This window comes from Tianweitania populi (assembly GCF_014652875.1).
GTDB lineage: Bacteria > Pseudomonadota > Alphaproteobacteria > Rhizobiales > Rhizobiaceae > Tianweitania > Tianweitania populi.
This window is the reverse complement of the sequence record NZ_BMZQ01000001.1, coordinates 622,623-678,686: the sequence shown is the minus strand read 5'-3', so window position 1 is coordinate 678,686 and position 56,064 is coordinate 622,623. Positions and strand designations below refer to the sequence as shown.

General features: G+C 59.8%; 58 protein-coding genes and 3 tRNA genes (2 of these 61 running past the window's edge). 26 read left to right on the top strand and 35 right to left on the bottom strand.

Going from position 1 to position 56,064, the window contains the following annotated elements; translation table 11 throughout:
- The 19 genes from IE166_RS03360 to IE166_RS03270 all read right to left on the bottom strand — a co-directional run.
- Positions 1-1,314, bottom strand: the 5' portion of a protein-coding gene (locus tag IE166_RS03360; protein WP_189501597.1) for a ribonuclease J. 357 nt of this gene lie to the left of the window's left edge; 1,314 of the gene's 1,671 nt are visible here — the first part of the coding sequence; it begins with the start codon at positions 1,312-1,314; its stop codon lies off the left edge, out of view.
- Between the two features lie 10 nt (positions 1,315-1,324).
- Positions 1,325-2,152 (bottom strand): biotin--[acetyl-CoA-carboxylase] ligase, encoded by an 828-nt coding sequence (locus tag IE166_RS03355; RefSeq protein ID WP_189501595.1) that lies wholly within the window; start codon positions 2,150-2,152, stop codon positions 1,325-1,327.
- A gap of 3 nt (positions 2,153-2,155) precedes the next feature.
- Positions 2,156-3,595 (bottom strand): NADH-quinone oxidoreductase subunit NuoN, encoded by a 1,440-nt coding sequence (nuoN, locus tag IE166_RS03350; RefSeq protein WP_189501593.1) that lies wholly within the window; start codon positions 3,593-3,595, stop codon positions 2,156-2,158.
- 14 nt (positions 3,596-3,609) lie between these two features.
- A complete protein-coding gene (locus IE166_RS03345; RefSeq protein ID WP_189501592.1) occupies positions 3,610-5,118 on the bottom strand; it encodes an NADH-quinone oxidoreductase subunit M in 1,509 nt (502 codons plus the stop codon).
- Entirely contained in the window at positions 5,118-7,106 is a 1,989-nt protein-coding gene (gene nuoL / locus IE166_RS03340; RefSeq protein WP_189501590.1) for an NADH-quinone oxidoreductase subunit L, read from the bottom strand. Before nuoL ends, IE166_RS03345 begins: the two co-directional genes overlap by 1 nt.
- Before the next feature lie 10 nt (positions 7,107-7,116).
- On the bottom strand, positions 7,117-7,425 hold the full coding sequence (gene nuoK, locus IE166_RS03335) for an NADH-quinone oxidoreductase subunit NuoK (RefSeq protein WP_189501589.1): 309 nt from the start codon (positions 7,423-7,425) through the stop codon (positions 7,117-7,119).
- Positions 7,426-7,427: 2 nt separating this feature from the next.
- The gene (locus tag IE166_RS03330) at positions 7,428-8,048 is read right to left on the bottom strand and encodes an NADH-quinone oxidoreductase subunit J (protein WP_189501588.1); all 621 of its coding nucleotides are present in this window, start codon (positions 8,046-8,048) and stop codon (positions 7,428-7,430) included.
- 168 nt (positions 8,049-8,216) lie between these two features.
- Positions 8,217-8,708 (bottom strand): NADH-quinone oxidoreductase subunit NuoI, encoded by a 492-nt coding sequence (nuoI, locus tag IE166_RS03325; protein WP_189501587.1) that lies wholly within the window; start codon positions 8,706-8,708, stop codon positions 8,217-8,219.
- A gap of 2 nt (positions 8,709-8,710) precedes the next feature.
- Entirely contained in the window at positions 8,711-8,902 is a 192-nt protein-coding gene (locus tag IE166_RS03320) for a hypothetical protein (protein ID WP_189501586.1), read from the bottom strand.
- Positions 8,902-9,948, bottom strand: a complete 1,047-nt coding sequence (nuoH, locus tag IE166_RS03315) for an NADH-quinone oxidoreductase subunit NuoH (protein ID WP_189503215.1) — start codon at positions 9,946-9,948, stop codon at positions 8,902-8,904. The genes IE166_RS03320 and nuoH overlap by 1 nt, the downstream gene beginning before the upstream one ends.
- A 9-nt stretch (positions 9,949-9,957) precedes the next feature.
- Positions 9,958-12,042, bottom strand: a complete 2,085-nt coding sequence (gene nuoG, locus IE166_RS03310) for an NADH-quinone oxidoreductase subunit NuoG (RefSeq protein WP_189501585.1) — start codon at positions 12,040-12,042, stop codon at positions 9,958-9,960.
- Between the two features lie 52 nt (positions 12,043-12,094).
- A complete protein-coding gene (locus IE166_RS03305) occupies positions 12,095-12,541 on the bottom strand; it encodes a helix-hairpin-helix domain-containing protein (RefSeq protein ID WP_189501584.1) in 447 nt (148 codons plus the stop codon).
- A gap of 6 nt (positions 12,542-12,547) precedes the next feature.
- Positions 12,548-13,852 (bottom strand): NADH-quinone oxidoreductase subunit NuoF, encoded by a 1,305-nt coding sequence (gene nuoF, locus IE166_RS03300; protein WP_189501583.1) that lies wholly within the window; start codon positions 13,850-13,852, stop codon positions 12,548-12,550.
- The gene (gene nuoE, locus IE166_RS03295) at positions 13,852-14,925 is read right to left on the bottom strand and encodes an NADH-quinone oxidoreductase subunit NuoE (protein ID WP_189501582.1); all 1,074 of its coding nucleotides are present in this window, start codon (positions 14,923-14,925) and stop codon (positions 13,852-13,854) included. The genes nuoF and nuoE overlap by 1 nt, the downstream gene beginning before the upstream one ends.
- Position 14,926: 1 nt before the next feature.
- Positions 14,927-16,117, bottom strand: a complete 1,191-nt coding sequence (locus tag IE166_RS03290) for an NADH-quinone oxidoreductase subunit D (protein WP_189501581.1) — start codon at positions 16,115-16,117, stop codon at positions 14,927-14,929.
- Between the two features lie 9 nt (positions 16,118-16,126).
- The gene (locus IE166_RS03285) at positions 16,127-16,732 is read right to left on the bottom strand and encodes an NADH-quinone oxidoreductase subunit C (protein ID WP_189501580.1); all 606 of its coding nucleotides are present in this window, start codon (positions 16,730-16,732) and stop codon (positions 16,127-16,129) included.
- A 4-nt stretch (positions 16,733-16,736) separates the two neighbouring features.
- Positions 16,737-17,330: a NuoB/complex I 20 kDa subunit family protein gene (locus tag IE166_RS03280; RefSeq protein ID WP_189501579.1), complete on the bottom strand. Its 594-nt coding sequence runs from the start codon at positions 17,328-17,330 to the stop codon at positions 16,737-16,739.
- Positions 17,321-17,686 (bottom strand): NADH-quinone oxidoreductase subunit A, encoded by a 366-nt coding sequence (locus IE166_RS03275; protein WP_189501578.1) that lies wholly within the window; start codon positions 17,684-17,686, stop codon positions 17,321-17,323. Before IE166_RS03275 ends, IE166_RS03280 begins: the two co-directional genes overlap by 10 nt.
- Before the next feature lie 210 nt (positions 17,687-17,896).
- Positions 17,897-18,202 carry a hypothetical protein gene (locus IE166_RS03270; protein WP_189501577.1) on the bottom strand — a complete coding sequence of 102 codons (306 nt, stop codon included), beginning with the start codon at positions 18,200-18,202 and terminating at the stop codon, positions 17,897-17,899.
- Between the two features lie 214 nt (positions 18,203-18,416).
- Between IE166_RS03270 and IE166_RS03265 the strand changes: the two genes are divergently transcribed.
- From IE166_RS03265 to IE166_RS03240, 6 genes are all read left to right on the top strand, one after another.
- Positions 18,417-20,027: an ABC transporter substrate-binding protein gene (locus IE166_RS03265; protein ID WP_189501576.1), complete on the top strand. Its 1,611-nt coding sequence runs from the start codon at positions 18,417-18,419 to the stop codon at positions 20,025-20,027.
- Between the two features lie 51 nt (positions 20,028-20,078).
- Positions 20,079-21,065 (top strand): ABC transporter permease, encoded by a 987-nt coding sequence (locus IE166_RS03260; protein WP_189501575.1) that lies wholly within the window; start codon positions 20,079-20,081, stop codon positions 21,063-21,065.
- Positions 21,062-21,880: an ABC transporter permease gene (locus IE166_RS03255; RefSeq protein WP_189501574.1), complete on the top strand. Its 819-nt coding sequence runs from the start codon at positions 21,062-21,064 to the stop codon at positions 21,878-21,880. The genes IE166_RS03260 and IE166_RS03255 overlap by 4 nt, the downstream gene beginning before the upstream one ends.
- A complete protein-coding gene (locus tag IE166_RS03250; protein ID WP_189501573.1) occupies positions 21,877-22,641 on the top strand; it encodes an ATP-binding cassette domain-containing protein in 765 nt (254 codons plus the stop codon). The genes IE166_RS03255 and IE166_RS03250 overlap by 4 nt, the downstream gene beginning before the upstream one ends.
- A complete protein-coding gene (locus tag IE166_RS03245; protein ID WP_189501572.1) occupies positions 22,641-23,411 on the top strand; it encodes an ABC transporter ATP-binding protein in 771 nt (256 codons plus the stop codon). The genes IE166_RS03250 and IE166_RS03245 overlap by 1 nt, the downstream gene beginning before the upstream one ends.
- Positions 23,412-23,692: 281 nt before the next feature.
- Positions 23,693-24,361: a carbonic anhydrase gene (locus tag IE166_RS03240; protein WP_189501571.1), complete on the top strand. Its 669-nt coding sequence runs from the start codon at positions 23,693-23,695 to the stop codon at positions 24,359-24,361.
- 50 nt (positions 24,362-24,411) lie between these two features.
- On the opposite strand, the gene IE166_RS03235 is transcribed toward IE166_RS03240, so the two are convergent.
- On the bottom strand, positions 24,412-25,026 hold the full coding sequence (locus IE166_RS03235) for an IMPACT family protein (protein ID WP_189501570.1): 615 nt from the start codon (positions 25,024-25,026) through the stop codon (positions 24,412-24,414).
- Positions 25,027-25,362: 336 nt separating this feature from the next.
- Here IE166_RS03235 and IE166_RS03230 point away from each other — a divergent pair, with 336 nt between their 5' ends.
- A complete protein-coding gene (locus IE166_RS03230) occupies positions 25,363-26,631 on the top strand; it encodes a tyrosine-type recombinase/integrase (protein WP_189501569.1) in 1,269 nt (422 codons plus the stop codon).
- 4 nt (positions 26,632-26,635) lie between these two features.
- Here the strand turns inward: IE166_RS03230 and IE166_RS20920 are convergent, their stop codons facing one another.
- The gene (locus tag IE166_RS20920) at positions 26,636-26,968 is read right to left on the bottom strand and encodes an Arc family DNA-binding protein (protein WP_189501568.1); all 333 of its coding nucleotides are present in this window, start codon (positions 26,966-26,968) and stop codon (positions 26,636-26,638) included.
- A 120-nt stretch (positions 26,969-27,088) separates the two neighbouring features.
- Between IE166_RS20920 and IE166_RS03220 the strand changes: the two genes are divergently transcribed.
- From IE166_RS03220 to IE166_RS03180, 9 genes are all read left to right on the top strand, one after another.
- Entirely contained in the window at positions 27,089-27,337 is a 249-nt protein-coding gene (locus IE166_RS03220) for a hypothetical protein (RefSeq protein WP_189501567.1), read from the top strand.
- On the top strand, positions 27,334-27,624 hold the full coding sequence (locus tag IE166_RS03215; RefSeq protein WP_189501566.1) for a hypothetical protein: 291 nt from the start codon (positions 27,334-27,336) through the stop codon (positions 27,622-27,624). Before IE166_RS03220 ends, IE166_RS03215 begins: the two co-directional genes overlap by 4 nt.
- Positions 27,621-27,836 (top strand): hypothetical protein, encoded by a 216-nt coding sequence (locus tag IE166_RS03210; protein ID WP_189501565.1) that lies wholly within the window; start codon positions 27,621-27,623, stop codon positions 27,834-27,836. Before IE166_RS03215 ends, IE166_RS03210 begins: the two co-directional genes overlap by 4 nt.
- Positions 27,833-28,357 carry a hypothetical protein gene (locus IE166_RS03205; RefSeq protein ID WP_189501564.1) on the top strand — a complete coding sequence of 175 codons (525 nt, stop codon included), beginning with the start codon at positions 27,833-27,835 and terminating at the stop codon, positions 28,355-28,357. Before IE166_RS03210 ends, IE166_RS03205 begins: the two co-directional genes overlap by 4 nt.
- A 126-nt stretch (positions 28,358-28,483) precedes the next feature.
- Positions 28,484-28,792, top strand: a complete 309-nt coding sequence (locus IE166_RS03200; protein ID WP_189501563.1) for a DUF6074 family protein — start codon at positions 28,484-28,486, stop codon at positions 28,790-28,792.
- Complete coding sequence (locus IE166_RS03195; RefSeq protein WP_189501562.1) at positions 28,789-29,154, top strand: hypothetical protein; 366 nt, start codon at positions 28,789-28,791, stop codon at positions 29,152-29,154. Before IE166_RS03200 ends, IE166_RS03195 begins: the two co-directional genes overlap by 4 nt.
- 113 nt (positions 29,155-29,267) lie before the next feature.
- The gene (locus IE166_RS03190; RefSeq protein ID WP_189501561.1) at positions 29,268-29,471 is read left to right on the top strand and encodes a hypothetical protein; all 204 of its coding nucleotides are present in this window, start codon (positions 29,268-29,270) and stop codon (positions 29,469-29,471) included.
- Positions 29,468-30,337, top strand: coding sequence for a hypothetical protein (locus IE166_RS03185; protein WP_189501560.1), 870 nt, complete (start codon positions 29,468-29,470; stop codon positions 30,335-30,337). The genes IE166_RS03190 and IE166_RS03185 overlap by 4 nt, the downstream gene beginning before the upstream one ends.
- On the top strand, positions 30,316-30,852 hold the full coding sequence (locus IE166_RS03180) for a hypothetical protein (protein WP_189501559.1): 537 nt from the start codon (positions 30,316-30,318) through the stop codon (positions 30,850-30,852). The genes IE166_RS03185 and IE166_RS03180 overlap by 22 nt, the downstream gene beginning before the upstream one ends.
- Here the strand turns inward: IE166_RS03180 and IE166_RS03175 are convergent.
- The gene (locus IE166_RS03175; RefSeq protein ID WP_189501558.1) at positions 30,849-33,575 is read right to left on the bottom strand and encodes a phage tail tape measure protein; all 2,727 of its coding nucleotides are present in this window, start codon (positions 33,573-33,575) and stop codon (positions 30,849-30,851) included. The genes IE166_RS03180 and IE166_RS03175 overlap by 4 nt on opposite strands.
- Before the next feature lie 68 nt (positions 33,576-33,643).
- Between IE166_RS03175 and IE166_RS03170 the strand changes: the two genes are divergently transcribed.
- The 3 genes from IE166_RS03170 (at position 33,644) to IE166_RS03160 (ending at position 36,532) form a co-directional block, all read left to right on the top strand.
- Positions 33,644-34,072: a MerR family transcriptional regulator gene (locus IE166_RS03170; protein ID WP_189501557.1), complete on the top strand. Its 429-nt coding sequence runs from the start codon at positions 33,644-33,646 to the stop codon at positions 34,070-34,072.
- Entirely contained in the window at positions 34,065-35,921 is a 1,857-nt protein-coding gene (locus IE166_RS03165) for a prohead protease/major capsid protein fusion protein (RefSeq protein WP_189501556.1), read from the top strand. Before IE166_RS03170 ends, IE166_RS03165 begins: the two co-directional genes overlap by 8 nt.
- A gap of 221 nt (positions 35,922-36,142) precedes the next feature.
- Complete coding sequence (locus tag IE166_RS03160) at positions 36,143-36,532, top strand: hypothetical protein (RefSeq protein WP_189501555.1); 390 nt, start codon at positions 36,143-36,145, stop codon at positions 36,530-36,532.
- Here the strand turns inward: IE166_RS03160 and IE166_RS03155 are convergent.
- The 11 genes from IE166_RS03155 to IE166_RS03105 all read right to left on the bottom strand — a co-directional run bounded on the left by IE166_RS03155 (position 36,529) and on the right by IE166_RS03105 (position 47,091).
- Positions 36,529-36,738, bottom strand: coding sequence for a helix-turn-helix domain-containing protein (locus tag IE166_RS03155; RefSeq protein ID WP_244641307.1), 210 nt, complete (start codon positions 36,736-36,738; stop codon positions 36,529-36,531). The genes IE166_RS03160 and IE166_RS03155 overlap by 4 nt on opposite strands.
- Positions 36,739-36,912: 174 nt before the next feature.
- Positions 36,913-36,989, bottom strand: a tRNA-Arg gene (locus tag IE166_RS03150).
- Positions 36,990-37,085: 96 nt separating this feature from the next.
- Positions 37,086-38,885, bottom strand: a complete 1,800-nt coding sequence (locus IE166_RS03145; protein WP_189501554.1) for an adenine deaminase — start codon at positions 38,883-38,885, stop codon at positions 37,086-37,088.
- A 5-nt stretch (positions 38,886-38,890) separates the two neighbouring features.
- Positions 38,891-39,820: a nucleoside hydrolase gene (locus tag IE166_RS03140; RefSeq protein WP_280514853.1), complete on the bottom strand. Its 930-nt coding sequence runs from the start codon at positions 39,818-39,820 to the stop codon at positions 38,891-38,893.
- 5 nt (positions 39,821-39,825) lie between these two features.
- A complete protein-coding gene (locus IE166_RS03135; protein ID WP_189501553.1) occupies positions 39,826-40,836 on the bottom strand; it encodes an ABC transporter ATP-binding protein in 1,011 nt (336 codons plus the stop codon).
- Positions 40,829-41,602 (bottom strand): ABC transporter permease, encoded by a 774-nt coding sequence (locus IE166_RS03130; protein WP_189501552.1) that lies wholly within the window; start codon positions 41,600-41,602, stop codon positions 40,829-40,831. Before IE166_RS03130 ends, IE166_RS03135 begins: the two co-directional genes overlap by 8 nt.
- Positions 41,602-42,429: an ABC transporter permease gene (locus IE166_RS03125; protein WP_189501551.1), complete on the bottom strand. Its 828-nt coding sequence runs from the start codon at positions 42,427-42,429 to the stop codon at positions 41,602-41,604. The genes IE166_RS03130 and IE166_RS03125 overlap by 1 nt, the downstream gene beginning before the upstream one ends.
- A 54-nt stretch (positions 42,430-42,483) precedes the next feature.
- Positions 42,484-43,515, bottom strand: a complete 1,032-nt coding sequence (locus tag IE166_RS03120; RefSeq protein WP_189501550.1) for an ABC transporter substrate-binding protein — start codon at positions 43,513-43,515, stop codon at positions 42,484-42,486.
- Positions 43,512-44,528 carry a LacI family DNA-binding transcriptional regulator gene (locus tag IE166_RS03115; protein ID WP_189501549.1) on the bottom strand — a complete coding sequence of 339 codons (1,017 nt, stop codon included), beginning with the start codon at positions 44,526-44,528 and terminating at the stop codon, positions 43,512-43,514. The genes IE166_RS03120 and IE166_RS03115 overlap by 4 nt, the downstream gene beginning before the upstream one ends.
- 161 nt (positions 44,529-44,689) lie before the next feature.
- Complete coding sequence (locus IE166_RS03110) at positions 44,690-46,177, bottom strand: glucosyltransferase domain-containing protein (RefSeq protein WP_189501548.1); 1,488 nt, start codon at positions 46,175-46,177, stop codon at positions 44,690-44,692.
- Positions 46,177-47,091, bottom strand: a complete 915-nt coding sequence (locus IE166_RS03105) for a glycosyltransferase family 2 protein (RefSeq protein ID WP_189501547.1) — start codon at positions 47,089-47,091, stop codon at positions 46,177-46,179. The genes IE166_RS03110 and IE166_RS03105 overlap by 1 nt, the downstream gene beginning before the upstream one ends.
- Before the next feature lie 261 nt (positions 47,092-47,352).
- On the opposite strand from IE166_RS03105, the gene rfbA reads away from it, so the two are divergent.
- The 4 genes from rfbA (at position 47,353) to IE166_RS03085 (ending at position 51,965) form a co-directional block, all read left to right on the top strand.
- Positions 47,353-48,225, top strand: coding sequence for a glucose-1-phosphate thymidylyltransferase RfbA (gene rfbA, locus IE166_RS03100; protein ID WP_189503212.1), 873 nt, complete (start codon positions 47,353-47,355; stop codon positions 48,223-48,225).
- A gap of 138 nt (positions 48,226-48,363) precedes the next feature.
- Complete coding sequence (locus tag IE166_RS03095) at positions 48,364-49,134, top strand: ABC transporter permease (RefSeq protein WP_244641306.1); 771 nt, start codon at positions 48,364-48,366, stop codon at positions 49,132-49,134.
- Positions 49,135-49,139: 5 nt separating this feature from the next.
- Positions 49,140-49,904, top strand: a complete 765-nt coding sequence (locus IE166_RS03090) for an ABC transporter ATP-binding protein (protein ID WP_189501546.1) — start codon at positions 49,140-49,142, stop codon at positions 49,902-49,904.
- Positions 49,905-50,102: 198 nt separating this feature from the next.
- Positions 50,103-51,965, top strand: coding sequence for a glycosyltransferase family 2 protein (locus tag IE166_RS03085; RefSeq protein WP_189501545.1), 1,863 nt, complete (start codon positions 50,103-50,105; stop codon positions 51,963-51,965).
- On the opposite strand, the gene IE166_RS03080 is transcribed toward IE166_RS03085, so the two are convergent.
- Positions 51,962-53,182 (bottom strand): glycosyltransferase family 4 protein, encoded by a 1,221-nt coding sequence (locus IE166_RS03080; protein ID WP_189503210.1) that lies wholly within the window; start codon positions 53,180-53,182, stop codon positions 51,962-51,964. The two genes, IE166_RS03085 and IE166_RS03080, sit on opposite strands and share 4 nt — an antisense overlap.
- 373 nt (positions 53,183-53,555) lie before the next feature.
- Here IE166_RS03080 and IE166_RS03075 point away from each other — a divergent pair.
- A tRNA-Asp gene (locus IE166_RS03075) sits at positions 53,556-53,632 on the top strand.
- A 106-nt stretch (positions 53,633-53,738) separates the two neighbouring features.
- Positions 53,739-53,814, top strand: a tRNA-Val gene (locus IE166_RS03070).
- Positions 53,815-53,980: 166 nt separating this feature from the next.
- Here IE166_RS03070 and IE166_RS03065 read toward each other — a convergent pair.
- Positions 53,981-54,820: a ferritin-like domain-containing protein gene (locus IE166_RS03065; protein WP_244641305.1), complete on the bottom strand. Its 840-nt coding sequence runs from the start codon at positions 54,818-54,820 to the stop codon at positions 53,981-53,983.
- 196 nt (positions 54,821-55,016) lie between these two features.
- Here IE166_RS03065 and IE166_RS03060 point away from each other — a divergent pair, with 196 nt between their 5' ends.
- A protein-coding gene (locus IE166_RS03060) for a NosR/NirI family protein (RefSeq protein WP_244641304.1) crosses the window boundary here: on the top strand, positions 55,017-56,064 show its beginning. The gene runs 1,220 nt beyond the window's last position; 1,048 of the gene's 2,268 nt are visible here — the first part of the coding sequence; the start codon lies at positions 55,017-55,019; its stop codon lies off the right edge, out of view.

Genomic DNA, 56,064 nt, shown 5'->3' with positions numbered 1-56,064 from the left:
CGGAACCTGGTCAATGATCTTCGACGGACCGGGCGCCAGACGAACCATGTCACCATTACGGACCTTCGGAACATCGGTGACGCCGCAGTCGCGGGCCAATTGCGCATGGCCCATGAGGTGGGCAGCCTCGCCATGCACGGGGACCGCGATCTGCGGCTTTACCCATTCATACATGCGGCGCAGCTCGCTGCGACGTGGATGCCCGGACACGTGAACCAGCGCATCGCTGTCTTCGACAATCCGAACGCCCTGCTCGATCAACAGGTTCTTGGTTTCGAGGATCGGCTTTTCGTTGCCGGGAATGGTTCGCGACGAGTAGATCACGAGGTCACCCGGCGAGAGCGCGACGTTGCGGAACTCATCACGTGCTAGCTTGGCGAGAGCCGCCCTAGGCTCGCCCTGGCTGCCGGTGCACAGAATCACAACCTTGTCGCGCGGAATGTAGCCATAGTCCTCCTCGGCGATGAAAGGCGGAAGGCCTTCGAGGTAGCCGAGGTCGGATGCAACATCGATGACGCGCTTCAAGGAGCGACCGAGTACCAGAACCTGGCGGTCAGTCGCAAGCGCTGCTTCCGCAACCGACTTGATGCGGCCGACATTGGACGAGAAGGTCGTAATCGCCACGCGACCGGGCGCCTTTTCGATAACACCGCGAATACCCTCGCCTACCGCTTCTTCAGACGGAGACTCACCTTCACGCAGCGCATTGGTCGAATCGCAGATTAGCGCTGCGACGCCCTTCTGACCAAGCTCGCGGAAACGATTCTCGTCGATCAGCGGCGGCAGAGTTGGCGCGGGATCGATCTTCCAGTCGCCGGTATGGATGACGGTGCCAACCGGGGTGGTAATCGCGAGCGAGACTGGCTCGGGAATAGAGTGCGTGACGCCGATTGCCTCGATCGAGAACGGACCGACCTGGAAGGTCGAACCGGCCTTGTAGATCTCCGCCGGGACCTTCAGCGACTTGGCTTCGGCCGCGCGTTTCGCTTCCAGCAGGCCGGCGCTGAACGGCGTCATCCAGACCGGCGCCTTCAAGCGCGGCCAAAGATCAAGCAGTGCACCGTAGTGATCTTCATGCGCATGCGTAATGATAATGCCGCGCAGGTCGTCAAGCCGCTCCTCGATGAAGCGGATATCGGGCAGAACGAGATCGACGCCGGGCAGATCCGGGCCAGGAAAGGTCACGCCGACATCGATCACGATCCATTCGCGCGCATGTGCCGGGCCGTAGCCATAAAGCGCGAAGTTCATGCCGATTTCGCCGACGCCTCCAAGAGGCACAAAGACCAGTTCCGCGTTGTTCTCGTCAGCCAATGTCTATCCTTTATGAAGCGGACGCCGAAGCGACAGCCCCGAAATGTACGTCACCCGCCGCAATTTGCGTCAGGCTGCCGTCGTTCAGACGGATTACGAAGCGGCAATCCTCATCGATCGTCTCGAATGTGCCGCGCAGAACCGCGCCGTCAAGCCGCACAGCCACATCGCCGCCTAGGCCAGCCGCGCGTTCCAGCCAGCGATCGCGGATGGCGGACAAGCCTCGACCCTCGTCCCACAGCGAGACATTGCTCGCCCATGCGCCACTTAATGACGTGAACAGGGTTTCAGCGGACAGATCGGAGCCCAATGCCTGCAGCGATGTTGCGGGATAAGGTAGGTCGCTCGGATGAGCGACGACATTGACGCCGATACCTACCGCGACGGCAAAGCGGCCGTTTGGCAGAAAGGTCGATTCGAGCAGGACGCCGGCCAACTTGGCGCCGTCGGCTAAAACATCGTTCGGCCACTTTAAGGCGAAGCGGCTGCCGTCCTTCGTTCCACCAGCATCAGCAGCGACTGACAGACTGGCGCCGGGTATGGCTGCTTGCAGGGCATCAGATAGCGACAGGCCGGCAACAAAGCCGAGCGTCGCGGCGCGTTTGGGATCATGGCTGCCTACGATCAGGAGCGTCGCGGCTAGATTCCCGACCGGCGTTTCCCAGGCGCGGCCGCGGCGACCACGACCACTCTCCTGCTTGAGTGCGCAGATCCAGAGATTTCCTGCGTCACCATCCGTCGCACGCTCCAGCGCAAGGGCGTTCGTGGACCCGACCGTGTGATGGCCTTCCACGCTATACCCCTGCTTCAATGCCTCCGGCGCGAGTTGAAACACCATCCCTTAGAAGAAGGACTTGGCTGCGGCCTGCGCCATGTTGCCGAGTGGACCGCCGATCAACACGTAAAGCAGCGTAAAGGCAGCCGATACGCCTAGAACTAGACGCAACTCCCCGGCAACCGGCACGAAGCTGCCCACAGGCTCATCGAACCACATGATCTTGATGAGGCGCAGGTAGTAATAGGCACCTACCACCGAAGCCAGAACGCCGATCACCGATAGAGCGTAAAGACCCGAGTTGATGGCCGCCAGGAAGACGTACCACTTGGCCCAAAAGCCGGCGAGCGGCGGGATACCGGCCAAGGAGAACATCATGATGGTGAGCACCAGCGCCATCAGCGGGTGGGTGGTCGACAGGCCTGCCAGATCGTCGATATTCTCGACATTGCCTTGCTTGCGGCGCATCGCCAGGATGACGGCGAAGGTGCCGAGGGTCATGGCGAGGTAGATCGTCATGTAGAGCACGACGCCGCGGACACCCGTCTCGGAATTTGCAGCCAGACCGACAAGCGCGAAGCCCATGTGGCCGATCGAGGAATAGGCCATGAGGCGCTTGATGTTGCGCTGGCCGATGGCTGCGAACGAGCCGAGCAGCATGGAGGCAATCGAGATGAAGACGATGATCTGCTGCCAATCCGGCGCTATCGGAGCGAAGGCTTCCATTGTCACTCGAACGGTCAGCGCCATTGCGGCCATTTTCGGGCCTGCTGCCATGAAGGCTGTGATCGGCGTCGGCGCGCCTTCATAGACGTCCGGCGTCCACATATGGAACGGCACGGCGGAAATTTTGAACGCGAGACCGGCGAGAACGAAGACCAGGCCGAAGACCAGGCCAAGCTGGCGCTCAGAACCGGTTAGAGCTGCGGCGATCTCATTGAAGCCGGTGTGGCCGGTGTAACCGTAGACCAGCGAAATGCCGTAAAGCAGCATGCCGGAGGAAAGCGCACCCAGCACGAAGTACTTCAGGCCGGCTTCCGTGGAACGCAGGCTGTCGCGGTTGAAAGCGGCCAGAACATAGATCGCCAGGGATTGCAGCTCGAGGCCGAGATAAAGGCCAAGCATGTCGTTGGCGGTGATCATCAGCATCATGCCGAGCGTGCACAACACGATCAGCACGGGGAATTCGAACTTGTCGAAGCGCTCGTCCTTGGCAAAGCCAACCGACATGAACAGCGTCACCGCCGAACCGATCAGTGCCAGGCTCTTCATGAAGCGACTGAACGCGTCCTGAACGATGGCACCGCCGAAGGCAACGCCATCACGCCCGAAGAACCACATCCACAGCAGTGCAGCTACCAGAACGGCGACGCTCAGACCGGTCACGAGCCGATTGGCTCGCCGTTCTCCGCTGAATACCCCGATCATCAGCAGCAGCACCCCGCCACCGGCGAGGATCAGTTCCGGGCCAAGCAGCGAAAGGCTTGTGGAAAGAGCCGTAGTCATTGCTGCGGACGTCCTTACTTCGCGAGCGAGGCGGTATCAGCCGCGCCCGTCGCCTGGGAAATATGAGAGATCAACGCATCCACCGAAGCCGTCGTCACGTCGAAGACCGGAGCCGGATATACGCCGAAGAAGATGGTGAGCACCACCAAAGGATAGATCACGGCCTTTTCGCGCGTCGACAGGTCCAGCATCGACTTCAGGCTTTCCTTGGTCAAAGCGCCGAAGATGATGCGGCGATAGAGCCAGAGCGCGTAAGCGGCCGAGAGGATGACGCCGCTTGCCGCGAAGAAGGCAACCCAGGTGTTGGCGCGGAAGGCACCCATCATGGTCAGGAACTCACCGACGAAGCCGCTGGTGCCCGGCAGGCCCACATTGCCCATGGTGAAGATCAGGAACACGACGGCATAGTTCGGCATGTTGTGAACCAGACCGCCATAGGCCGAGATTTCGCGGGTATGCAGACGGTCGTAAACCACGCCTACGCACAGGAAGAGCGCGCCCGAGACGAGGCCGTGAGACAGCATCTGGAAGATCGCGCCCTGCACACCCTCGGCGTTCATTGCGAAGATGCCCATCGTCACAAAGCCCATGTGAGCCACCGACGAATAAGCGATCAGCTTCTTCATGTCCTCCTGCATCAAAGCGACCAGCGAGGTGTAGATGATCGCTACGACCGAGAGCGTGAAGACGAACGGCGCGAAGTAGTCGGACGCGTCCGGGAACATCGGCAAGGAGAAGCGCAGAAAGCCATAGCCGCCCATCTTCAGCAGGATGCCTGCCAGCAGCACGGATCCGGCAGTTGGCGCTTCGACGTGCGCATCTGGCAACCAGGTATGAACCGGCCACATCGGCATCTTCACTGCGAAAGACGCGAAGAAGGCAATCCATAGCCAATACTGCATGCTCTCGGGGAAGTCATGCGTCATCAGCGTCGGGATGTCCGTCGTGCCCGCCTGCCAGAACATGGCCATCACGGCCAGCAGCATCAGCACCGAGCCGAGCAGCGTATACAGGAAGAACTTGAAGCTCGCATAGACGCGGCGCTTGCCGCCCCAAACACCGATGATGATGAACATCGGGATCAGGCTTGCTTCGAAGAACACGTAGAACAACACGATATCGAGCGCGCAGAACACGCCGATGACCATCGTTTCCAGGATCAGAAACGCGATCATGTATTCCTTGACGCGCTTCTCCACCGACACCCAACTGGCTGCAATGCAGAGGGGCATCAGGAAGGTCGTCAGGATCACGAACAGCATGGAAATGCCGTCGATGCCCATGTGGTAGGAAATGCCGGAGTCCAGCCAGTCCGTCTTTTCCACCATCTGGAAGCCGGCTTGGCTGTTGTCGAAGCCGATCCAGATCAGAAGCGACAGGACGAAGGTGAACACCGTCGTCAGCAGGGCGACGTTGCGGATGTTGCGTCGTGCGCTCGCACCGTCGTCACGGATCAGGAAGATCAGGAACGCGCCAACGAGCGGGAGGAACGTGACCGTCGAAAGGATTGGCCAGTCAGTCATTAGAAGCTGTTCCCCAGCATCATCCAGGTGACCAGCGCGGCGATGCCGATCAGCATTACAAAGGCATAGTGATAGAGGTAGCCGGTCTGCAGACGCACCACGCCGCGGGTGACATCGGTGACCCGTGCAGCAATGCCATCCGGTCCAAGACCATCAATGACGCGGCCATCACCCTGCTTCCACAGGAAGCGACCGATCCGCATGGCCGGGCGCACGAACAGGAAATCGTAGAGCTCGTCGAAGTACCACTTGTTGAGCAGGAACTGGTACAGACCATGATGCTGAGCAGCCAAGCGCTTCGGCGTTTCCGGCGAGCGGATGTAGAACTGGTAGGCCAGCAGGAAGCCGACGATCATCGCAATGAACGGCGACAGCTTCACCCACAGCGGCACATGGTGGAAGTGCTCGAGGATCTCGTTTTCAGGCAGGGTGAACAAAGCGCCCTTCCAGAATTCATTATACTCGTGGCCAACGAAGTAGCCTTCGAACAGCACACCGGCGAGCAAGGCACCAACAGCCAGGATGAATAGTGGCACGAGCATGACTGGCGGCGATTCATGCACATGGTGCATCACATCGGCCGAAGCGCGCGGCTTGCCGTGGAAGGTCATGAAAATCAAACGCCAGGAATAGAAGCTGGTGAACACAGCTGCGATAACCAGCATGATAAAGGCATAGCCCGTCACCGGATTATGGGCGGCGAACGAACCTTCGATGATCGCGTCCTTCGAGAAGAAGCCGGCCGTACCGATCATCGTGGTCGGGATGCCGACGCCAGTAAGCGCGATCGTGCCGATCACCATCATCCAGTAGGTGGTCGGGATCAGCTTACGCAGGCCGCCCATTCGGCGCATGTCTTGCTCGTCCGACACGGCGTGGATCACCGAGCCCGAACCCAGGAACAACAGCGCCTTGAAGAAGGCATGCGTGAAGAGGTGGAAGACGGCAGCACCATAAAAGCCAGTGCCGAGAGCCACGAACATGTAGCCGAGCTGCGAGCAAGTCGAGTAAGCGATCACGCGCTTGATGTCGTTTTGGACCAAGCCGACCGTCGCGGCAAAGATTGCCGTGGTCGCGCCAATGAAAGTCACGACGGTCAGGGCTGTCGCGCTGTGTTCGAAGATCGGCGACAAGCGCGCCAGCATGAACACGCCGGCGGTCACCATCGTCGCGGCATGAATCAGTGCCGACACAGGCGTCGGTCCTTCCATGGCGTCCGGCAGCCAGGTGTGCAGCGGCACCTGCGCGGACTTACCCATCGCGCCCATGAAGAGCAGCAAGCAGACGATCGTCAGCGCGGCCTGATTGTTCAGCGCGTAACCGAGGAAGGTCAAAGCGACCTGCCCTTCCGGTGCAGCACCTTCAGCAGGGATGAACGTCGCGGCATTGGCGAAGATCGTGTCGAAGTTCACCGAACCGAACAGAACGAACACGCCGAAGATACCGAGTGCGAAACCAAAGTCGCCGACGCGGTTGACGATGAAGGCCTTCATGGCTGCAGCACTGGCGGAAGGCTTCTTATACCAGAAGCCGATCAGCAGGTACGATGCCAAGCCGACGCCTTCCCAGCCAAAGAACATCTGGATCAGATTGTCCGACGTTACCAGCATCAGCATGGCGAAGGTGAAGAGCGACAAATAGGCGAAGAAGCGTGGCCGATGCGGATCGTGGTGCATGTAGCCGATCGAATAGATGTGCACCAAAGCGGAAACGGTGTTCACCACGATCAGCATGACGGCGGTCAGCGTGTCGATGCGCAGCGCCCAGGACACGTCGATGCCGCCCGCCTGGATGAAGCGCAGCACCGGAACAGTGAAGGCTTCGACATGGCCAAGTGCAACCGTGAAGAAGGCAATCCACGACAACACAGCCGACACGACCAGGAAGCCGGACGTGACGTACTCAGACGCCTTCGCACCGATGGACCGACCGAAAAGGCCGGCAATCAGAAAGCCGAGGAGTGGGAGAAAAACAATGGCCTGATACATGGCGCTGCCGTCAGCCCCTCATCGCATTAACGTCTTCAACCGCGATGGAGCCGCGATTGCGATAGAAGACCACAAGGATCGCAAGACCGATGGCCGCTTCAGCCGCCGCCACCGTCAGGACGAACAGCGCGAACACCTGGCCCACCAGATCGCCCAGCACACTCGAAAAGGCGACGAAGTTCAGGTTGACGGCAAGCAGGATCAGCTCGACCGACATCAGGATGACGATGATGTTCTTGCGGTTCAAAAAGATGCCGAACACGCCCAGCGTGAACAGAACGGCTGAAACGGTCAGGAAGTGGGAAATGCCTACTTGCATGATCAGATACCCTTACCCGTCTCGACCTTCTTGATCTCAATCGCGGTTGCCGGCGTGCGCGCCACCTGAGCCGCGACCGACTGGCGGCGCACATTCGGCTTGTGGCGCAGCGTGAGAACAATCGCGCCGATCATCGCAACCAGCAGGATCAAGCCGGCGATTTGGAAGTAGTGGACGTAGTGCGTGTAAAGGATGTCACCCAATGCGGCCGTGTTGCTGCGTACAGCCAGATCCGGCGTCGGCATCGTGGCGTTCGCGGCCAGTTCGGGCGCGAAGGCGTAACCACCCGCAACGACGATCAACTCTGCCGCCAGCACAATCCCGACCAGTGCACCGATCGGCGCATATTGCAGAGATCCGCTCTTCAGCGCTGCGAAGTCGACATCGAGCATCATCACGACGAACAGGAAGAGCACCGCCACTGCGCCGACATAAACGACCAGCAGAATCATCGCCAGGAACTCGGCGCCCGTCAGAAGGAAGAGGCCGGCCGCGTTGAAGAAGGTGAGGATCAGGAAAAGAACCGAATGAACGGGATTCTTCGCCGCGATCACCATGAAGGCAGACGCCACGGCGACGAACGCGAAAAGATAGAAAAAGGCCGCCTCTATACCGGTCAGCATGGGTATCCTCGGTTCTCGGCGCCGTGTTCTTGAAACACGACTTGCAGGCAACCTACCCCCTCGGGCGGATGCCAACTCCTCTTAATTTGCGTTCCGCGAAAGGGAAAGAAACAATCGCGGTTTGGCTATTCCAGGCTGTGAAGACGCGACCTGCGTCTTCACTCGATATCAGCGATACGGCGCGTCCAGCTGGATGTTGCGCGCAAGCTCGCGCTCCCAGCGGTCGCCGTTCGCCAGCAGCTTGTCCTTGTCGTAGTAAAGCTCTTCGCGGGTTTCGGTGGCGAACTCAAAGTTCGGGCCTTCCACGATAGCATCCACCGGGCAGGCTTCCTGGCAGAAACCGCAATAGATGCACTTCACCATGTCGATGTCGTAGCGCACGGTGCGGCGCGTGCCATCGTTGCGGCGCGGGCCGGCCTCGATCGTAATGGCCTGCGCCGGGCAAATCGCTTCGCACAGCTTGCAGGCAATGCAGCGTTCTTCGCCGTTTGGATAACGACGCAGAGCATGCTCGCCACGGAAGCGCGGGCTGACAGGCCCTTTTTCGTGCGGGTAGTTGATCGTGTGCTTGGGTGCAAAGAACTGCCGCATCGAAAGGCCGAATGCCTTTACGAATTCGATCAACAGCAGAGACTTTGCGGCCTGGGCCAAGGCGGACATCATCAGTCTCCAAACAAGGCAGGCGCAACGAACCAGCCCGCAACAGGAAGAACAATCAATTGGATCAAGGCACTTACGTGCAATGCCTTGCGTGTTTCATCCAGATCGACGCGACGGCTGAGGGCAAAGCTGAACGCGGCAAAACCGACCGCGATCATAAGGCCTACCAGAGCGCCGATCATCGGCAGCGACATCACGCAAGCCCCGTGATCTTGAGGAAGGCCGCCGTAATCACGACCATTGCCAGTGAAATTGGCAGGAAGATCTTCCAACCAAGGCGCATCAGCTGGTCATAGCGATAGCGAGGAACGAAGGCCTTCACCATAGCGAACATGAAGAAGACAAAGCAGAGCTTCAGCACGAACCAGATCACACCCGGCACCCAGGTAAAGGGCGCGAAGTCGAAGGGCGGCAGCCATCCACCAAGGAAGAGGATGGTGGTGAGCGCGCACATCAAAACGATGGCGACATACTCGCCCAGGAAGAACAGCAGGAACGGCGTTGACGAATATTCGATCATGTGACCGGCGACGAGTTCCGACTCAGCCTCAACGAGATCGAAGGGCGGCCGGTTCGTTTCGGCCAGTGCCGAGATGAAGAAGATGATGAACATCGGGAACAGCGCCAACCAGTTCCAGTCAAGGAACGTGTTTGGCAGTCCCAGCATCGTGCCGAGCCCGGTATGCTGCGACAGAACTATGTCCGTCAGGTTCAGCGAACCGACAGTCAGAAGAACGGTGACGATCACGAAGCCGATCGAGACTTCGTAAGACACCATCTGTGCTGCAGAACGCAACGCGCCGAGGAATGGGTACTTTGAGTTTGACGCCCAGCCGCCCATGATCACGCCGTAGACTTCGAGCGAGGTGATCGCGAAGATATAGAGCACGCCGACATTGATGCTGGCGACAGCCCAACCCTCATTGACCGGGATCACGGCCCAGGCCGCAATCGCAAGGACGGCAGATACCATAGGGGCAAGGAGGAACACCGCCTTGTTGGCGCCGGACGGGATAACCGGCTCCTTGAAGACGAACTTCAACAGGTCGGCGAATGCTTGAAGCGTACCCCAGGGGCCGACGACGTTCGGTCCGCGGCGCAGCTGAACGGCAGCCCAGATCTTGCGGTCGGCATAAAGCAGGTAAGCGACGCCGACGAGCAGGATCACCACCAGAACCAGCGACTGGATCAGGATGAGAAGCGGCGGCCAGACATAGACCCAGAAGAAGGAAGTTTCCATCGCCATCTCTTATTCCGCTGCCTGCTGGAAGCCGCTCTGCGCAAGCGAAGAGCATTCGGCCATAACAGCAGAGGCACGGGCAATCGGGTTGGTGAGGTAGAAGTCCTTCACCGGAGAATCGAAAGCGCCACGCTCGAACGAACCACCCAGCTCGGCCAAGGCCGCGAGGCCCGCCGGATCAGCTGGTACGATCTCATCGACTTCCGCGAAGTGCGGGAACTCGGCCACGAGCTTGGCGCGGAGCTGAGCCAGAGAGTCAAACGGCAGCTTCTTGCCGAGTACGTCGGACAGAGCGCGCAGGATGGCCCAGTCTTCCTTGGCCTCGCCCGGCGCAAAGCCGGCGCGATTGGCCAGTTGCACACGGCCTTCGGTGTTTACGAACAGGCCGGACTTTTCGGTATAGGTCGCACCCGGAAGGATCACGTCGGCACGATGCGCACCGGCATCGCCATGGCTGCCTATATAAACGGAGAAGGTCTCAGCACCGATCTGGTTCATGTCCAACTCGTCGGCGCCGAGCAGGAAGAGCACGTCAAGCGCACCCATCATCTGGGCAACCGACTTGCCGTTAGCACCCGGCACAAAGCCGATATCAAGACCGCCGACGCGCGATGCCGCCGTGTGGAGCACCGCAAAACCGTTCCAGCCTTCGGCAACCGCGCCGACCGACTGAGCGAGCTTCGCCGCAGCCGACAGGACGGCTGCACCATCGGCACGCGCCAAAGCGCCCTGCCCCACGATGATCAGCGGACGCTCGGCCTTGTTGAGCACGTCGAGGAAATCAAGCTTGCCGTCCGACAGCTGGGTCAGCGTGTCGGTTCCGGCACCGAGCATCTCGTAGTCGTAACGCAGATCGCCCATGTCGCCGATAACGCCGATCGGCATCCCCTTCTGGCGCCAGGTCTTACGAATGCGGGCATTCAGCACCGATGCTTCGAAGCGCGGATTGGAGCCGATGATCAGAACGGCGTCGGCCTGTTCAATGCCGTCGATGGTCGGGTTGAAGATGTAGCTCGCACGGCCATGCTTGGGATCAAGCGCAGCACCATCCTGCCGACAATCAATGTTGGTTGAGCCGAGCGAACCCATCAGGCTCTTCAGCGCGTACATCTCCTCGACCGTAGCCAAGTCGCCAGCAATCGCACCAATGCGCTCACCCGCCTTACCTGCTACCGCCGTCTTCACGACCGCGAAGGCTTCGGCCCAGCTTGCTGGCTGCAAGCGGCCGCCGCGGCGGATGTATGGACGGTCGAGACGCTGCGTGCGCAGGCCATCCCATACGAAGCGCGTCTTGTCGGAGATCCACTCCTCATTCACTTCGTCGTTGACGCGTGGCATGATGCGCATGACTTCGCGGCCGCGCGTATCAACGCGGATGGCGGAACCGACGGCATCCATGACGTCGATCGACTCGGTCTTCGACAGTTCCCACGGACGCGCCTGGAAGGCGTAGGGACGGGACGTCAGTGCGCCGACCGGGCAAAGATCGATGACATTGCCCTGCAGTTCGGACGTCATCGCTTGTTCGAGGTAGGTCGTGATCTCGGCATCTTCGCCGCGGCCAATCAGACCCAGTTCGGAAATGCCGGCAACTTCAGTGGTGAAGCGGACGCAGCGCGTGCAGTGGATGCAGCGCGTCATGATCGTCTTCACGAGCGGGCCGATATACTTGTCTTCAACCGCGCGCTTGTTCTCGCCATAACGCGAAGCATCGACGCCGAAGGCCATGGCCTGGTCCTGCAGATCGCACTCGCCGCCCTGATCGCAGATCGGGCAATCCAGCGGGTGGTTGATGAGCAGGAACTCCATCACGCCTTCGCGGGCCTTCTTGACCATCGGCGTGTTGGTGAACATTTCCGGCAGCTCGCCATTCGGCCCCGGGCGCAGATCCTTGACGCCCATTGCGCAGGAGGCCTGCGGCTTGGGCGGTCCGCCCTTCACCTCGACCAGGCACATGCGGCAGTTTCCGGCGATCGACAACCGCTCATGGAAACAGAAACGCGGCACCTCGGCGCCCGCCTCCTCCGCTGCCTGAAGCAGCGTATAGTGGTCGGGTACCTCTATTTCTTTCCCGTCGACCTTGAGCTTCGCCATGATCTGCCAATTCCTTTGGATCGTGGACGAGGTGCCCGCCGATCCATCCTACCTAGTTACCTGCCGCAAGCCGCGAGGCTTGTGCGATCCAGTTGTCCCGACCGATACGGTCTTCAATGCCGAGGCTTTGTTCAAGGCCGGCAACGTCATCATCATTCAATGCCGCGACATCTGCATAAGTCGCAATGCCGCGTTTGTTGAGCACCTGCTCCATCTTCGGACCAATGCCGCTGATCTTCTTCAGATCATCGGGCATCTTCGGTGCTGTGACAGCAGTTTCGTGGGATGCAGGCTTAGCAGCGGCATCTGGTTCAGCAACCTGAGCCGGCTTCTGCGCCTGTTCCATCAAGCGCGCAACCGAGCCCATCCAAAGGCCCATCGCCTGCGTCATCATGCTCACGCCGAGCATCGAAGCAGCGGTCATGCTCGCGGCCGACTTCGCGGCGAGGTCTAGGACCTCTCCGGAAGACTGGCCGAACATGGCGCCTTGCTTCGTCATACCGCCCTACTCTGCAGCGACCAGCACCGGCTGAACGCGGTGCGCATTGTAGGAGAATTCGTCGATGCGGCGCTCGATTTCTGGACGGAAGTTGCGGATCAGACCCTGGATCGGCCAAGCGGCAGCGTCGCCAAGGGCGCAGATCGTATGGCCTTCCACCTGCTTGGTCACGTCGAGCAGCATGTCGATCTCGCGCTTCTGCGCTTCGCCGCGCACGAGACGTTCCATCACGCGCCACATCCAGCCGGTACCCTCACGGCACGGCGTACACTGACCACAGCTCTCATGCTTGAAGAAGTAGGACAGGCGCGCGATCGCCTTCACGATATCGGTCGACTTGTCCATGACGATTACGGCTGCCGTGCCGAAGGACGACTTGCGCTCGCGCAGACCGTCGAAGTCCATCGGGCAATCGATGATGTCTTCCGCCTTCACCACCGGGCAGGACGCGCCGCCGGGAATAACGGCCAGCAGATTGTCCCAGCCACCGCGAATGCCGCCGCCGTGCTTTTCCACGAGTTCACGGAAGGAGATGCCCATCTCTTCTTCGACCGTGCAGGGCGTGTTGACGTGCCCAACCAGCATGAACAGCTTCGTGCCGACATTGTTCGGCCGACCGATGGACGAGAACCAGCCCGCACCACGACGAAGGATCGTCGGCGCAACCGCGATCGACTCGACATTGTTGACGGTCGTCGGGCAGCCATACAGGCCCATGTTGGCCGGAAACGGCGGCTTCAGGCGCGGCTGGCCCTTCTTGCCTTCCAGGCTTTCGAGCAAAGCCGTTTCCTCGCCGCAGATATAGGCACCTGCGCCGTGGTGAACGTAGATCTCAAAATCGTGCCCGTTCTTGTTGTTCTTGCCGATGAAGCCCATTTCGTAGGCTTCGTCGATCGCGCGCTGCAGCGCTTCGCGCTCACGAATGAACTCGCCGCGCACATAGATGTAGGCGGCGGTCGCGCCCATGGCGAAGCCGGCGATCAGGCAGCCTTCCACCAGGGTATGCGGATCATGGCGCAGGATCTCACGATCCTTGCAGGTTCCTGGCTCAGACTCGTCGGCATTGACCACGAGGTAGGATGGACGCCCTTCCGTGTTCTTCGGCATGAAGGACCACTTCAGGCCTGTCGGAAAGCCGGCGCCGCCGCGACCGCGCAGGCCGGACGCCTTCATCTCGTTGATGATCCAGTCGCGACCTTTCGCGATGATCTCATCCGTTCCGTCCCACAATCCACGCGCCATGGCGCCCTGGATGGACTGGTCGAAACGGCCATAGATATTGGTGAAGATGCGGTCTTTATCTGCGAGCATCAGCTTGCCTCACCGTCTTTACCACCCGATTTGCCTGCAGCGTCAGCATCCGGATTACCGGCCTGATCCTTACCGGCACTTGTTACACTTGCGTCTGAAGCGGCTTCGCCCTTGGCGTCTGCGCCTACCGGCTCGCCCTTGTGCAATTCGGGAGCCTTGAGCCCCTGATCGCCGTCCTTGTCAGCGCCGCTCTGGCGCTGCTTGGCTTCCCCTTCAACCGAAGGCTCAGCCTTGTTGGCTTCAGCGGCATTGCCGACTGGTGCCTTGACGCTCTCTGCGCTTTCAGCAGCGGGGCTCGCCTTTTCAGGCGATGGCGACTTGATCGCCGGGTTGGTTTCAGGAGCATCCGTCTTCGGACGTGCAGCCTGCGATGGAGGCGTCGCCGTCTCGCCGGTGGCCGTTGCAGCGTCGGCCGACCAAGCCTGCTTGCGCTTCTCGCGCCATTCGCGGGCATTGTCCTGGATCGCCTGCTCGTCGGTCAACGAGGTGAACCCGGAAGCCGGTGCGGAATAGAAGCGATCCGTCTGCGGACCGGGCTGTGGCGGAGTGCCGGCCTCGAACGCGTCGATGATCTCAGCCAGACGCTCCGACGTCAGGTCTTCGTAAGTGTCCTTGAACACCATGACCATGGGCGCGTTGACGCAAGCACCGAGGCACTCAACCTCTTCCCAGGACAGCGTTCCGCTTTCATTGGTGTGGAACTGGTCGTGGTGGATCTTGGAGCGGCAGACGTCCATCAGTTCGCCCGCGCCGCGCACCATGCAGGGTGTCGTGCCGCAAACCTGAACGTGGGCCTTCGTGCCAACCGGCTTCAGCTGATACTGCGTGTAGAAGGTCGCCACTTCGAGAACGCGGATATAGGGCATGCCCAGCATATCCGCGATCGTCTCGATGGCGGCTTTCGAAACCCAGCCTTCCTGTTCCTGCGCGCGCATGAGCAGCGGGATCACGGCAGACTGCTGCCGGCCCTCCGGGTATTTTGCGATAGCGAGGTCAGCCCAAGCAGCATTTTCCGCGCTGAAGGCGAAGCTGGCTGGCTGAACGGTGGGCTCTGCAAGGCGACGAACGGACATTTTAGCGGTCGACCTCACCAAACACGATATCGAGCGAACCGAGCACGGCGCTCACGTCGGCCAGAAGATGGCCCCTGCACATGAAATCCATTGCCGAAAGATGCGCGAAACCCGGCGCGCGCAACTTGCAGCGATACGGCTTGTTGGTGCCGTCCGACACAAGATAAACGCCGAATTCGCCCTTCGGCGCTTCAACGGCGGCATAGACCTCGCCGGCGGGCACCTTGTAGCCTTCGGTGTAAAGCTTGAAGTGATGGATCAACGCTTCCATCGAGCGCTTCATCGCAGCACGCTTAGGCGGCACGACCTTGCCATCGATGTTCGATACCGGTCCGACCCGCTCGGCGCCAAGAAGACGATCAATGCACTGACGCATGATGCGCGCCGACTGGCGCATCTCTTCCATACGGATGAGATAGCGGTCGAAGTTGTCGCCGTTCTTGCCGATCGGAATGTCGAATTCCATCTCGGAATAGCACTCGTAGGGCTGCGCCTTGCGCAGATCCCAGGCCGCACCCGAGCCGCGCACCATCACACCCGAGAAGCCGCGTTCCCAAGCCTCGTCGAGGCTCACAATGCCGATATCGACATTGCGCTGCTTGAAGATGCGGTTGCCCGTCATCAGGCTATCAAGATCGTCCAGCGTCTTCAGGAAAGGATCGAGCCACTTGCCCATATCCTCGATGATCTGATCAGGAATATCCTGATGCACGCCACCCGGGCGGAAATAGGCTGCGTGCATACGCGAGCCCGAGATACGCTCGTAGAAGGTGTTCATCTTCTCGCGCTCGACGAAGCCCCACAGCGGCGGGGTCAAGGCGCCGATATCGAGCGCCTGCGTCGTGACGTTGAGGATGTGCGACATGCAGCGGCTGAGTTCGCAGCAAAGAACGCGGATCAGCTGACCGCGCTTCGGAACTTCAATGCCCAGCAGACGCTCTACAGCCAGAGCAAAGGCGTGCTCCTGGCTCATCGGAGCGCAGTAATCCAGCCGGTCGAAATACGGTACGGCCTGCAGATAGGTCTTGGCTTCGATCAGCTTTTCGGTGCCGCGATGCAGCAGGCCGATATGCGGATCGACGCGATCCACCACTTCGCCATCGAGCTCCAGCACAAGGCGCAAAACGCCGTGAGCCGCCGGATGCTGCGGGCCGAAGTTGATGTTGAAATTGCGAACGGATGTTTCGGGCATTCTAGCGCCTTAATTCGCCTTCGACTTTTCGTCGCCGGGCAGCACGTAATCAGTACCTTCCCACGGAGACAGGAAGTCGAAGTTGCGGAATTCCTGCTTCAGATCGACCGGCTCGTAAACCACCCGCTTAACCTCGTCGTCGTAGCGAACTTCGACGAAGCCTGTCAGCGGGAAGTCCTTGCGCAGCGGGTGCCCTTCGAAACCGTAATCGGTAAGGATGCGGCGCAGATCCGGGTGACCGGAGAAGAGGATGCCGTAGAGGTCGTAGGTCTCGCGCTCATACCAGTCCGCGCCCGGAAAAACGCTGATGATGGATGGTACTGGTGTATCCTCATCCGTCAGAACCTTGACGCGAATGCGCTGGTTCTGGCGTGGCGACAGGAAGTGGTAGACGACATCGAAGCGCTGCGGCCGCGCGGGATAATCGGCTCCGCAAACATCCAGGATCGAAATGAACTGGCACTGAGCATCGCGCTTCAGGAAGGTCACGACTTCCACGATAGCCGAAGCCGAAACCGTGATCGTCAGTTCGCCATAAACGACAACGGCGTTTTCCAGCCGGTTGCCGAGCTTTTCGCCGAGATAGGCAGCAAGATCGTTGAGAGCTTCGCTCATGGCCTCACCGCTCGATCGTGCCGGTACGGCGGATCTTCTTCTGCAGAAGAAGGATGCCGTACAGGAGTGCTTCCGCGGTGGGCGGGCAGCCAGGCACATAGATATCCACCGGCACGATGCGATCACAGCCGCGCACGACGGAATAGGAATAGTGGTAATAGCCGCCGCCGTTGGCGCAGGAGCCCATCGAGATGACGTAGCGCGGCTCCGGCATCTGGTCGTAGACCTTGCGCAAAGCGGGCGCCATCTTGTTGGTCAGCGTACCGGATACGATCATGATATCCGACTGGCGCGGTGATGCGCGGGGTGCAACGCCGAAGCGCTCGCTGTCATAGCGCGGCATGGAGGTGTGGATCATCTCCACGGCACAGCAGGCCAGACCGAAGGTCATGAACATCAGCGAGCCCGAACGGGCCCATGTGATCAGCGCTTCGGACGAGGTAAGGATGAACCCTTTATCCGCGAGTTCATCATTGATCTCGCCGAAGAAAGGATCATTCGCACCCACCGGCTTGCCGGTGTTCGGATCGATGATGCCGCGCGGCTGCGGCGCTACGAGCGTTCCCTGAGGGGTCACGGAGATCGGGCTCAATCCCATTCGAGCGCTCCCTTCTTCCATTCATAGATGAAGCCGAGGGTCAGCACGCCAAGGAACACCATCATCGACCAGAACCCGAACATGCCGATCTGGCCGAAGGACACCGCCCAAGGGAACAGGAACGCGACTTCGAGATCGAAGATGATGAAAAGAATAGCGACCAGGTAGAAGCGGACGTCGAACTTCATGCGTGCATCGTCGAACGCATTGAAGCCGCACTCGTAAGCCGACAATTTCTCGGGATCGGGATTGCGGTAAGCAACCAGAAAGGGAGCGACCGTGAGCGCGACGCCAACCAATATGGAGACACCGAGGAAAATCACGACCGGCAGATAGGAACTCAGTAGGGTGTCCATATACAGACCTTGGCTAGCCCAACGCTTCTTATCTATGGCGCAGCAGCTTCAAGACAAAGCGGATGCGACACAATGGATTGAGCGGCGGCATTGCTGCAACGCGGCGTGACTATCCCTTCCGCAGCCTGCTTGCAAGCCAATTAGGCGCGACGTGGCGTCATTGTGGCAAGGAACCTGCCATAACCTATGTCAATGTTAATCATAAGCTTTTCAAAGGATCGTGGCGCATGCCAGCCACAAGGCTGCCAGGATGCTCGAAAGATTTCCCCAAATTCCACCAACCTGCCCTGCGCCACGCCAAACACATAGGAAGATGAAGAGGTTATAAGGAAGAGGCAGGAGAAACACCGCGAAGCCGATCCATGCTGACGCGCCTGATCCCAGCACGATCAAGGACGCGACGGTGGTGACCACGTTCAGCAGCGTACCGAGAATCAGCATGTCGCGGATGATGAGCACGCGCAGAGGAATTGCGCCCTCCCATCGTTGCAAGACATGGCGCTTCAAACGACGCATCGACTCGGAGCTCTTGGCATGACGCTTCTGCCGTTAACGACGAATCGTCGAGCTGTCGCCTTTAATCCCCGTCAGAGGCAGGCGGCGGGAAACGGTTGGCGCAAGGAAAGAACACCATTTTCTTCGAAGCGTGCCGGTATTAGGTTGTTGTTGCTGGCGAGGCTAATCCGCATAGCCAAGATTGCGCTGATGTCATCATGTCAAGGATGTGCCTATGCCGCCTCTTTCCCTCAATCGCCGCTCCTTTCTTGCTGGTACATCCTTCCTCCTGGCCTCGACCGCAATGCCGACCATCAGCTTTGCCCAGGAGGCTAAGCAAGGTGGTCGTTTGATCGTTGCAGCTGACTCGGAGCCGCGCAACCTGAACCCGGCGATCGTTGCCTCGAACGGTGTCTTCTTCATCGCTTCCAAGGTGATAGAGCCGTTGGCGGAAGCGTCGTTCGAAGGCAGGGACGGGCTTGCTCCGCGTTTGGCAACCTCCTGGGAGGGGTCGGATGACGGATTGAGCGTGACGTTCAAGCTGCGCGAGGGCGTGAAGTGGCATGATGGCCTCCCCTTCACCTCAGCGGATGTCGCATTTTCCGCCCTGCAGGTCTGGAAGCCGCTGCAAAACCTCGGCCGCACGATCTTCAAGGATCTTGAGTCGGTGGAGACACCGGACGCGACAACCGCAATCCTTAAGTTCGCCAAGCCGACACCGTTCCAGCTCATCCGCAATGCGCTGCCGGTGGTTTCCAGCGTGGTGCCCAAGCACATCTATGAAACCGGCGACATCGCAAACAATCCGGCCAACGTGCAGCTGATCGGCACCGGCCCGTTCAAGTTCGCGGAGTACAAGCCGGGCGAGTATTATCGACTGGCTCGAAACGACGATTATTGGGGCGAGAACGCGCCGCATCTCGACGAGATCATCTATCGCGTACTTCCCGATCGTGGCGCGGCGGCCAGTGCTCTGGAAGCCGAGGAGATCCAGCTGGCTGCCTTCTCGATGGTGCCGCTTGCCGATCTCGACCGCATCAGCAAGGTCGAAGGCATCGAGGTGATTTCCAAGGGCTATGAAGCGCTGACCTATCAGCTGGTGGTAGAAATCAACCATCGCCGCAAAGAGCTTGCCGATGTGAAGGTGCGGCAAGCCATTGCGCATGCGATCGATCGCGACTTCGTGGTCAAGACGATCTTCCTCGGCTATGCGGAAGCCGCTACCGGGCCTGTGCCTAAGAACGATCCTCAGTTCTATACGGCTGATGTTCCGACCTATGCGTTTGACGTCGCTAAAGCCAATGCGCTGCTGGATGAAGCCGGTTACGCTAAGGGCGCTGATGGTACGCGCTTTAGCCTGAAGCTGCTGCCGGCGCCTTACTTCAACGAGACGCGTCAGTTCGGTGATTACCTGCGTCAGGCCCTGGCTGCAGTCGGTATCAAAGCCGAGCTGGTCAACAACGATGCCGCTGCGCATCAGAAGGCGGTTTATACCGACCACGCCTTCGATCTAGCGATCGCGCCACCAGTGTTCCGCGGTGATCCGGCCATTTCGACAACGATCCTGGTGCAAAGCGGCATTCCGGACGGCGTGCCTTTTTCCAACCAGGGTGGCTACAAGAATGCCGAGCTTGATGCGCTGATCGACAAGGCGGCGAGCGAGTTGGATGAAGCCAAGCGTACCGCGCTCTACAAGGACTTCCAGAAGCTTGTTGCAACGGACCTGCCGCTCATCAATGTGGCGGAATGGGGCTTCATCACGGTGTCGCGTTCCAGCGTCAAGAACGTGTCCAACAATCCCCGTTGGGCCGTATCGAACTGGGCCGATACCTGGGTCGAAGCGTGACATCGGTTTGCTCTGTTCGGGACAGCGCCCGTTGAACTCTTTGGACGCGACATGAACAGGGCTTTGCGCCTGATCCGCAGGCGGCTGATCGCCAGCATTCCGGTGCTGGCGATCGTTGTTCTAGGCACCTTTTTCCTGCTGGAAGCCGCGCCTGGAGACGCAGTGGATGCTTATGCAGCCTCGCTGGGCGGCGATGCCGGGCTCAACGCTGACTTGCGCGCGCAGTGGGGCCTTGACCAATCGATATGGGCGCGGCTCGGCGCTTACCTTTATGCCCTGGCCCATCTCGACCTTGGCCGCTCGGTGATCTTCTCGCGTCCCAATCTCGAAGTGATCCTCGAGCGCCTGCCGAATACGCTGCTGTTGATGGGCTCAGCCACTGCTTTGTCCTTTGGACTCGGCTCGCTGCTGGGCATCTGGGCCGGAGCGAAACCGGGCAGTCTCCGCGATCGTGTGCTGTCAGTCGGTTCGCTTGCCCTTTATGCCGTACCGGGCTTCTGGCTCGGCCTCGTGCTGATCGTGATCTTTTCGGTGCAGCTGCGCTGGCTGCCACTCAGCGGAATCGAGACGATCGCCTCCGGCAAACAGGGTCTCGCCCGCGCCGGAGACATCGCCGTTCACCTGATCCTGCCGGTCGGAGCGCTGGGCCTGATCTATCTTGCCCTTTATCTGCGCATGATGCGGGCCGGCATGACTGAGGCCTGGCGAACCGACTATGTGCTTGCGGGTCGCGCTCGGGGCATTCCACGCCAACGCATCGTTTTGCGCCACGTAGCGCGAAACGCTTTGACGCCATTGGTCACCATGCTCGGCGTGCAATCGGCAGCGATGCTCGGCGGCAGTGTCGTCATTGAGAGCGTGTTCTCCATCCCCGGCCTCGGGCGTCTGGCGCAGGAGGCGGTCGCGGGACGCGATACGCCGCTTCTTCTCGGCATTATCCTGATCAGCGCGGTGGTCGTGATTCTCATCAACCTGATCGTCGACTTGGCCTACGCCTTGCTCGATCCGCGTGTCGGTGCAAGCGAAGGGCAATCATGACGCTGCTCCGCACGCCCACAGCCCTGCTCGGCTTCGCAATTCTGTTTGCGCTGGCGCTTGTCGCCCTGCTGGCGCCGCTGCTCTTTCCTGCAGATCCGCTTTCGATAGCCGGACCTGCCTTGTTGCGGCCCTTCCAGGATGCCAGCCTGCCGCTTGGAACAGATCGGCTCGGCCGCGACGTCCTGGCCGAACTCGTGCACGGCGCACGGACATCGCTGCTGGTTGGCCTTGCCGCTGCCGCAACTTCGATTATCATCGGGTCCGTGGTCGGCACACTCGCCGGCTTCCTGGGCGGCATCCTCGATGAAGTCCTGATGCGCGTCACCGACGCCTTCCAGACCGTACCCGGCTTTCTGCTTGCGCTTGCCTTCGTCAGCGTCGTGGGACCGTCGCTGCCAGTCGTCGTGTTCGCGATTGCACTTGGCGCATGGACCGGACCAGCGCGCGTGGCGCGCGCGGAAGTGCTTTCGATACGCGAGCGAGATTATGTTGCCGGTGCGCGCGCCATCGGCATGCACCCTCTGAAGATCGCTTTTCGCGAGGTGTTGCCTAACGCCTTACCGCCTGTTCTCGCACTGTCTTCAGTCATCGTCGCGGCTGCGGTTCTTACCGAAGCCGCCCTTTCCTTCCTCGGCCTGGGCGATCCAAATCGCATCACCTGGGGCGGCATGATTGCGGAAGGCCGGACGATCCTGCGATTCGCTCCTTACCTGTCGATCATCCCCGGCATCGCGCTCGTGCTCACCGTGCTCGGCGTTTATCTGGCCGGTGAAGGCGTCGTCGAGGCCAGTGCAGCACGGAAGGTGCGCGCATGACCGTGCTTGCTCGCCTCCAGGGTTTCGGCGTCAGCTATTCGCGCAAGCGACACGCAACGACAGCTTTGGCCAACATCGATCTGGATCTTTTCGCTGGAGAGAAGCTCGCCATCATTGGGGAAAGCGGGTCCGGCAAGAGCACCCTTGCCATGGCACTTGCGGGACTTCTAGCACCCGAAGCACAGCAGCAAGGCACGATCGAGTGGCCGGGCTACTCCGATCAGCCGCAACCCGGCCGCGATATTGGCTTCGTTTTCCAGGACCCTGGCGGCAGTCTCAATCCCGTTATGACCGTTGGCAGCACAATCGCGGAAGTGGCTCGGGTCAATCTAGGTTTAGACCGAGCTTCCGCCTCGCAATCAGCGCATGATCTCATTGCACGGGTACGTCTCCCCGACCCCGAACGCATCGCGCACTCTTACCCGCATCAGCTATCCGGCGGACAGCGCCAGCGCGTGGCTATCGCAGCAGCCATTGCCGGACGCCCATCGCTTCTGATTGCCGACGAAGCGACCAGCGCGCTCGACACGATCGTTCAAGCCGAGATCGTTGCGCTTATTCGCTCGCTTGTGGAGGCTGACGGGATGACGCTTGTTTTCATCAGCCACGACATCGCACTGGCTGCTTCACTGGCTGACCGCATTGCCGTCTTCCGTTCAGGGCGGCTTGTAGAATGCGGCGACACTCGAACGATCATCCAGCAGCAGGAAGACGCTTACACGCGGCAACTGCTCGATGCCCATCTGGCGGTGGAGGCCTGATGCCGCTGCTTGCAGTCTCCGGCCTGACGAAACGCTATCGTCGTGGCGACACCCTTGTTTCGGCCGCCGATGACGTCAGCTTCACCATTGAGCCCGCTGAAACGCTTGCGCTGGTGGGTCCATCCGGCAGCGGCAAGTCAACGATCGCGCGTTTGGTGACGCGTCTGATCGAGCCGGACGCAGGCACGATCCTGTTGGAAGGAACGAACCTGCGCGCGCTCAAGCCCTCCGCTTTGCGCGCCATGCGCGGCCGCCTGCAGATCGTTTTTCAGGATCCGCTTGCCGCGCTCAACCCGCGCGCCACGGTCGGGCGCGTGATCGAGGATCCGCTGAAGATCCACACACGCTTCAGCCGCGGCGAACGGCGCTCGCGTGTCGCAAGCCTGCTGGAGCGCGTGCGCCTCGATCCCGCCCTCGCCTCTCGGCCCATCCACGAAATCTCCGGCGGGCAGCGGCAAAGGGTGGCGATCGCAAGGGCTCTCGCAAGTTCTCCAACTCTGATCGTCCTGGATGAAGCCGTTTCCGCACTCGACGTTTCCGTGCGCGCCGAGATCCTGCAGCTGCTGAAGCGCATCCAGCGCGAAACGCGTGTCGCCTACTTCTTCATCACGCATGATCTCGGCGTCGTGCGCGCCATGGCGGATCGCGTCGCAGTTCTAGACGGCGGTCGTATCGTGGAAACCGGCCTCGCCTCAGAAGTCGTCAGCAACCCGCAATCCGAAATCGGAAAGGCGCTCGTCGCAGCGGCGCCGCGCCTGCCGCGCAGCTGAACCGTCGAGAAGAAAGAAAAACAGGTGCAGCACAGACGGGTTAGAGGCTCGTCTACCAATACGTTGATGTCAGAACGGGAAATCGGAAAAATCGCCCTGTTCCCCAGTACCGTCGTGTCCGATTGACATGCGCTGCACCTGCAAGGCCTTAATGCGCGACCACCTCCCCGGTTCCCACTCATCAAGCGCGATGTGCTGCCAGCGAGCATCCGGTTGCCGCCTCGGCGAAACATGCTAGATCACAACATCTGTTCCATGTGTTTGGTGAAAGAAGCAGCGCGATGACGTTTCCAGACCGCTTACGCGCCGGCTACGACTCCTTCTTGCAAGGGCGCTTCGTCGGCGAGCAATCCCGCTACCAGTCGCTGGCTGAAGCCGGACAGAAGCCGGAAATCCTGATGTTCGGTTGCATCGATTCGCGCGTGTCGCCAGAGGTCATCTTCGACGCCGCGCCCGGCGAAATGCTGGTTGTGCGCAACGTCGCCAATATCGTGCCACCTTATGAGCCGGACCGCGAGTTCCAGCATGGCACCAGTGCCGCGCTCGAGTTCGGCGTGCAGGCACTGAGGGTCAAGCATATCGTCGTCCTCGGCCATGCCAGCTGCGGCGGCATTCGCGCCTTCGCCGACGAGCAGGAACCGCTATCGCCGGGCGACTTCATCGGCCGCTGGATGTCGCAGATCCAGCCGGCTGCCGAAAGCCTGGAGCCCCGCGACCATTCCGACCCGGACTATCTACGGCGTCTTGAACTCGCGGCGGTTGAACTCAGCCTGCGTAACCTGATGACCTTTCCTTGCGTGCGCATCCTCGTTGAGCGCGGCAAATTGCAGATCCACGGTGCCTATTTCGCCGTCGCAACCGGCCGCCTCCTGATCCGCGACTCGGAAACAGGCGAGTTCAAGCCAGCGGCCGAAGGCAATGCCCTGAACAGCCTAGACGCAGCAGAATAGCCTTCCCAAGGCTGGATGGCTGCTGCGGCGCGCAAGACGCCCGGCTTCAGCTAAGTCCGTAGCGCTGGGGCACCATCCGGCCAGGCCACAAGCGAGCGCCCACTCGTGAGATCAGACACAAGGTCAGAGATGAGCCCGACTGCGCCCTTCTCGACCGAGATCGCCATCCGAGCACCGTCTTCTGCGAAGGCCTGGTTCAGCGCTTGCACCTGCGGGAGCGCGCTCAATCTCGCATGAAGAAGCGGCGCATCACTGAACATGCAGGTGAAGGTCCCAGATACAGTCTCGACGAACGGCACCGTTTCCGCTTCGCGCAAACAGATGGCGGCTATCCCGCCGTAAGCGCGCATCAGACCGCCGCTTCCAAGAAGAATGCCGCCGAACCAACGCGTAACAACGATCGCAACGCGATCGATCGCCTGCCCATCCAGTGCTTGCAGAATCGGCTTTCCAGCCGTGCCGCTCGATTCACCGTCATCATTGAAACGATAGGCCTGACCCACGCGCCATGCCCAGCAGTTGTGGTTGGCGGACGGGTCTGAATGCGCCGCAATGAACGCACGCGCTTCGGCTTCATTGGCAACCGAACCCGCAGTGGCCACGAAGCGGCTCTTCTTCACGATCTGCTCGCGCATGATGGTCTTGAGGATCAAACGCGTCGCCATGCGAGCCTGCCAAATCTATACTAAGAGCGAATAGACTATTTCCTTCTGCTGGTAGCGTTGCCAACCCGCTCGGGCGAGCAGGATAGAGCGTCCAGGCATCAGGAGAATTGTGTCTGTGCTGATAAAGCTTGGCGCACCCGAGAGGATTCGAACCTCTGACCTCTGCCTTCGGAGGGCGAGCCGATGGAGCTTTCGCGAAATCGCACAAAGTTTCCACCCTTATCTAAAGTCAGCCGGACCAATGGGTTAGCCGTTTATCTTCATTCCCAGCGGTTTCTGACGTCTTCTCACGTTTCCGATTTCGTGGTGAGTATGTGGTGAGTAGGAACCCACCGCATGCCGAAACTCACCAAGTCCATCGTCGACAAAAGCCAGCCACAAGACCGCCAATACACCGTCTGGTGTTCAGAGCAAAAGGGGTTTGGCGTCTCGATCAACCCCGGCGGCTCAAAGACCTACATGGTCGATTACCGCACGGCCGACGGCAACCGGCGGCGGATGACGATCGGCAAGCATGGCGCAATCACCGCAGACGAGGCGCGCAAGCTCGCGATCCAGACGCTGGGCGGTATCGTGCTGCAAAAGCAAGATCCTCTCCTAGAGCGCCGCACGCGCCGCAGTTCATTGACCGTGGCCGATCTGTGCGACGACTACCTCAAGGCTGCCGAGGCTGGCCTGGTGCTCGGCAAGGGCCGCAAGCCGAAGAAGGCCACCACCCTCTACATCGACCGCGGCCGGATCGAAGGGCATATCAAGCCCCTGCTCGGCAAGAAGCTGGTGATCGATCTGACGCGCGCCGACGTCACCCGGTTCATTCGCGACGTGTCATCAGGCAAGACCGCCAAGGTTGCGAAAACTGATCGCCTGCGGGGCAAGTCCGTCGTCGAGGGTGGCGCCGGCACCGCAGCTCGCACAGCTGGTCTTCTCGGCGGCATCCTCACCTTTGCGGTGTCCGAGGGTGTCATCCCGGCCAACCCCGTGCATGGTGTGGCCCGCCCCGCCGACGGCTCCCGTGATCGCCGCCTGACCGCTGACGAGTTCCGTGCCCTGGGAAAGGCGCTGGACGCGTCCGACGATGAGCCGTGGCAGGTGACAGCGGCGATATGGCTGCTGGCGCTCACGGGCTGCCGCAGAGGCGAAATAGCATCATTGCGATGGTCGGAGGTGGATACGGCCGGTAACGCCTTGCGCCTGGGAGACACCAAGACCGGTGCATCAACCCGTCCGCTGCCGTCTGACGCCGTGACCGTGCTGGACGGCCTCACCAGGGTCAAGGACGCGGTTCATGTGCTGCCGGGCACCAGAGACCCCAGCAAGCCATTCGGCGCTCTACAGGCGGGCATAGAGCGGGTGATGAAACGCGCGAAGCTGGAAGGTGTCACCGCTCACACGCTGCGCCACAGCTTCGCGTCTGTCGCGGCCGATCTGGATTATTCCGATAGCACGATCGGCGCGATGCTCGGGCATGCCGGCGGCACGATCACCAGCAAGTATGTTCACCGGCTCGACAGCGTGCTTGTGGCAGCCGCCAACAAGGTGGCTGGCGAGGTTTACCGGCAGATGACGGGCAAAGAGGCGAAGGTGGTGGAGCTCAGGCCTGCGTGAACCTCTATTCTGCCCGCGTTCCAAGCAACCTCACGGTAGTTACAATTCGGTTTACCTGCTCAGGAGCTATGCCGGACTGTTCAGCAAACTCCCGCACCACAAATTCTAGATGATGCCGTAGGGTCGCAACCTCGGCTTGCAACGCAGCGATCGTCTCATCTGACATTTGTGCCTGCGCGTTTGGGGGCGCTCGGAGACATGTCTCGAGCATATCGACAATTTCTGAGTTCATACTCCGATCGCGTTCAGATGCTCGCGCCTTGAGCTGATCGCGCATGCCGTTTGGAAGTCGGACCACAAACTGGTCGAACTCACTTACCTTTGCCCGCTTCGCCATTCGCCAATTCCGTCTCCAATGATCTCATTTGTGCGATTATGATCTTGACTTGAACACCATTTCCTCACCTTATCCAATAATCGCATTTGTGCGACTACGTTTGATGAGGATGGTTACCTAATGATGAAGCAGACCCCACGACTTCGTCGCTCGGAAGTGCCGGGCTACATGATGGAGAAACACGGGATCCCGGTCGCCGAGGCAACGCTCGCGAAAATGGCTACTGTCGGCGGAGGTCCGACCATGCAGTATGCGGGGCGCATCCCGCTCTACACTCCCGACGATCTGGACGCGTGGGCAGGCGAGCGGCTGTCAAAGCCGGTGCGCTCCACTGCCGCCCGTAAGGCGATTGAGGAGAACGCAAAATGACCGCGCTCTTCAAGAAGATTGTCATCAACATCCCAGACGCTGAATTTGCCGAGACGCAAATCTATGTCGCTAGCAACAGCGTGACGGAAAGCCAGATCATCAGCGGCAATGGCGACGGGGTCATCTGCTACTGCAATTTCGAGCAAGCGGCAGACATGATCGTTTCGGCGCTCAACGCTCAATTGGCCGCAGCGGAAACCCTCCGAACCATGTTCGGCGTGACCGACCTGGCAAGCTTGGTTCAGGCTACTGCGCTGGCCGGCCAGAGCCCAGAGGGCAGCGCTTGAGCGGCCTCGAACCCCCGCCGGTGGGTGGCAGCACTGGTCTCTCACACGCGCACTGTAAAGCCGTTGACGAATGCGCGTTTTACCTGGTCGCAACGCGGCCGGAAGAGCGCCCATTCCCGCTGGTGATGGCGCTTGAGAAGATGTTCGGGCTGACCACGCTCGAGGTAATGGAAGCGAAGGCTATGGCGCAGCGCATGGCAGGTGAGATGTGAGCGCGCTGCCCAAGAAGAAGACGAAGATCGGTGGTCAGTTCGTCGCCCACTTGCGAGAGATGCGAAACTCTCTCGCCTGGTGGATGCTTACCGGAAACGACAAGCTCGTGCTGGAAGCGATGGAAGACGAGCACCTAGCCCACGCATCGACGCAGAACGGAAAGCTGGCCGTCACTTATGATGCCATCGCCGCGCGCGGCGCGAGACGGCAATCAATTGCGAAGGCAATTGCTCGAGTCGAAGCCTTGGGCTTTGTCGAGTGCACCCACCGCGGGCGAGCCGCGCAGGCAGAGTACCGATTTCCCGCCACCTACCGACTAACGTACGTCACCGGCAACCTTGATGGGACCCACGAGTGGCGAAGGATCACCAGCCAAGCCCATGGAGAGGCGAGGATCGCGGCGGCAATGCAAGAGCTCGAAGAGCGAAGCCGACCGCTTCGCCAGCGCCTTCAGAGAGCTCGTGTGGCGAACGCTCCTGTAGCCGAAGAAAGGAGGAAGGCAAATGCAAATCGCCAGTGACGTTTTTGCTCAATTGCAGGTGCGATTCTGCACCCAGAATCGACTTTCTTCCGGGTGCATTTCCGCACCTAATAGGGCCGGGTGCACTTCTGCACCTATCTTCTATATCTCGGGAGGGGTGCTCAAATGAACACTGCCGAGAACGACCTACCGCTCTTCGCCTGGTCACCACCATCAGCCACCATGATCCCGTTCCCAGCATCAAAGCGCGTAGGCAAGATCCGTCGCGTAGCGGAGATGATGCGGCAGCGGCAGGGGAAGGAGAAGGCACTGGTCGCGTACTGGTCGCGAGTCATCGACGATATGACGAGTCAGTTAGATCGCGCTGGCTTCCGGCCGGAGACCATCGCCAAGGAGCTCTTCGACTTCGAAGCGTCGGTTAACGCAGAGATGGCGCGCCTCTCGCTGCTCGACCGCTACAGGACACGCCCATGATGGAGGAACCAGAAGGACTGCGCCATTTCCGAACGGTGTGGGAGACGTTCCGCGATACACCCGACCGCGACCTGATCATCACCACCGTGAAGATGGGTGACGAGCAGCTCATGCTAAACCATGCGCTAAGCAAGCTCTGGAATGACACCAGCTATCTGCCCAACGCGCTGCGAGACGAGATCATCGCAGAGCTTGCTGAAGGACGAACGGTGTCTCAAGTGATCGACGGCAGGCGATGGGAAGGCAACAGCCGAGCTTACTGGAAAGAGCGCGTTCACCGGGTCAGTCAGGCCGCGCGTGCACTCTGCCCTCTCATCGCGCGTCGGATGGTCAATCCACGGCCTGCCACCCCCCCACGGTAGGGTCCTTCTGCCCCGGTCGCCCTTACCGCGGGTCGGGGGCAGACTTGCAGTATTCGAGCGTTTTTGGCGCTTTTATTTCTCGGATTCGGATTCGTTTTGAAAGGCGATGAGACATGGACGTGCTGGCCTGGGAGACCTCGACAGAGGAAATGGCAAAGGTACTCGGCATTCACCCACGCACCCTGCAGAAGCTGCAGAAGGAGAACTGGATAGAAGGGAAGGTCGGACACGATCGATGGAACGTCGCTAAGACGACCCGGTACTACCTCAATCACGTCGATCTGACGCGGATCATGGGTAAGCCAAGTCAGACGTGAGCTTCACACAAGGAAGAAGAGAGCAAGATCACGGTTGCATGTTGCTCTCCTCTTTCTTGGATGTCGTCTTGCGCTCGCAAAAACCCCTCTGGATCACTTGGCTACTTATTCCTTTGGCCGTCATTGTAGCGTTTGGCCTCCTAAGCGATGGCAACGCTTACTTCTGCGGCGAACTCCAAGACGCTCCAGTCTGCACTCAACAATGGTTTTCTGCATTGTTTCCTGGGGTCGCTTTGCTGTTCGCCGGTTTCGGTGCTCTTCAAATCCGTGAGCAAATCAAGCAAGGGCAAGCCGCTGTAATCGCCAATCAACGCGATCAGTTAAGACACGAATTCGATACCTTAGGCGAAATGAGGAACGAGCTCTTAGATCAACAAAGAGAGGTAGAGAAGATTGAGAGTCTTCCCGCAGACTCGTTTTTCGGGAATCCACATGAATTAATTGATCTGCAGTTCTTGCTCGATGGCTTCGTCGAATGGATAGACGACCATCGCAGAGAACCATACCTGCGCCCGTATAGAGATTCTATGGCCGCCGTGCGCGTGAAGGCATCTGTGCGGTCCGAGATTTATCGTCTGGCAACAAAATACAGCCTAGACAATTCTTATGACGTCTCCCGTATGGTTCGTCTTCGTTGGCGAACAATACGGAACACCATCAAAGCGATGGATAATTTAAGAGGTGCTATCGACCGCATAGCTATAGCGGCGTCTAACGAGTCAGCAAGTCTTGCAGATCCGAAGCGAATGGCGCTTCATCCGATGGGGCTACCCCCTTCAGAGCGCTACCTGTCACGCTGGTTCCGGGTGTCGGAAAAACTTTCAGCACAGGCAGAGGACGACCCATGGAAGAATTCTGGGAGGTAGTCAAAGGCATAGGCGCCGTTGTTGGCTTGCTAACTGGCGCCTTCGTCGTCTGGGACCGATCGATGCGACACTACCCGTTCGCGGTCGTCACTGCACGGCCAATGATACCTAATGGGATGAACTACCACGCACTGCTCTTCATCGAAAACCCCAGCCCCCGCCCGATCATTCTGGAATGGAAGAACGGTGCGGGTCCTGGACAGCTTAGGGTTGCCGTAGACAACTCAGCCAGGGGCATAATCAAATCGATACTGGAGGGACGATCGACGCTTGTACTTGATCAGAAGTCCACCGTCGAACTCGTGTTGTTGAAGCCGAGCGACTACGCGGAACTACCAGCTGATCAGACCGTCACCTATGAAATCGGCTGGCAGTATGCTCAGCCTTCTCTCTACAAGCCTAAGCGGCACCTCCGCGGCGGCATCGCAAAGCGCGATCTACAGACCCTACTTCGCGAAAATCTAGAGGGCTATACCCAAAGCCCAACGGACTACGAAGGCGATGACCAAGATTAGTTATCGCCGTAGGGCTTCAGCCGTCCGTAAACTATCTGAGATGACCGGGTGAGGCGATATTCAAGTTTTCGCAGGGCGCCTTCCAAACCTGGTTCTCCGCCCCCATGGATCGTGATCGGCGCATGGATGTTCACGGTCACCCCTGCTAAAGCGTGGTTCGGCGTGATGTGTCCCGATCGTCCAGGCGTAAGAACCTCGGGGCCATCCTCACCGACCACGTAAGCTTTGCCGGATTGAACCGGTCCGCCGGCTGCACGAGGACCGCCGAAGGGCAGGCTATTTCCGGCCGATGAGGTAGAAGGCGGCGTTGCACTCACGCGGCCCCCGCTCAAAGCGGCCGCAACCTGCCTGGCGAAACCAAGCGCGGCTTGCAGCCGGCTGGTATCAACGTCCGGGTGCCCGGTGACCGAGAGCAACTGCTGGATCTCGGCAGCGATGGCAGCCGCTTCGGCTTCCGCCTTATCGCCGCCACGCTGCAAGGTCTGCTGATAGCGCATCATGGCTTCCTCCGCCGCGCGAGGCCAGCCGAGGGTGATTTGCGACAGCTGATCGCGGCCGGTTGAGACCGCCTTGTCCTGCTGTGCCACCTCTGGCGGCTTTCGTTGGGCTTGCAGAGCCTTCGCGACGCCGGCCTCCTTAGCAGCGTCGAGCCGGCCTGATGAAAGCAGGGGAGCCATATACAAGCCCGCGGTGCCAAGCCTGCCCAGAGCGCCGCGAGCTGCACCGGCTGCAGCTGCGCCGCCGGCCGCCGCACTTCCCACACCACCACCAGCGCCACCTAAGAGTCTGCCGACGATCCGCCCCGTCGCGCCCATTGCTGCAAGGCCGCCAAGGGCGCCGCCTGCCGTTACCACTGCCGCCGTAAGCTGGCGGGTACCCTGATCCAGGTTCGTGAATCCGGTCAAAACGGAGTCGATCGTCCGGATGACCGGCCTGGTTGCAAATTCGAAATCCTGGCTCACTTTTAGCAGAGCGTTTTCCCAGGCACCTGTCATGCGGGTGAAATCGCCATAGACGCCCTTGTTCGCCTCAGTGCCGATGCGCGCTGCCTCGCCCTGTGGGACATTTTGCATGGTCTGCAGCAGTTGCTCGAACAGCGGGAACTGCTGCGCGATCATGTTGGCGCGGCTGCCCTGCTTGTCGGTGAAATACGCGTTGAGCTTGGCCAGAGAGGTATCTGGATTTGACATGATGGCGCGGAACAGGCCGACCACGTCGACGCTCTCCACCGACATTTTGTGGTAGTCTCCTAGTGCCTTCGACAAAGCCTTGGCGTCTGCGCCCGACATCTTCTCGCCGAACAGGGGGGTAAGTACGTCGCTCAAACGTGCTACAAACTCGCCGCTGTCAGAGGCAACCGAACGGGTCTCGCCAGTGTCCGAGTCGGTGAACTCTTCCTGGTTGAGGATCTGGTTGATCTCCTCACGCATTTCAGGGGTGAGGCGAACACCGAATTCGTTCTTCATCATCTTGCCGATGCCGACGTCGTTCCACGAATCTGGCATGGTGGTGTAGTCGTTGTAGTCCAGGCCCATGGCGTAGAGCGCCTTGCGCCCCTTGTTGGTCGGCGCCACGAGCTTGGACGATGCTGATCGTGCAAAGACGCCGGCCTCGTCACCGCGAACGCCGGAACGCTTCAGCAGCATCGCCATAGCTGACGAGTAAGCATCGGGCAGACCGGCACCCGTTGTCGAAGCACCGCCGTATTTCATGTACTGGCGAACGTCTTCGTCGTTCATGCCGCCGTTTTTCGCCATCCAAACAAGGGAGTCGACAAAGTCGCCGATCGCCTTCGCATCGGAAAGCTTGACGCGCTTGGAGAGAGCGGCACCGCGGACGGTCTCGGCTGCTTCCTCGAGCGTCACCTTCATAGCCAGCGCGTAGTTGGTGACCTTGTCGGTGAGATCCATGATCGTTTTCGGATCTCGGATGCCGCCTTGCAGGATGGACGTTTGTGCGCGCACCACATCGGTGTCGGAGAAACGAGTATCCTTGCCGATGGCATTGGCCTGCGCATTCAGCTGTGCGCGACCTTCGGGAGTAAAGCTGCCGAGAACAGCCTGATACTCTGCCTCCTGATTGAATTCGATCCCTATCGCGAAACTCCTTTCAGCTGCTCGCTTTGTGTAAGCGGCCGCAGCTCCGCCCCCCACGGCTGCCATAATATCCCGCGCACCGGATCCGCCACCGGGTGGAAGCCTGCGATGCTCTTGCTCGAGCCGCCGCATTTCCCGGATCGTCTTGGCAATTTCGTTGCGGGTCCTCTGCTGCGAGCTCGTGATCGCTGTGCGCCCGTTCAGGCTGTACTTCTTGAGCGCCGTTTCCGCCGATCGGGCAGCGGCCACCTGATCGCGGAATGTGCTGGTGAGGTTCTTCACCGATGACTGAGCGCTGCGCAGCTCGGCTTTCATCTTGGCCGTTGGCTTTGCCACTCCTGCCATGCCTTGCTCGAGCTGCCGCAGGTGAGACTTGCCAGCCCGGATCTCCTGCCAAAGCTCCTTCAGTCCACGACGCGCGTCTGTGAATTTCTCAAGCGCACCAGCCTTCCCCTTCAGGTGCTCCATCTGCTTGACCAGGCGCTGCATGCCGGGCGCGCCGGACTTGCCCATCGCCTTGATGACGCCGTCCAGTCCGCGGAGCGAACCTGATGCGCTTTTCGCAGGACCCGACATGAGGTCTTCAAGCTGCAAGCGGAGGGTGGCCGTGTTTGTCTTGGAAGCCATTTTTGGTGACCTTTTCACTGTTCAGATTTTGAACTATGAATCGCTTTCACAGCGAAAGAGGTCAAGGCATGAACGTTCACCAGGTTATCGAGCTATCTGGCCTGTCCCGCGCGCAAATCGATCTTCTGATCAGCCGACACGGGTATACACCGCAGGGCAATGTCGTGGGTCGAGGACGCCAGTACGCTCCAGTGGACGCCTTCACGCTGAAGCTGATCGCCGTCCTGCTTGAACATGGCTTCTCGAACGACCACGCCGTTCAAGCCACGAGCTTCCCTGTTCTGCAGGACAGCTTAGGACCGGCTGAGCTTTACCCGCTTAGGGAACAACGCGAGGCGGAAGGCCAGCGCTCGTTTTTCGTCATCTCCGCCGACGCGCGAGAACACGACTTCGTCAATGAAGCGCGCCTGATGCGAATGTTCCGAGATGGCCGTGTCAGTTGGTTGGTGGTGGACGTCGCAGCCATCGCTAAGCAGATCGACCACGCCGATGCCTGAAGCCGCCGAACGAACCCTCCGATCACTGCAGGGCCGAACGTCGACCCTCAATGAAGCTGAACGGACTGTGGAAGTGATCTGGTCCACGGGCGCGCCGGTGAAGCGGTACGACTACACCGAAGGGTTCTACATGGAGGAGTTGGCGGTCGAGCCGGAGGCAATCCGTCTTGATCGCTTTGTTGCCGGCATGTCCCTGCTGGATAGCCACGACAGCTATTCGATGGACGCGCGGCTGGGCACTGTGGTGGTCGACAGCGTGCGCATCGCAGCTGGAAAAGCTTACGCGACTATCAAGCTGTCTCGAAAAGCGCGCGGAGAGGAACTGCTTCGCGATCTAGTCGACGGCCATGCTGTGCAGATCAGCGTTGGCTACAAAGTCCACCGCTTTGAGAAGACCGAAGGCAGCGACGGCAAGCTGCCGACCTTCCGCGCCACCGACTGGGAGCCTTTGGAGCTTTCAGCTGTCACCATACCGGCCGACGCCGGTGCATTTTCCCGAACACATCAAGAGGCCAGCATGCCGCAATCTGAAATCATTGAACGCGGTGGGGAGCCGCAAAGCCGCAACGCAACCCGCGCCGAGCGCCGCCGTGTCACCGAAATTCAGGACCTCGCAGAGCGCGGCCGGCTGGACGAAGATTTTGTACGACAGCACATCGAGGCTGGTTCAACTATCGACCAGGTGCGCACGGCAGTCTTCGAGCGGATCGTCGAGCGTCAGGAGCAGAGCCCAACATTCCCACATGCGCAGATGCACACTGATCGCAGCCGTGGAGACGAGATTGCAGCTCGCGAGGATGCGTTGTTTGCTCGCTTGACTGGTACGGCGCCGTCCGAGCGTGCTCGTCAATTCATGGGCGACCGTCTGGAAGACCACGCCCGTGGTCTTCTCGAGGTTGGTGGTGTCAACACGCGTGGCATGTCTCGGGAAGACGTCTTCCTTTCTGGCCGGCGTGGCTACGGGGCACATACTACCTCTGACTTCCCACTGCTGCTGCAAGGCGCGGGGCGTCGTGTTCTAGTGGCGTCGTATGAGGCGGCACAATCACCGATCAAGTCGACGCTGGCGCGGGCGTCTACGGCGCCAGACTTCCGGCCCACGTCGCGGCTCCGTGTTTCCAACATCGGCCCGTTGAAGAAGATCCACGAAAGCGGCGAAATCACCAACACCACTCGTGGTGAAGTGGCTGAAGGCTATCGCCTTGAGCAGTTCGGCCGCATTTTCAGCCTGAGCCGCCCCGCGCTGATCAACGACGATCTGAACGCTTTTGGTGACTGGGCAGTGCAGGCCGGCATTGCCGCTGCAGAGACGGAGAACCTGCTGTTGTTTGAGCTGCTGACAGAAAACGAAGGTACCGGTCCGAAAATGGGCGAGGACGGCAAGCGTCTCTTCCATGCGGATCACGGCAACCTTGCTGCGTCTGGAACCCCGTTGGACTTCGTCAACATCAGCGCCGCCCGATTGGCCATGCGGACCCTTCGGGGTGTCGGAGGTCAAACCGGGATCAACATCACGCCTCAGTATCTCCTCGTTGGACCGGAACTTGAGACGCAGGCAGAGATGCTCACGGCAGCTGTCGCTGCGACGACCACCGACGAGGTAAATCCCTTCGCGGGCAAGTTTACGGTACTGGTGGAGCCCCAGATCGAAGACAAGAGCTGGTATCTGTTTGCATCGCCGCAGCGTGCTCCGGTGCTCGAATACAGCTATCTGGCTTCCGCTCCTGGTCCGCAGATCGCGAGCCAAGAGAATTTCCGGACGATGGATATCGAGATGCGGGCGAACCTGGACTTTGGCGCCGGTGCGCTCGACTGGCGCGGCGCGTATCGTAATCCAGGCATCAACTGAGTTTCCCCGCGCGTCACGCTTGGGAAAGGCGCTGGTGGCCGCATAGTAGCCACCCACAGCCCTTGGCTCCTTCTCCGAGGAGTGCAAGGCAGGCGCCAAGGTAGGGGTACTAGAGGCGCTATCGGGCGGCCTGGTTGCGAGCCGGGCCATGCTCTTCGCCCGACCCGACGGAGTCGTTACCGTCGGAGCCACGAAGAGCCCATTCTCTGGGAGATCCGCACGTGAGCCTGTTCGACCGTCTAGACCGCGTCACAAGCCGTACCGTTGACCGTGTGAACGCCGTCCAGTTCGTGCTCGAGCCAGCGGTGGGAACACCCAACGGCCGGCGCGCCTCGGATCCCGACAGGATAAGCGTCATCGCTCGAGGCGTGCTGGACAGCGAACCCGTGCACGCGCCAGTCGAGATCGCAAATCGGAACCGGACGGGCAATGACCTGCACAACCTGGTCAATGGCACCCAGCATGTTCTCAGCGTCGACGTGACCCGCTACCCAGACATCAAGCAGGTGCGCCAGGGCGATCGGATCCGTATGCAGGATGAATTATGGGAGGTGATTTCCCGCCGGCCGGACGGACTGACTCGGGTGGAGCTGATCCTGAATAAGCGCTAGTCCGGGCCTTCCGGAAGCGCATCCAGCCATGCCTTTGCATCTTCAGCTCGGATGATGGTGCGGCGGCCGACCTTCCGGATCTTCAGGCGCTTGTCCTTGATCTGGTCGTAGACCAGGTTGCGGCCGATGCCGAAGGCCTCGCAGAAGCCCTCGACGGAAAAGGCTGCTTTGCCAGCCACTACGAGCAGCGGAATCGTTTCAGACATCGGATACAGTGTCCCTATACGTTGCGTGTAGGGGATACGAAACGTATCGTCAGGGTATCCTCGGTGAGCTTAGCTCAAGGCATTTGCTGGGTCATCAAAAACCGTCCGGTGAGTAAATGGTGAGTAGTACAACACTTACCCCTACCAAATACCCAGCTAAGCCCTTGATTAAATTGGCGCACCCGACAGGATTCGAACCTGTGACCTCTGCCTTCGGAGGGCAGCGCTCTATCCAGCTGAGCTACGGGTGCATGCCGGGCGCGGATCGCGCAGGTAGTGCATAACCGAAGGTGGCTCGGGCTTCAACGGCTATAGTGATGGAATGGCGCTAAATACCAGAGCCCCGTTTAGAGTTGATGCAGATCGAACAGGCTGCGCAATTCACCCGTAGCGCCGTCGCCGATCCCCATGTCGGTGACGCGTGGGCCAGGATTGCAGGCGAGGCTTGCGCCGACCAGCGCCTTGAAGGTGCGCACGGGCGGAAGCCAGTCTGCGACTCCAGCCGCAGCATCGCGCAGCTTCGTGAGCGCCTCGGCGGTCTCGGCAACCGGTGCGTCGGACAACAATCCGCAAACGGGAAGTGGAAGCAGCGCGATGACCTGGCCGTCTTTCGCCACCGCCATGCCGCCGCCGCATGCGATCAACGCGTTCGCGGCAACGGCCATATCGGCGGGATCGCGACCAAAGACGTTCAGGTTGTGGCTATCATGGGCAATCGTGGTGGCGATTGCGCCGGTCCAGGATCCCCACTCGTCCAGAACGCCGAGGCTCGGCTGGGCGCTGCGCTTGGCGTGGCGATGCACCACGGCCATGACGAGCTTGTCTTCGGGCAGATCAAGGACGCCGTTCACCACGGGCACCGTCAGCCGCTGCCATTCGGTGAAGCGAGGACGGTAAACGGTGTTGATCTCGACCGTGTCGCCAGTTTCTGCAGGCGCGTAGAGGGTGAAATCTTCGGCCGTCAGCGGGGCAAGCTTCACAGTATCGGTGAAGGCGGTGGTTGGCTCGCCGGGTGTTCCTGCCAGCAACTGGCCGTTGCGCGCGGCTTGCTTGCCTGACACGAAGACGCGCTGCACAGCAAAACTCTCAAGGTCCGCCAAAACCACGATGTCTGCTCGACGTCCCGCAGCGACGCGCCCCAGATCCTCGCGACCCAAGCGCATAGCGCCGTTCAGCGTGCCAGCGCGCAGTGCATCGATCGCCAGCATGCCGTGACCGACGAGCCGGCGGATGTGATCGATCATGCCGCCAACTTTAACGAGATCGTCTGGGAAGATGTCGTCCGTGCAAAGCGACAACGTTTGCGGCACATGCGGCAGGGTCTTGAGGGCTGCCACGACGCCCGGCAGCACATAATCATGCGAACCGCGCAGTTCCACGGTGAAGCCCGCACGCAGCTTTTCGAGCACGTCGTCGCCGGAAGTAATTTCGTGGTCGGACGCGATGCCGGCGGCAGCAAAACCTTGGAGATCAATGCCCTTCAGGTCACGCGCGTGGCCGCATACCAACTTGCCGGATGCCAGACCGGCATCCACGATGCCGCGCATCTTTCGCGAGCGGTCGAGCACGCCGCGCATGTCCATGACTTCCGCCACGCCGTGGATCGTCGGCCAGGCCAGCATCTCGGCCATCTCGGGCGCATTGAACTCGGCGCCCGCCATCTCTATGCCGGGCGCGGACGGCACGCAGGATGGTGCGAGCGTCAGCACGCGCAGCGGCAGATCGCTTGCGGCTTCCGTTGCCCAGCGCACGCCGTCGAGGCCTGCAACATTGCCAACTTCATGCGGGTCCCAGACGACGGTTGTCGTTCCCTGCGGCACCACCACTTCGGCATACCGGCGCGGTGTGCACATCGAGCTTTCGATATGCATGTGCATGTCGATGAGTCCCGGCGCGATGAAGGCGCCAGCGAGATCGATCACCTCGGCCGCGTCCGAGCGATTTCCGCGCGGATGAACTGAGGCGATCAATGGCCCGACAAGGCCGATATCGGCGTCGCGGATTTCTGAGGTTGCGACATCCACAAGCCGGCCATTGATCAACAAGATATCGAACGGCGCCCGGCCCGTTGCAGCATTCACGGCGCAATCGCGCAACTCCGGGGCATTGAGATCCTGCGGTTCGATGGAAGTTGCAGCCTGGGTCATCGGTTCTATCCTTCGGCAGCGTGTATAAGGGCTGCCTGCATCAGGGCACGGATGCGGGGCGCATCAGCCGTCGTCGCAATCAGCGCGTTAGGTTCGGCCTTGCGGGCACGCCATTCGATAACGGTCATGCCGCGCGTCAGCGTACCGTTCAACTCCGCATTGAGCCGAGCGTGCGCGAAGGTCACGCTCTCGGGATCAACCATCGCCGCAGCTGCGACGGGATCGTAGAGCGCCATCGGCCGACGGCCGTCATCGGCGATACGGACATAGCCTTCTAGCAAATCGGCGAGCAATTGAGCGCGTTCGGACAGTTGGTTGCGCAGCGGTGCGACATTGTCGAGCGTGACCTGCACTTGCCGGCAGCAATCCAACCCAACCATGGAAATCCTCACGCCAGCCTCAATGAGAACGGCGATGGCTTCAGGATCAACAGCGGCGTTGAATTCGGCAGCCGCGGTATGGTTGCCCGGACCGGCTGAACCCCCCATCCAGACGAGACGCAGATCGGGCAGGGTCAAGAGGTCGGGCCGCGACTGGGCGAGGCGCGCGAGGTTGGTTAGCGGGCCGATGGCAAGAATGTCACGCCCACCGCCTTCGATGAAGCGGGTTATGGCGCCGGTGGCGTCAGGCAAAGCGTTGCCTTCAGCCAACGGGAGCTTGCGGCCCCTGCCCGGCATGCCGTCGGAACCAAGAACATAGTCAGCGGTCTCGAGTCTGCCACTGAGAGGCTCTGCAGCGCCCAGGTGGATTGGAAAGTCCCAGCCAAACTCGGCGGCTGCCGCCAATGCATTGCGCTCGACCTGCGGCAGAACGACATTGCCGGCAATCAGCGACAGGCCGGCGACTGGACGCGACGCCGCTACCATCAGGATGGCGGCGAGATCGTCGAAGCCCATATCCGTGTCGATCCAGACGGGGCCAGCATTTGGCGACAAATGGCTCACCGCCGCGCCAGAAGAACAGCGCCGGCTTGCGGCAGATCAAAGGCGATCTCTTCCCCCATCCCATGGCGTGGAGCAGAGGCTAGCGCTTCCGCCTTGATGTCGCCGAGTGGGGTCGAAAGGAGATATTCCACGACTTGTCCGAGATAGCTCGCGCCAACCACCGTGCCCTTATGCGCGCCCTGCCCCAGCAAGACGGCATGCGGCCGCCAGGCAATGCCTGCTGCCGAACCGGTCTCAAAACCGGCTGGCGCAATGCCCTTCAACTTGCCGCCGGTGAGTTCGAAGCAGTTCTCGAAGCCCATGAAGTTGGCGACGAAGATCGAGACTGGGCGCTCATAGATGTCTTCCGGCGTTCCCGACTGCTCGATGCGCCCTTCCCGCATGACGATGATGCGGTCCGCAAGCGCCAGCGCTTCAGCCTGGTCATGCGTGACATAGATCATCGTAATGCCGAGCTCGTCCTGAAGCCGAGAGAGCTCGGAGCGCATTTCAAGCCGCAGCCGCGCGTCGAGATTGGACAGCGGCTCGTCCAGAAGCAGGAGCTTCGGCTCGACAACAATCGAGCGGGCAAGCGCCACACGCTGCTGTTGACCGCCTGACAGTTCCCGAGGCTGCCGATCGGCCAGATGCGACAGGCCGACAGATGCAAGCACCGCATCCACACGCCGCTTGATATCGGCGCTGGACACACGGGCAAGCCGCAGGCCGAACGCCACATTCTCGAAGACGCTGAGGTGTGGGAACAGCGCATAGGATTGAAACACCAGCCCAACGCCGCGCTTGTTTGCCGGCACGCGCGTGATGTCGCGGTTATCGAGCATGATCGTGCCGGAAGCCGGCTTCATCAGGCCGGCTATGGCGCGCATGGTCGTGGTCTTGCCGCAGCCGGATGGGCCCAGCAGCGCGACCAGCTCCGAGGCCTGCATGGAGAAATCCAGATTTTCCACCGCAGGTGTTGGTCCACCATAATTCAGCGTCAGCTTTTCGAGCTTGAGAAAGTCAGACATAGCGCGAAAGTCCCAGCAGCTTCTCAGCCAGCATGACGATGGCGAGTGACATGATCGCCAGCAGGCCGGACAAGGCCGCGACGGACGGGTCGAAGTTGAATTCCATGTAAAACATCATGCCAATCGGCAATGTGGTGATGCCCGGACCGGTCAAAAACAGGGATATGGGAACCTGATTGAACGATGTGATGAAGCCGATGATGAAGGCGGCGAGAATGCCGGAGCGGATGTTGGGCAGCACGACCTTGAAGAAGCTTTGCAGCCGCGTGGCACCCAGCATCACCGCGGCTTCCTCCACATCGGTGCGCAGGTTGATCAGGCTCGCAGACACGACGCGAACGGCATAAGGGACCAGCAACGCAGTGTGGCCGATGATCAGGGCCAGCGTGATCGGAATGCCGAGCGGCACGACGAGATGGCGCAGCAAAGCCAGGCCGACAATGATGCCCGGCACGATGATCGGTGCGGTCACGATATTGCGGATGGTCTCAGCCATCGGCGGGTTGTAACGGTCGAGCGCATACGCGGCAGGGATGCCGAGGATCAACGCAAGCAGCGTCGAGCCGATCGCCAGCGAAATGGACAGCCAGAAGGCGGATCGGAAGCTCTCGATCTCGAAAACGCGCTGCACCCAGCGCAGCGAAAGCCCCTGCGGCGGAAAAGCGAGCGTTTCGCCGCCCGACAGGCCGGCGATGCAGATGATGACGAAGGGGCCGATCAGGAAGATCAGCACCAAGGTCAGAAGCGTATTTCCCGCGAACCGCATCAGCGCCTCCGCCGCACCGAAGCGAGGCGCTTCAGCAGGATGTTTGTGAGAATCGACATCACGATCAGGATCACCGCGATCACGGCGGCCGAGGCAAAGTCGTTGGCGACGGACACGCGCTGGTAAAGCAGCGTTTCCAGCATCAAGACCTTGGAGCCGCCGAGGATAGCCGGAGTGACATAGGCGGTGAGCGAGCCGACAAAGACCAGCGTGCCGCCGACCACGAGACCTTCTCGCGTCAAAGGAAGGATGACCTTGAAGAAGACCGCAAACCAGCTGGCGCCAAGCACACGCGCCGCCGGCACAACATCGCGAGGCATGTTTTCCAAAGACGAGATGAGCGGCAGTACCATCAGCGGGAAAAACAGCTGGATTAACCCGATGAATACCGCCGTTTCGGTGAAGAGGATGCGCAGTGGCGCGTCAGTCAAACCGATCGAGGTCAGCGCCACATTCACGAAGCCAGTCCGACCCAGGATCACCAGCCAGGCATAGGTGCGTGCCACAGGGGAAATCATCAGCGGCAGAACGAGAAGCGCAACAAGCCGCCCCTTCGATTTCGGGCCCGCTTCTACCACGGCCATCGCTACGCCATAACCGAGCACGGCTGACACCGCTGTTACGATCAGACCGAGCCTGAAGGTGCGCAGAAACACTTCCCGATTGAGCGGCTGCGAGAAAAACGCCGTGTAGTTGGCAAACGACCACGCATCGCCCGTCCTGAAGGCGCCTGCCAGCAGGATGAGGACGGGGATGATAAACCCGACCAGCACGAACAACGTCGCGGGCGCGAGCAGCAGGATGCCGAGACGGCGGTTAGCGAACATATGGCGATCTCCGGACGGCCGACGAGCGACCGCCCTTCAAACCCTCGCGGGCGTTTAGTTGGCGACCTTGCTGTTCCAGCCGGAAAGCCAGGCGTCGCGGTTCTCAAGCTGCTGTGCCGGCGGCAAGAAGTTGATGGCCTTTGCCGACTCCGCGCCATAGGTCAGTCCTTCGGCCTTGTCCTCCGGCAGGGTGACCTTGGTGTTCACCGGGCTGTCCACCAGCCCTTCTGCTAGCTTCTGCTGCACTTCGGCAGAGAGCCAGTAATTGATGAACTGATGGGCGAGTTCAGGGTCCTTGGCGCCCTTCACCAAAGCCAGCACGTTCATGCCGCCGGTCTGACCTTCCTTCGGAGCCGCCCAGGCAATCGGCATGTCGAGCTTCATGAGGCTCGGCCACGAGAAGCGGCCGGTAACCGAAGCGATGACTTCTTCCTGCTGGAGCAGCTGGGTGAGCTGCGAGCCGCTGTTATAGAAGGTGACGACGTCGTTCTTGTGCTCGGCGACGAGATCGATCGCATCAGCAAACTTCGGATCGTCCTTGCCGATCGCCTTTTGCAGCATGAACAAGGTGATCGGCCCCTGCGTGCCGGTGATGTTCGGCAGCGCCACCTGACCAGCCAGTTCCGGCTTGAAGAGGTCGAGCCAGCTTTCGATCTTCACGAGGTCGGAGCGATACACGATCGACGTGCCGTAGAACGTGTAGCCGACACCCATCTTGTTGCCGAGCGGATCCTTCGCAAAGTCATAGATGTCGGCGAGGTTCGGCACCTTTGCCGGGTCGATGGGCGCGAGCAAACCCTTGTTTGCGGCTTCAAGCGCATTGGCGTCAGAGAAAGCGATGACGTCAACCGCAGGCGCGCTGGCATTGACTTCGAGCTTGGCCAGACGCTCCGAGGCGGTGCCCGATTCAACCACGACCTTGCAGCCGCACTGCGCTTCAAACGGATCGTAGAGCGCTGCCTTATAGGCGTCCTGCGCGATGCCGTAGACGGAGATGGTGAGGGTCTTTTGCTGGGCGAGAGCCGAGCCTGTGCCAAGCACGAGCAGGCTCATTGCACCCAAGGCCAGGATGTTGCGGGCGGTCATGCGATTTTCCTTTCGCAAGAAGAGAAGCGGGAAACGGAAGTTGAAGCGCGGACGACGAGCGTCATCGGCGACAGGCGCGAGCCGCTGACGCGACCGGTGGCAACAGCGAGCGCGTGCTCGGCAATGGAAGTGAGATCCTGCCGGGTGGTGGTCAGCGGTGGACTGACGATACGACCCCAGATCAGGTCGTCGAAACCCGTGACGGACAGATCCTGGGGAACGCGAACGCCGCGCTCCACAAGACCGGAAATGATGCCGACGGCAATCGCGTCGTAGGCCGCGCAGATCGCGGTCGCATCACCCATCCGCCATCCAAGGGCAAAGTCGCGGCCGCTATCGAAATCAGGCTGCAACCCATCCTCACGATAGACGACACCAGCTTCGTCGAACACGTCGCGCATTCCGGCGACCCGATCCTGCGACACATAGGATTGTGCTGCCGAACGGAGGATTTGCACGTTCCTGTGCCCAAGCTCGACCAGATGCCGCGCCACCAAGCGCCCGCCTTCCCGATGATCCGACGAGATCGTGTTAGCGGCATTGGCGCCGCTGTCGACGACCACCACTGGCACGGGAAAGGCTTCCGGGTCGAAGGGAGCACCGCGCAACGGAATGACGATCAGCGCTTCGATGCCGCGACCCAAGAAGTCCTGCACACGCTGCGTCTGCATCGCAGGATCGCTCATCGCATCGCCAACCAGAAGCGCCATGCCCTGTGCGTGCGCAGCCCGCTCAAACGCTCGCACGAAGTCAGGAAAAAGCGGCATGGAAAAATCAGGGACCACCAGCCCCAGCAGCGTGCTACGCCCCGTACGAAGCGCCCGTCCCGCATGTGACGGCACATAGTTCATCGCCTTCGCAGCAGCACGCACACGATCCGCCACATCGGCCGACACGCGCCCGCGGCCAGTCAGAGCATTCGCGACGGTCGCACGCGACACGCCAACGGCATCGGCGATCTTCTGCATTGAGATAGGACGGGCATCCGGCATGGTAGCACGTGCTACCATCATGATTTTGCCGGGTCGAATCGTTTCACAACGAGGCTGGGGAAAACTTGGGAGTGTTCACTGCTAGCATTCCAGCATTCGACATGGGCGATGCGAGCGCTCAGTGATCTAAGCTCGACGCGCTGGCATGGCGTCAGCGAATTCACGGGACGAAGTGTATTTACTCACCTAATCGAAAAAGGAAGCCATCCATATTCAGCGCCCAGTTTCACGACGACAACCCCGTTGCTTAAAGCGATGGAGTTCGCATCCGGCCAAGTAGGCAAAGTCGGTAAGATAAATTCAACTGCTTTAATCTGCTCCGGTCCTACCGGCCTGTAATCGGCTATACCGTAATACCGGTTGAAGTTCTTGATCCGAACGTCATTGCCGTTATCCCAAGCAAAAAACGAGCTTCCGAAAATATCTGAGCCCGGCAGCTTCTCCTCGGCCAGATTGGTATGAGCACCGTGAAAGTAGACCGGTATGCTGGCGAGGTCGATTGTCGGATATTTTACCCGTATGATTGTCGCAATTTGGCTCGCCATTTGGATGTCGGCATCCCTGACACGCTTGTCTGATACAAAGAGGCGGGTGATGGCGTTGCAGTGAAAGATGCACAGACACATCAACAACACGAACACGGCTTTTCGGCTCCACAGCACAGATGTCGCCGCAGTCAGCAGAATGGCAAATGAAAGATTTGCCGCCACATAGATCCTAGGCGGCAACTTCGTACCGCTTAGAAGAACAAAAGCGAATGGCAGAAGCAGCACAGCTACCACGAGGAGGGCCTTCTGGACACGTTCGCCGACCGCTCGCTTCCAACCCTTTGCGATGAGAAATACCGCGGCGACGGTTGCGAGGATGTATGTGATGAAGCCAAATGCCGATCTACCGACAAGCGATGAACCGAATGCCGAGCCGACACCAATCACGTATTGGCCGAATGAACGACCTTCAACATAGCCTGAGAAGTAGCTCTGACCGTCGACGCCTATGAGCCCTTGAGAGATGGCTGTACCTGCCGTGTACAAGAGCACAGCCAAGATGGTGTAGACGCAAAATGGTACGGCAAGGCGAAGATTGGATACGCCGATTAACTCCTCATCGGTCTGCAGGAGCAAGCGGCCAGCCACCAGCACCGCCGGAACAAGGACGAGGGTTTGATAAATCCCTAAAGCAAGAGCAAGCAGCACAACTGCAAGTACAAGATAGCCGTATTGCGAAACGCGCCTTGGGGCAGAAATGCCGCACAGAAACAGGTAAGCAGATAAGATTGCCAACCCGTAGCCTACAGCAAAGGTGTCAGCTTGATTCAGAAACTCCAGCTGATAGGCAAGATTTGGAAAGGTGACAAACAAGACTGAAAAGAAGACCGCTCGATACCCGCGCAGCGACAGAGTCAGAGCGGCGAGGCATGCGGCAGCGGATAGAACAAAGAGACTAGTGAGATTTGTAAAGTATGGAAGAAAGGGTTCAGGGAGCAAGCCGAACCTGAGCACCGCATGAAACCATCGACCAAGCGCAATGGTTTGATAGAAGTTGTCAGGCACTTCTCCGTCGATATTGAGGACGAAGCTCGTCAGCCACTGACCATAGGTAAGCCCAGCTACAACTAGCGTTACCATGAAGAGGCGCAGAGGATGATCTTCGTGCCGGGCAAGCATCATTATCGGACCTCATCGATGGCTCCAGCTCGTCCTCGCAAACCGTCATATAGTCCGGTCAGCATCATCCTTAAACGCTTCGATTTCGCCTCACCCTTCAAGGTGTAAACTGCCACATACACAAAGGCCCGATAGGCGAAAAACAGGCGCCAGCCTGGTTTGATGTAGGAGCGTTTAGCAAGCAGAAGCGCGTTGCGGACCCAGTAGTAATTTCGGATCGGTGCGTGGAGGGAGATGTTGCGGCCGGCGAGTTTGACCCGCCCAGCACCGATCGTGTGATCCATGACGACTTGCGCACTTTGGAAGTGCCGATAACCGCGGGCGGTCGCGCGAAAACCCCATTCGAGATCCACCAAATCGATGAACAACGGCGCGTCCATCAAGCCGACATCTCGTAAAACAGGTCCAGGAAGAAGTGAGCCGGACGCGATCACGAAGTCCGCTTCAACTGGATCGGGATCGTTGGCCTCAACTGTTGTGCGAACCACACGCCATCCTTTTGCCCGCCAAACGGCGGCAATCCTGCCGTCATGCGTGTCGCGGAATGCATTGCCGACGGATCCAATCGGCACACCTTGCGCTTGAAGTCGGTTGTGCAGACTGGTCAAGGAACTAACGACATCGGGATGGAGGACCGTATCCTGGTCCATCAGCAGAACGCCCGCAGCTCCTGAGTCTAGCGCCGCCTGCAAGCCCCTGTTCTGCGCCGTTGCTAGGCCTTCGTTGAGGCCAAGCGGCATCCACGTGGCATCGATCCCCTCTACAAGCGCAGCTACCACCTCGGACTTTGACGAGCCGTTGTCGACCACAATTACACGGCTAACCTGAGGAACCAGCGCGCGCAGCACCCGGGCGAACCCTTCAAGCTCCGGGTTGTAAGTCACAAGCACGCTGACGATCGTCTGCGGCGTCAGCAAGGTCTCATCAGCGCTGGCTTGTTTGATCGCGGGAGATGGCAACGAGCGAGCGGGCCTTGTGGAAAATGGATGGTGTCGCCTGCCCTCGCCACGAGCATGCGGTGGCATAGGCAAGTTTCTAAACGAGCCGGTGTCTTCTTAACACAAAGTGAAGCGCTGACCACCAGCCGTGAGGCAGCTCTCCGTAGTTTCCTCTGGTTTTATGCGGATGCCGCCGGTATGAGCGCGCTCTATAGAGTGACATATGGACGAGCAGGTATCATGAAGGGCATCATCCTTGCTGGCGGTAGCGGTACACGCTTGCACCCAATGACTTTGGTGGCGTCCAAGCAGTTGCTGCCGGTCTACGACAAACCGATGATTTATTATCCCTTGTCGACGCTGATGCTGGCAGGCATTCGCGACATCCTGATCATCTCCACCCCGCACGATCTTCCTCGCTTCAAGGCCCTGCTCGGCTCGGGGTCGCAGTGGGGGGTGAACTTCTCCTACGAGGAACAGCCGAGCCCGGACGGGCTGGCGCAAGCTTACTTGATCGGCGAGGATTTTATCGCCGGAGAGCCTTCCGCCCTGATCCTCGGCGACAATCTGTTCTACGGACACGGCCTTCCGCAAAGACTGCAGAGCGCAGCAAATCAGGCCCATGGCGCTTCGGTTTTCGCCTACCATGTGCAGGATCCCGAGCGTTACGGCGTCGTGGCTTTCGACAAGACTGGTCGCGCCATCTCTATCGAAGAGAAACCGCTGAACCCTGCCTCGAACTGGGCCGTCACCGGGCTTTATTTCTATGATGGTCGTGCCTCGCAGTTTGCCCATAATCTGAAGCCGTCGCCGCGCGGTGAGCTGGAGATTACCGATTTGAACCGCGTCTATCTGGAGGAAGGCAGCCTGAACGTTCAAACCATGGGACGTGGCTTTGCCTGGCTGGATACCGGCACGCCGGACTCGCTTCTGGAGGCGGCCGAATTCGTTCGGACGCTGGAACATCGTCAGGGCTTCAAGATCGCCTGCCCCGAGGAAATCGCCTTCAACCTCGGCTTCATTGACGCGGCTGCGCTCACTGAACTCGGGAACGCTCTAGGCAAAAGCAATTATGGGAAGTATCTCCAGCGGCTTGCCCAGCAGGCTGCCTGACAGCGGCAATGTCTGGCACGTTAGCATCTGCAGCTGCGCCGCGGCTCAATCCATAAAGGACGATCCTTGCCTGCATCTTTCTCGCAGCGCGTGTTGACGATCAATGCAGCTGATGCCGCGACGGGTCGCCTTGCGACCGTGTGGAACGATCTTCGCGAAGGCTTCAGGTTACGCGAGCTTTGGCTTTTCCTGGGATGGCGCGACGTGCGCCGCCATTATCAGCGCTCGGTATTGGGGCCGCTGTGGCTGACGCTCTCGATGGGCATCATGGTGGCCGGCCTGGGTATCCTGTATTCCCAAATCTTCAAGATGGACATTCGGGAGTACCTGCCGTTTCTGGCGATCGGCTTCATTATGTGGGGTTTTATCGGCGGCACGATAACAGCGTCCTGCAATGTCTTCTCGAATGCGGCCGGCTCGATCCGGCAGATCAGGTTGCCGCTCAGCGTTTACGTCTTCCAATTTGTTTGGTCGCAGCTGATCGCCTTCGGGCACAACTTCGTCATCTACATCATCATTGCCGCGTTGTTCGGAATCAATCCAGGTTTCCAGGTACTCCTCGCCGTCCCAGCGCTCATCTTGATCGCACTGAACGGGATGTTCTGTGCGATGATCCTGGGCCCCCTGTGTGCTCGCTTCCGAGACATTCCGATGATCATCGCCAGCATCATCCAGGTTGCATTCTTTATGACTCCGATCCTCTGGAGTGCGACGCAGATTCCAGAACGGGCGGTGTTCGTGAACATCAATCCGTTCTACCACTTCATAGAAATTGCGCGCGATCCGTTGCTTGGTCAGACAGGCTCACTGCTGAATTGGCTCGTTTGCATCGGCATCACGATTGTCATGGGCGTCTTGGCGCTGGCCTTCTTCTCGCGCTTCCGCGCACGCATCGCATACTGGGCTTAAGTCATATGGCCGCGATCACCCTGCAGAACGTCTCCGTTGACATCCCGATTTTAGATGTCAGCAGCCGCTCGTTGAAGAATAATGTTCTTGCCGCTGTGACCGGCGGCCAGATTAAGCCGACGGCCGGCAGCAAGAAGGTCACGATCCGGGCGATCGACAATCTGTCGCTCGATCTCACCCATGGCATGCGGATCGGGCTTATCGGTCACAACGGCGCCGGCAAGTCGACCATCCTGCGCGTCATGGCCGGCATCTATGAGCCGACGGCCGGGTCCGTCAAAGTCGAAGGCGACGTCGCAGCAATGTTCGACATCGGCTTCGGAATGGACCCAGATGCCTCCGGCTGGGAGAACATCATCCTGCGCGGAATGTTACTTGGCTACAGCCGCAAGGAGATTGAGCTGCGTTCGGAGGAGATTGGGCTCAGCACCGGTCTCGGCGACTTTCTGAGCATGCCTTTGCGTACATACAGTGCGGGCATGAGCACGAGGCTTGCTTTTGCAGTCTCAACATCGATCACGCCGGAAATCCTTTTGATCGATGAGGGAATTGGCGCCGGTGACGCGGCGTTTCTTCAACATGCCAAGGAGCGCTTGCGTAGCTTCATTGGCGAGGCCGGACTCCTTGTAGTCGCTTCTCACTCAGAAGAGCTTCTGCGCCAGTGGTGCACGACCGGCTTGTGGATGGAGCACGGGCGCCAACGAGCTATCGGTCCGCTAGATGAGGTGTTGACAGCGTATAATGATTCACTGAGTGCGCCGGCTGGGTGAATATAGAGTTTCACGTAGCTTCTTCTCGGTCGAAAAAAATCGATCGGAAATGTGCGTCGGCCTCATTCGCCCGCCGAATCTCTAGTATTTAAAAGGTATTAGTCAGCTGTGCCACAAGCAAAGAAGGCCTCTACTTATGCTGACAGCGCAATCAAATTGGGATCGAAGGTCGTCAGGCTGATCACAACACCAAGTCTAATGAAGCAGCGGTGGTGGTACTTGCGAAGCCGCTACTATCAAAGCGGCTGGCGTGGAGTTACTGACAGCATTCGTTACGCTTTCAAGGGTTCACATGCTGTCCAGTCAGAAACTAGCTACCTTGACTGGATCCATCGTTATGACACGCTTTCCAACGAAGACCGACGCGATATCCGGCGTCACATCGAGCGCCTCGCCTACAAGCCGCTGATCTCGGTTGTTGTTCCTGCCTACAACACACCCGCTGAAACCTTCCGGCAGATGATCCAGTCTGTTCAGGGCCAGTTGTACCCGCATTGGGAGCTGTGTATCGCCGATGATGCGTCACCATCTCCGCACGTTGTTGAGATCCTCGAAGCGTTTGCGAAAGACGATCTACGCATCAAGTGGATGCGCCGCGAGAGCAATGGCCACATTTCTGCGGCGAGCAACAGCGCACTGGAGCTTGCCACCGGCGAATTCGTGGCCTTGCTTGACCACGATGACATCCTTCCCGAACATGCCCTTTACGAAGTGGCCGTGACCCTGGACGCGCATCCGGATGCTGAGCTGGTTTATTCGGATGAGGACAAGATCGACGAGGCCGGTCGACGCTACGATCCATACCTCAAGCCGGAATACAGCTATGATCAGCTGCTAGGCCAGAATTACATCAGCCATATGGGTGTGTATCGCCGCAGCACACTAGAGCAGCTTGGTGGGTTTACAATCGGTGCGGAAGGCAGCCAGGATTATGATCTCGTTCTCCGCCTGGTCCACTCCGAGCATTGTTCGCCTGAGCGCATCCATCATATCCCGGCAATCTTGTACCACTGGCGCCAGGAGCGTGGTGGTGGTTCGTTCTCTCAGTCGCAACTGGAGCGATGCATCAAGGTTGCGCGTACGTCGATCAACAACCAGCTGGCGTCCAGCATCGAAGGGGCAACGGCAGTCGCCAATCCCCATGTCCCCTCCTGGAACCGTATCGAATGGCCGCTGCCATCGCCTGCCCCTTTGGTCAGCGTCATCATCCCAACGCGTGACCGCGCACAGTTGGTTCAGCAGTGCGTTGAAGGCCTGCTTCATCGCACGGATTACGACAACATCGAGATCATCATCGTCGATAATGGAAGTGTCGAGGACGAAACGCTTTCTCTTTTCGGTCGTCTAACGAAAGACTTACGTGTCCGGGTGCTCAGGATAGACGGCGCCTTCAATTACTCTGCGTTGAACAATGAAGCCGCACGTGAGGCCAAGGGCGACGTGCTCCTGCTTTTGAACAACGACATCGACGTCATGCACGAAGGTTGGCTTCGAGAAATGGTCAGCCTGGCAGTCCGCAAAGATGTTGGTGCCGTGGGAGCCAAGCTTTATTATCCCGATGATCGTATCCAGCATGCAGGCGTACGACTCGGTGCCGGTCATTTCGATGGCGAGACGGGGGTGGCAGGGCATGTCGGTCACGGAAAGGGGCCTAAATATCCCGGCTACTTCGGCCAGCTAATGCTCGTCCGCGATGTTGGAGCCGTGACCGCGGCCTGCCTGGCAATCCGACGCAGCGTCTTCCTGGAAGTTGGAGGGCTTAATGAGACCGATCTGAAAGTCGCGTTCAACGATGTCGATTTATGCTTGCGTGTTCGGCAGGCAGGCTACCGCATCCTGTGGACGCCTTTCGCGGAACTTTATCACTATGAGTCGGTATCTCGCGGTTCTGATCTCGCGCCGGAGAAAATCCAGCGGTTCCGCTCGGAGTGTCAGTACATGATCGACACGTGGAAGCCGCAGTTGATGAACGATCCGTTCTACAATCCCAACTTCGAGAATTTGGAGCAGGAATACAAGCTTGCCTTCCCGCCGCGGCGCAAGAAGCCTTGGCTGGTCTAAGATTTCGCTGAACCAAGCAGGCTACTAGAGTGTACGTCGTTTGGTTCGGAGAATGAGAAAAGCTTTGAATACATCCTGGCGACGGCATCGATGATGTCGGCCTCGCTGAAGCCTTGATGGATACGCTGGCGCGCTGCAACTCCCATTTGCGCCACTGCATCGTGATCCTGCGATAGCTGAATCAGAGCATCAGCGAGCGCATGCGCATCGTTCGGCGGGACGATTCGTCCCTCGATGCCGTCTCGGACCAAATGCCGGCAGCCTGGGACATCTGTCGTCACGATGGCTCGGCCGCATGCGGCGGCTTCGAGAAGCGTGCGGGGCAGGCCTTCGCCGCCGCGCGAAGGCAGGCAGGCGACGTGATGCTCTTGCCAGACTGTACGAACGTCGCGAACAAAGCCGCGCCACTCAATCCCCTCTTCGGCCGACCATTCACCAAGAAGCGCGGGCGAGATGGCTCGGGGATTTGACGGGTCAGGCTCGCCGCACAGCGTGAGGCGGATGTCATGACCCTGGGCCCGTGCGATTCGGACAGCTTCGACGGCCAGGTCGACACCCTTGGACCATAGCAGACGCGCGACCAGCGCCACGCGCAGCGTTGGCAAGGCTGGCATCGGCAGCTCTTGCAGATGGTCCGGATCAACCCCCGCCCCGCCTACGATCGTCACATTGGCATCTTCAGGCCGCAAGCCGAACTGGCTGGGATCGTCGGTGTTCTCGAATAGGAAGTGAGTTTCCTTACTCTGGAAAAGACCCCGAATGGGCAAGCGAATAGCGGCATCGGCAAATCGGCCGGTCAGGTCTTTCTTGGCACTGAGAAGGCCGCCACCCGTGACAGCAAATACCCGCCGCTTGATTCCAGCCAGCTGAGCCGCCGGTGCGCCAACGAGAATGGAACGCAGCGCGATGCAATGGACCGCGTCGATCTTCTCTCGCCGCAGGATACGGGCCAACCTTGTCACGGTCGAAACAAGGCCGAGAGGATTGAGGCTGCGGCGATCTGCTTCCAAAGCGATCACGCGGGCGCCAGCAGCCTCGATGAGATCTGCATGATCCCGCACCCGCGTGATGACCACCGGCTCAACCCCGGCTTGCCGTGCAGCGCGCAGCATCGGCAGGAAATGCGATGCAAAGAACCAGTCTTCCGTGACGATGAAGGCGATCTTCGGGGTCGGGGCGGGGTTCTGCAGCACCTTGTCAGTCACCAGTTTACTCATACACCCGACTTGATCTTTCGTCGCACCGCCTCGCCTACAAAGGAAGTGGTGCTTGTCTGAGTGGATCCTGTTTGCGTCCACCAGACGCGGCCTTGCGCCGTTAACACGATACGCAACCGATGAACAGCAAGGCCGGCCTCGCCAGGCCGCCCGGTCACCGAGTGACTCTATAGCTGCGGTGAAACCCGACCTGCTGAAGACCGAAAGTCCGGATGCAGTAAGGGCCTTCTCTCCGCGAAAACGACCCTTGCCGGCTGCGTTCGAAAAAGAATTCACAGGAACATCAAAACTCTTTGCCAGGGTCGCTTGACACCCCCGAACGAACTTCGTAATTGACCGCCACGTCGCCGCCAACGGTTGCGACACGAGATGCGCGGGTGTAGCTCAGTTGGTTAGAGTGCCGGCCTGTCACGCCGGAGGTCGCGGGTTCGAGCCCCGTCACTCGCGCCATTCTCGTCAAAGGGTTAGCCAAAGCCCTTTAAGCAGAAGATAAATTTTCTTCTGGTATAAACTGGTAACGGACTTCGTGCAGCACGCCGGTTAGAAACGGCGCTGAGGGCGATTAGCTCAGTTGGTAGAGCGCCTCGTTTACACCGAGGATGTCGGGAGTTCGAGTCTCTCATCGCCCACCATTTTCTCCCCTGATTGCCGTTCAGCTGCCTCCTTCCCCCGACCAGAAATCGATATGTGAGTCGCCGGGTATAGCCGCCGCGAATCGATGATTTCGTGACACCATTTGGGTAAGTCGCGACGCAGAACGGGCAAGTTGTAAGAGCCCTCATGCGTAAGTTGCCGGTTTTAGCCGCCGTGGGTTGGACCGTTGATCCGATAGATCGTGCTGACGAGATCCGCGGCGCAGCTTTGGGCGTGACGTCGCGTTGATTCTTCGTCCTCGTTTTCGGCGCGGTTCAGGTAGAAGTCGAGCAGCCATTCCGCGAGAGCAAGTGGACGCGCCGCTGTTTGCTCAGGCAGATCTGCCACAGGGGCATTGTTGCCGAGGCTTTCATTCTTCGCTTCCTTGGCGCGTAGGACCGCTTTTTCTGCCAGGCTATGTAAGGCGTGTTTTTCCGGACCTACTTGCCTTGCCAGACGGTCGAGATGGTGGGCTAGGTGCGTTTCCAACTGGAACAGGTCGACGGACTGGAGCTCGCGCTTTTCGCGCAGGTCGTGGAAAGCGCGGCGGCGTTCACGTCGAAGGGTGGCGACATGGCCCAGCTCTTCCCGAGCCATCTTCTCGGCGGCGTGTCGGATCTCGTTTGATGCGGCATGGGCGGCCACATAAGTCCAGAACACGAAGGCCCGTTCCTCGTTTCGAACGGCAACAGCAAAGGCGCGATAGGCGTCCAGAAGCTCGGGCGCGACCAACGCGGCGCCTTCATCATCGAACATTGGTTCTGACGGCGGCTGAACCAGCTGAGCAGCGAAGGTACTGTTCTCCATCCAGGATTCGACATTGCCGAGATGGCCTTCTTCCTCGCGGATCAGGGCTTCGAAGACGGCGGTCAGATCAGGGCGATTGGCTTGCCGCATCCGCTCGGCCAGCTTGTGGTAGCCGGCGATGGCTTCCTGCTCCATCGCTCTGGCTTGGACGAGCAATTCGTCCATGAAGTTGAGCATCCAAGGTTCGCGGTGGTTCACGACGCGTCTCCGATGTGGCTCGCCCGCAGCACGCACGGGCATTTCCTTTGGATAAAAGCGTATGCCGCAAACTTAATGCGGCTTGTTTGTTCTGCCGCAAAGTCCCTCGCCGACAAGCTGAATAAGCAGTGCGAAATATGAGTTTCGCGACGCAGAACTAGCAAATCAGATGGTGCATTTTCGCTCTTCCACCAAAATGGCGCGCGATTTTTGCGTCTTGTTGGGCGCCCTGCTGGTTGCTCTTTTGTTGGCTTGGCCGAGCCATGCTGCGGGCCAACTGACGAGCTTCCTGGACAAGGTTCAGCCGTCAGAGCTTTTCGAGGGCGGGGATCGATTTGGTGCACCGATCGGCGATCCGCAGATCGTTCCGGTTCAGAAGGGCGATTCGCTTCTCGGCTACGCCTACCTCAATTCCGATTTCACGAGCTCGATCGGCTATTCGGGCAAGCCCATCCACATCGTCGTCGGCATCGATCCGAAGGGCGTGATCCGCGGCTTCAAGATCGTCGCGCATCACGAGCCAATCGTGCTGATCGGCATTCCTGAAGCAAAGATCGTCGCCGCGCTGAATGTGCTTGTCGACAAGGACATGGGACGCGTCGCGACGGGCGGCGAGCGGCCGCCGCAGGTGGATATCGTCAGCGGTGCGACGGTCACGGTTCTGGTGATGGGCGACAGCATTGCGCGCTCTGCGGTTCAGCTCATACGAAGCAACCGGCTGAGCGACGCCGGAGCGCCGGCGGCGGCGGCGACGACGGAGATCCGCAAGCTCGATCTTACCAAGACGGCCACGAGCGACTGGCAGACGCTGATTGGCGACGGCTCGGTGCGCAGCCTGCGCATGACGGTGGGCGAAGTGTCGGAAGCCTTCCGCCAGGCCAATCAGCCGGCTGCGGCGGACAAGCCGGAAACGCACAATCCGGACGACCGCTTCATCGACCTGTATCTTGCGCCCGTCAGCGTGCCGGCGATCGGCCGAAGCCTGCTTGGCGACACTGCCTATGACCGTCTCGCCTCCCGGCTAAAGCCTGGCCAATCGGCGATGCTCGTTGCCGGTGACGGCGCCTATTCCTTCAAGGGATCGGGCTATGTGCGCGGCGGCATCTTCGATCGCATCGAGTTGCTGCAGGACGGCCAGGGTCTGCGGTTCCGCGATCGCGACCACGCGCGCATTCCCACGCTTGCGGCCGACGGCGCTCCACATTTGCGCGAGATCGCGCTCTTCGTTGTCTCGCCTGACTTCG

Excerpts from the sequence above, each read along its gene's own strand:
- IE166_RS03135 (WP_189501553.1), bottom strand. The coding sequence starts at position 40,836 with ATGTCTGACTTTCTCAAGCTCGAAAAGCTGACGCTGAATTATGGTGGA.
- IE166_RS03090 (WP_189501546.1), top strand. The coding sequence starts at position 49,140 with ATGGCCGCGATCACCCTGCAGAACGTCTCCGTTGACATCCCGATTTTA.
- IE166_RS03275 (WP_189501578.1), bottom strand. The coding sequence starts at position 17,686 with ATGGACACCCTACTGAGTTCCTATCTGCCGGTCGTGATTTTCCTCGGT.
- IE166_RS03305 (WP_189501584.1), bottom strand. The coding sequence starts at position 12,541 with ATGACGAAGCAAGGCGCCATGTTCGGCCAGTCTTCCGGAGAGGTCCTA.
- IE166_RS03220 (WP_189501567.1), top strand. The coding sequence starts at position 27,089 with ATGATGAAGCAGACCCCACGACTTCGTCGCTCGGAAGTGCCGGGCTAC.
- IE166_RS03260 (WP_189501575.1), top strand. The coding sequence starts at position 20,079 with ATGAACAGGGCTTTGCGCCTGATCCGCAGGCGGCTGATCGCCAGCATT.
- IE166_RS03330 (WP_189501588.1), bottom strand. The coding sequence starts at position 8,048 with ATGCTGACCGGTATAGAGGCGGCCTTTTTCTATCTTTTCGCGTTCGTC.
- IE166_RS03155 (WP_244641307.1), bottom strand. The coding sequence starts at position 36,738 with ATGTCTGAAACGATTCCGCTGCTCGTAGTGGCTGGCAAAGCAGCCTTT.
- IE166_RS03110 (WP_189501548.1), bottom strand. The coding sequence starts at position 46,177 with ATGATGCTTGCCCGGCACGAAGATCATCCTCTGCGCCTCTTCATGGTA.
- IE166_RS03125 (WP_189501551.1), bottom strand. The coding sequence starts at position 42,429 with ATGTTCGCTAACCGCCGTCTCGGCATCCTGCTGCTCGCGCCCGCGACG.
- IE166_RS03250 (WP_189501573.1), top strand. The coding sequence starts at position 21,877 with ATGACCGTGCTTGCTCGCCTCCAGGGTTTCGGCGTCAGCTATTCGCGC.
- IE166_RS03200 (WP_189501563.1), top strand. The coding sequence starts at position 28,484 with ATGAACACTGCCGAGAACGACCTACCGCTCTTCGCCTGGTCACCACCA.
- IE166_RS03265 (WP_189501576.1), top strand. The coding sequence starts at position 18,417 with ATGCCGCCTCTTTCCCTCAATCGCCGCTCCTTTCTTGCTGGTACATCC.
- IE166_RS03235 (WP_189501570.1), bottom strand. The coding sequence starts at position 25,026 with ATGGCGACGCGTTTGATCCTCAAGACCATCATGCGCGAGCAGATCGTG.
- IE166_RS03180 (WP_189501559.1), top strand. The coding sequence starts at position 30,316 with ATGGAAGAATTCTGGGAGGTAGTCAAAGGCATAGGCGCCGTTGTTGGC.
- IE166_RS03130 (WP_189501552.1), bottom strand. The coding sequence starts at position 41,602 with ATGCGGTTCGCGGGAAATACGCTTCTGACCTTGGTGCTGATCTTCCTG.
- nuoI (WP_189501587.1), bottom strand. The coding sequence starts at position 8,708 with ATGTCCGCCTTGGCCCAGGCCGCAAAGTCTCTGCTGTTGATCGAATTC.
- IE166_RS03230 (WP_189501569.1), top strand. The coding sequence starts at position 25,363 with ATGCCGAAACTCACCAAGTCCATCGTCGACAAAAGCCAGCCACAAGAC.
- nuoF (WP_189501583.1), bottom strand. The coding sequence starts at position 13,852 with ATGCTCGCAGATAAAGACCGCATCTTCACCAATATCTATGGCCGTTTC.
- IE166_RS03165 (WP_189501556.1), top strand. The coding sequence starts at position 34,065 with ATGCCTGAAGCCGCCGAACGAACCCTCCGATCACTGCAGGGCCGAACG.
- IE166_RS03320 (WP_189501586.1), bottom strand. The coding sequence starts at position 8,902 with ATGTCGCTGCCGATGATCGGCGCTCTGGTAGGCCTTATGATCGCGGTC.
- nuoG (WP_189501585.1), bottom strand. The coding sequence starts at position 12,042 with ATGGCGAAGCTCAAGGTCGACGGGAAAGAAATAGAGGTACCCGACCAC.
- IE166_RS20920 (WP_189501568.1), bottom strand. The coding sequence starts at position 26,968 with ATGGCGAAGCGGGCAAAGGTAAGTGAGTTCGACCAGTTTGTGGTCCGA.
- IE166_RS03240 (WP_189501571.1), top strand. The coding sequence starts at position 23,693 with ATGACGTTTCCAGACCGCTTACGCGCCGGCTACGACTCCTTCTTGCAA.
- IE166_RS03080 (WP_189503210.1), bottom strand. The coding sequence starts at position 53,182 with ATGAGTAAACTGGTGACTGACAAGGTGCTGCAGAACCCCGCCCCGACC.
- IE166_RS03355 (WP_189501595.1), bottom strand. The coding sequence starts at position 2,152 with ATGGTGTTTCAACTCGCGCCGGAGGCATTGAAGCAGGGGTATAGCGTG.
- nuoE (WP_189501582.1), bottom strand. The coding sequence starts at position 14,925 with ATGTCCGTTCGTCGCCTTGCAGAGCCCACCGTTCAGCCAGCCAGCTTC.
- nuoL (WP_189501590.1), bottom strand. The coding sequence starts at position 7,106 with ATGTATCAGGCCATTGTTTTTCTCCCACTCCTCGGCTTTCTGATTGCC.
- rfbA (WP_189503212.1), top strand. The coding sequence starts at position 47,353 with ATGAAGGGCATCATCCTTGCTGGCGGTAGCGGTACACGCTTGCACCCA.
- IE166_RS03245 (WP_189501572.1), top strand. The coding sequence starts at position 22,641 with ATGCCGCTGCTTGCAGTCTCCGGCCTGACGAAACGCTATCGTCGTGGC.
- IE166_RS03270 (WP_189501577.1), bottom strand. The coding sequence starts at position 18,202 with ATGCGTCGTTTGAAGCGCCATGTCTTGCAACGATGGGAGGGCGCAATT.
- IE166_RS03085 (WP_189501545.1), top strand. The coding sequence starts at position 50,103 with ATGAAGCAGCGGTGGTGGTACTTGCGAAGCCGCTACTATCAAAGCGGC.
- IE166_RS03345 (WP_189501592.1), bottom strand. The coding sequence starts at position 5,118 with ATGACTGACTGGCCAATCCTTTCGACGGTCACGTTCCTCCCGCTCGTT.
- IE166_RS03280 (WP_189501579.1), bottom strand. The coding sequence starts at position 17,330 with ATGGGATTGAGCCCGATCTCCGTGACCCCTCAGGGAACGCTCGTAGCG.
- IE166_RS03290 (WP_189501581.1), bottom strand. The coding sequence starts at position 16,117 with ATGCCCGAAACATCCGTTCGCAATTTCAACATCAACTTCGGCCCGCAG.
- IE166_RS03285 (WP_189501580.1), bottom strand. The coding sequence starts at position 16,732 with ATGAGCGAAGCTCTCAACGATCTTGCTGCCTATCTCGGCGAAAAGCTC.
- IE166_RS03215 (WP_189501566.1), top strand. The coding sequence starts at position 27,334 with ATGACCGCGCTCTTCAAGAAGATTGTCATCAACATCCCAGACGCTGAA.
- IE166_RS03145 (WP_189501554.1), bottom strand. The coding sequence starts at position 38,885 with ATGACCCAGGCTGCAACTTCCATCGAACCGCAGGATCTCAATGCCCCG.
- IE166_RS03120 (WP_189501550.1), bottom strand. The coding sequence starts at position 43,515 with ATGACCGCCCGCAACATCCTGGCCTTGGGTGCAATGAGCCTGCTCGTG.
- IE166_RS03170 (WP_189501557.1), top strand. The coding sequence starts at position 33,644 with ATGAACGTTCACCAGGTTATCGAGCTATCTGGCCTGTCCCGCGCGCAA.
- nuoH (WP_189503215.1), bottom strand. The coding sequence starts at position 9,948 with ATGGAAACTTCCTTCTTCTGGGTCTATGTCTGGCCGCCGCTTCTCATC.
- nuoN (WP_189501593.1), bottom strand. The coding sequence starts at position 3,595 with ATGACTACGGCTCTTTCCACAAGCCTTTCGCTGCTTGGCCCGGAACTG.
- nuoK (WP_189501589.1), bottom strand. The coding sequence starts at position 7,425 with ATGCAAGTAGGCATTTCCCACTTCCTGACCGTTTCAGCCGTTCTGTTC.
- IE166_RS03255 (WP_189501574.1), top strand. The coding sequence starts at position 21,062 with ATGACGCTGCTCCGCACGCCCACAGCCCTGCTCGGCTTCGCAATTCTG.
- IE166_RS03175 (WP_189501558.1), bottom strand. The coding sequence starts at position 33,575 with ATGGCTTCCAAGACAAACACGGCCACCCTCCGCTTGCAGCTTGAAGAC.
- IE166_RS03115 (WP_189501549.1), bottom strand. The coding sequence starts at position 44,528 with ATGATGGTAGCACGTGCTACCATGCCGGATGCCCGTCCTATCTCAATG.
- IE166_RS03190 (WP_189501561.1), top strand. The coding sequence starts at position 29,268 with ATGGACGTGCTGGCCTGGGAGACCTCGACAGAGGAAATGGCAAAGGTA.
- IE166_RS03195 (WP_189501562.1), top strand. The coding sequence starts at position 28,789 with ATGATGGAGGAACCAGAAGGACTGCGCCATTTCCGAACGGTGTGGGAG.